The organism is Candidatus Cloacimonadota bacterium, from assembly GCA_012516855.1.
In the GTDB taxonomy this organism is placed as follows: Bacteria; Cloacimonadota; Cloacimonadia; order Cloacimonadales; family Cloacimonadaceae; genus Syntrophosphaera.
Window position 1 is genome coordinate 1 of sequence record JAAYWB010000045.1, and the last position, 44,272, is coordinate 44,272.

Below are 44,272 nucleotides of genomic sequence, written 5' to 3' on the forward strand. Positions count from 1 at the left end.
TATGGAGCCGATGAAGGGAGTTGAACCCCCAACCTATTGATTACAAATCAATTGCTCTGCCATTGAGCTACATCGGCGTCAAGATTTTCCATGCAATTTCAGCACCTGTTTTTTGTCAATCACTTTTCTTGCTGCACTCTATGTCGTAACCGAAAATCCCGGTTCGGCTCAAACAATTTGCCACCCCATTTTTTGTCAAGAAGACCTTTTTCTGCTTTGCCGAAATTCCTCTCCCCTGCCCGCTGAGAAGATGAAAGGAAGCTTTTACCGAAGATACACCCATGCCAATTTCTCAAGCTGCGCGAATCCGCCCGACATCCCTTGCTTTCACCTGGCGGGCAAATCCCTTTTGATAGTGGTATGTTGAGCGGAATTGACAGGAATCACTTATCTGGATAGCCTCTATTCAGATAGAGCGGATTGCGCTGCCATCATCCCAGCCCGATGTCCTTGCTAACAAGCGGATCGATGCGGTCTGGCCATAAAGGCCCTATACTATGTTACGGATGCGCCTCCCGTATAATACCCGCATTTGATGCGAGCATCTTGCGGGAAGCATGGGAGGTGGATGGAAGCGAGCGCTCAGGGCCTGGCTGACAGGACATTAGGATGGGTCAGCATTTCTTTTGCCTCCTGGCTTTACCCATTCGGTTTTGAAGATAGCCAAAAAAAGGGACCCGCGTGAAACGGGTCCCGATTGAGATTTATTATTGTGGAAGTGTTCGTTACTTAATGATCACCATCTGAGCGCGGCGGTTCTCTTGTTTGCCATCCGCCGTTTCATTCGAAGCGACGGGAACCTTGGAGCTGTAGCCCTTGCTTTCGATCTGTTCAGCGTCCACGCCTCTGGCCACGAGGTAGTCTTTCACCACCTTGGCCCGGTTGTAGGAAAGCGGTTCGTTGATTTTGTCGCTACCTGTGGAGTCGGTGTGCCCCTGGATTTCGATCATGATCTCGGGCAGCTTTTTGAGGGCTTCAGCCACGCGGTCCAGGAAGGGTTTGTCGCCGTCGCGGATAGTGTAGAGGTTGGTGTCAAAATGCACAGTGTGTTTCAGCAGGTCCTGCTCCAATTGATCGAGGATGGGGTTGCCCTGTTCTGGTTCTTCCGGTTTGACGGCTTCTTTGACCGTTCCGTTCACAGGGAGGTTGAAAGTCCCGGCGCCAGGGCTGGCGTGAGAGATATTACCTTCAAATTTACCGGTTTGGGCTCCGGTGAGGCGAACCAGGATATCTTTGTCAAATCCTGCCGGAACGTTGACAGAAGTCTTCCAGGTCTTGCCGCCGTCGATCGAGATCTCAAATCCCTTCGGCGCGTCGATCATGATGTCGCCAGTGAGGTTGTTGCCCTTTATCTTGTAGCTTTGGGCAGCGGAGGGAGTTCCCACTTCGGTGGAAAACGTGTTTAACTTGCCTGTCTGCAAGATGATGGAGGGAACTTCCGGCGCAGTCACGGTGCCCGTCACCGGGACGTTTAAGGTTGGCACGCCAGGGCTGGTGTGGCTGATGTTTCCGCTGAAATCGCCAGGATTGGAACCGGTCAGACGAACCAGGATATCCTTGTCGAAGCCAGCCGGAACGCGCATTGAACTGGCGTAGGTCTTGCCGCCGTCGAGGGAAAACTCAAAGCCCGCGGGGGCGTTGATAACGATGTCACCTGTGAGGTCTTTGGCCTTGATCTTGTAGCTCTGGGGCGCGGAGGGAGTTCCCAGCTCGGTGGAGAAAGTGCCCAGGCCGGATGAAACCAGCGACAGGGTGGGCAACAGGGGTTCGCGAACCACGCCGTTCACTGGCCAGGACAGACCGCCCGTACCTTTGCTCTGGTGGCCGATGCTGCCATCGTAAGTCCCGGCTTTTTCACCGGTCAGGCGCACCCAAATATCACCGTCAAAGTCAGCCGGCACGCGGACCGATTTGGCCCAAACCTTGCCGCCGTCGATGGAAAGAACAAAACCTTCGGGAGCTACCAGATCAATGTCGCCTTTGAGGTTTTTGCCTTTCAGCTTGTAGGATTGGGCGGCGGAAGGAGTTCCCACCACGGTGCTGAATGCGTCCAGCTTGCCGTCATAGATCAGTTCCGGAACGGCGATCGGGGTGCCAAAATGGATGCCGAGGCCAACGTAGGGCGTGAGCAGGGCGTCATTTTCAAAATGGTTGCCCGCATTATCGGTAAGGTCAATGTTGTCCTTTGTGAAAAGGTCGTATTTGACTCCCAGGTCCAGAGTGGTGTTCCACTTGGAGAGGAAGGAAATGCCGGCCGCGGCGTGGGGCAGGGTGAAATGGCCCCTGAAGCCTGCCGGAACGCTGGGATTGCTGCCAACGCCATTTTCGTCTCTGCTGCCGTGGGTGGACCAGCCTCCGCCCAGGGCCACGAACGGAGAAATGCGCCTTACGAGGGCCTTTTCCTGAAAGTTAAGCGCGCCTGCCTTGGTGGGGCGCAGCTTCAGATACAGATTGATTCCTTCCAGAGAGGAAAAATAGGATTCGTTGGGATCGTCACCCTCAACTTCGACATTGGCGAACCATGGGCTGATACCTACGCCCAGCCAGTCTTTGATCATCCAGGCATCCCAACTGAGCGCCCAGGCGCCTTTCATTTTGTTGGTTCCCTCGATGTCATCTAATGGAATGCCAACTCCCCCTTCTATTGTGAGGGTGCTTTCAAAAGCATGGATCGCCGGCATTAGAGCCAGCAGCAACAGTGTAATAAGAAGAGTTTTGGATATTTTACTCATGTTTACCTCAATTAAATTAAGTTTCTCCCATTCGATTCCAAACTATGTGCCGGCAGCAATAATGTCAAGCACTAAATTTCCATTTTGCTTGCAACCTGTGTATTATATTCCACAAATGTCCCTTTACCCAGAATCAGATGCAATTGTGGAACCATAATTGCATTATGGTTTGTATCCCCTCAGACTGCCAAAAACTAACCGATTCCATATACAAGCATTTGAGGGATAATTACATAGCAGACCCGGGAGCTGATTCTCTGCCAAAAGGCAAGGATCGCCTTGGTTTTGGAGATTACATGAAACAGTTATTGCTACTTCTGTTCCTCGCCCTGTCAATTTCCGCGGGATTCGCGCAAATCACCGTTTTTTCTGACGATTTTTCCGATAATCAAAACACCGGTTGGACCACCGGCGGCCCGATCGGCTCCAGCGCCTGGTCCGTGAACCGTTCTGGAGTTGACTGGGGCGCCCGTCGCAACAGCAATCCGGCCCAACTGGAACTAACCAACGACGCCAGTGGAACAACCAATGCTGCAGGCTGGGTCTTTGCCCATGCTCCCACTTCAGGGTTTTCTGCTCCCTACAACACAACTCTGAGCAGTATTGACGGCCTGGTGACCTGGTACGTGAACCTTAGGCAAATCCGAACTGACCCGTCAGGTTTTGGCAGCGGAAACTATGGTGTGGCCTTCATCTTGGCAGGCACCTCCACCACCGCCAATAATAGCGGTACCGGCTACGCCCTGGCCCTGGGGCAAACCGGCTCGACCGACCCACTCAGGCTGGTAAAATATAGCGCCGGCATCAATTCCCTAACTAACCTCATCGTCAGCAACACTTCAGGACTGACTGATTTTGGCAATGAATGCCTGAGCGTAAAAGTCACCTACGACCCTGACACCAACACTTGGGAAATGTTCCTTCGTAATGACGGAACATCCGGTTTTGCCGACCCCAAATCCGGCACATTGGTTTCACAGGGAACCGCTATTGACGCAACCTACACTTCAGTCGCGCTTGAATATCTGGGCGCATACTGGCAGGGCTCCACATCGGCCAACCAGACCGCCTTTTTCGACAACATCACCGTTCAAGTCACGCCAAATTCCGCCGTTTATGTCTATCCCTCGGCCCTGAGCGGTTTTTCTTATATGGCAGGCTTGGGACCTTCTGAAGAGCAAAGCTTCACGGTCAGCGGAGTTAATATTGTTTCAGATATAAGCGTCTTGGCTCCAGCCCATTATGAGATTTCCGCCACCTCTAGCAGCGGATTTGGTCCCAGTTTGACTGTATCTCCGACCAGAGGAGATATTCCCCCCACCACAATCTATGTGAGATTGAAAGCAGGATTGGAAACGGGAACTTACAACGCTGAAAACATCAGCGTAAGCTCTCAAGGCGCTGCCACGGCGTATGTAACCTGCAGCGGTTCTGTAAGTTCCGGCGCGGCTCCTGAAGCACCGATAGCCACCTCAGCTACCTCTGTTGGACCTTCGAGTTTCACCGCCAACTGGAACACTGTCCCTTACGCCAGCAGTTACAGGCTTGATGTTTATACAGGATCGGATATCAGTGACCTCTTCTTTTCGGAGTATATTGAAGGAACAAGTAACAACAAAGCAATCGAAATATACAACGGCACAGGTGCTGAGGTTGACCTGAGCAATTACACCGTATATCTTTATTCAAATGGTGCATCTACGCCAACAAACACCCTAGCGCTGTCAGGAACCCTAGCTAACAATGATGTATACGTGATTGCCAACTCCCAAGCCAGCTCAACCATTATAGCAGTCGCTGACACTACATCTGCCGTTACTAATTACAATGGTGATGATGCTCTAGCATTATGGAACGAAACCACTGCTTCCTACTCTGACATCTTTGGCTGCATTGGTGAGAGGCCAACAAACCCGAGTTATTGGGGCACAGATCCTTATGTTACGGTTGAAAAAACTTTGGTGCGTAAAAGCTCCGTATCCGGTGGAGTTACCTCCAACCCAGCATCAGGATTCCCAACCCTAGCCACGGAGTGGGACAGCTACAGTCAAGACACCTTTACCTATCTTGGTTCCCACACCTATGGCAGCAAGGCCATCAGCTACGTTCCTGGTTACCAGAACCTCGATGTAAGCAGCGTCACAAGTTATCTGGTGACCGGCCTGAACGAGAACACAGATTATCATTACCGGGTGCGGGCAGTCAACCTGCACGGGACCAGCGCCAATTCCAATGAAATCGACGTAACCACCACTTCCAGCACAACGCCGATGATCTATGCAAACCACACTTTCGACCAGTTCAGTTCAACCGAGGGTGTTCCTTCCGCCGCGCAGCATTACCATCTTTCCTCAGCCAACTTAACTGGAAACATCAGCATCTCCATCCCAGCCGGATTCGAACTTTCCACCAACGGAGGGAGCAGCTATCTAACCGGCAGTGCCAATGTATCATCCTCCTTCAGCGGAAATGTCTATGTGAGGCTGACAGGCACCCCGGGTTCCTGGAGCGGAAACATAGTCCATTCCAGCCCTGGAGCTACTGACGTCAATCTTTACGTATCCGGTCGGGTAACCAGTGAAATCATTACCACGCCTACGGTTCAAGCCTCAAACATCACCGGATATCCAGCCTACACCTCCATCACGGCGGAATGGACCCCCGGCAACGGAACTTACCGCCTGGTCAAGGTCAACACAGCCAACAGCTTCAGTAACCCCGTGGACGGATTTACCTACCATGCCAACTCATATTACCTGGGCTCCGGCGAACAGGTGGTTTTCAACGGCGCCACCGAATACATCGAAGGCGAACCCTACAACGGAGTTATGGTCACCAACCTCAACCCAAACACAGTCTACTGGTTCCGGGTTTACGAATACAACGGCAATGGCATCGACACCAAATACCTCAGCTCCACCGCCACAAACAACCCCAAATCGATAACCACCACCTCGTCGGCGGGCAGTGGTTACTACGCAAACATATACGGCTACGGCACCACGATCAAAGGATTGCTGCACGACCTTTTGCGTACCACTCACACCACCCAATATTCCTATACATCCACAACAAATCAACTCAAGTACACTGACCAGGATCCCAACAATTCCAACAAGGTGATCGAGCTCTACACCGGCTGGAGCATCGATGGCGATTCCTATGGAAGCGATGCCACCGACTGGAACAAGGAACATACCTGGAGCAAGAGCCACGGAGGTTTTGGCGACACAGCCCCCGCCGGAACAGACTTGCACCATCTCCGTCCCTGCGATGCAACGGTAAATTCCTCCAAGAGCAACAAAGACTTCGACAATGGCGGAACGGCAGTAACCGATGACTCTCCCCCGCCCGGATATTCCGGTGCCACAGGCTGTTACCAGACCTACAACACTTGGGAACCCCGTCCGGAAGACAAGGGTGACGTGGCCCGCATAATCATGTATATGGCTGTGCGTTATGAGGGAACGGACACCTCCTATGATCTGGAATTGGTTGACCATGTTTATACCGACCAAAGTCAAAACCTTCCCTATTATGGAAAGCTGGCAACTCTGCTGCAATGGCATGTTTCCGATCCTCCCGACGCCTGGGAAATCCGCCGCAACAACAGGATCGCGGAGCGTCAGGGCAACCGCAATCCCTTCATAGACATGCCCGGTTACGCTGCCAGGATTTGGGCGCCCTGTCCGCTGTTCAATTCCGACATCACCGCCAACGGTTTCACAGCCAACTGGAGTGTTCCCATCACCGCCACCAAATACTATCTGCAGGTTGCAACGGACAGCCTCTTTACCAATATCGTTAGCGGTTACTCCAACTTGAACGTGAACCTGTCCACCTCCAAAGCAATCACCGGCCTAAACGCTGGCGGGACATATTATTACAGGCTCCGCAGCTATTTTGAGGACGACTACGGGATGTGGTCACCCTATATGCAAGTTGTGCTGGAAAGCCCTGTGACCGCGACTGCGACCATAACGCCCTCACAAACCCTGGAAGAGGTGAATCTCGATGGAGCGATCATCACTTTGACACTTTCCGATTCCACTTTCCACGACAACGTGCTGATTGCTGCCAATTTCACCCTAAACAACGCTCCAATGGGGCTAAGCGTACAAAGCGTCAGTTACGTCAATTCGACCACGGCAACCATCACGCTGGCTTACACCGGAGCGGATTTCGACGTCAATTATCCGGCTTTCTCAGTAACCATTGCTGCCTCAGAGATCAGCGTGGATTATCCTGTTACCAGCAACGCTGTTATCATCCACGCCCATGTGGAAGGAACAACCACCATCGCGCTGGAAGGGGCTTACCTCAAGCTAACAATTACGCCGGTTTCGGGCGCTCAATCCTATGTTGTTTATGGATGTTCCGACCCCTTCGGTAGCTATGGGCTGATCACTAACGCGGGAACCTTCGGCACCGGATCAGAAGCCAATGTCTGGCGGATTCCGGCTGATTACTTCACTGAAAACAGACATTTCTTCAAAGTATCCGCAATACTCTGAACACCGTCTGATGCAATATGCGGGCTGCCAGCCGCCAAGCCGGCAGCCCGTTTTTTTCGACCCTCTTTCAAGCCAGGTAGAAACAATCCGCGGACATCCTGGCGTCCAGCGAACGAAGTGAGCACGGACGACAGGATATGTTGTGGAAATCATCCACTGCTGCCGTCGATGCTTGTCACTTGCTCGACTCCAGCGTATAATCAGGGAGAAGCGACGCCGTCTGGCCGTTAAGGCCTTGCCCTGTGTTCCGGAAGCGCCTCCCGCACAATGCCCGCATTTGATGCGGGTATCATGCGAGAGGCGTGGGAGAGGGATGGACGCGGGCGCTCAGGGTGTAACCGACGGAAGGTTACGAAGAATGAGCAGGAAAAGTAACATCTGCCGGTAATACTCATCGAAGGAGCCAAACTGACCGCGAGAGCGTATGGACGGATATATTCATTGACAAAGAGGACAGCGCCGGAATTTATGGATTTTTGAGTGAAAATATCTGGAGTTATTGATGCAAGCATTATTTGGTGGAATCCTGGCCTTCCAGTGGCAACAGGCGGTGATGATCCTGATCGGCTTGGTGCTGATCTGGCTGGCCATCGCGAAAAAATATGAGCCGACCCTGCTGCTGCCAATCGGGTTTGGGACCATTCTCACGAATATACCCTTCTCCGCGGCTGTGGGAGAGCACGGACCGCTGCAGATCCTGTTCAATGCAGGCATCGCCACAGAGCTTTTCCCGCTGCTGATCTTCATCGGCATCGGCGCCATGATAGACTTCACGCCCCTGCTCAAAAACCCTTTCATGCTGCTTTTCGGCGCGGCGGCTCAACTAGGCATCTTCGTGACCTTTTCCGCTGCCACCCTGCTTGGCTTCAGCCTGAAACAGGCTGGCGCGATCGGCATCATCGGCGCGGCTGACGGCCCCACCTCGATTTACGTGGCCAACCGTTTCGCGCAGGACCTGCTGCCGGCGATTTCCGTGGCTGCCTATTCCTACATGGCTTTGGTGCCCATCATCCAACCGCCTGTGATCAAACTGCTTACCTCCAAGGAAGAACGCAAGATCCGCATGGACTACCAGGCCGGGGAAGTTCCCAAAGTGGTGAAAATCATCTTCCCCATCGCCATCACGCTGATCGCCGGGATTTTTGTGCCGGCTTCAGCGGCGCTGATCGGCTTTTTGATGTTCGGTAACCTGATCCGCGAATGCGGCGTGCTGGAAAGTCTGTCCAAATCAGCGCAGAATGAACTGGCCAACTTGGTGACGATCTTTCTGGGCATCAGCATCGCCTCCACGATGCGCGGAGAGGCTTTCCTGAGGCCGCAAACCCTTCTGATATTCATACTTGGGCTGGTGGCCTTCATTTTCGATACCGCCGGCGGAGTGCTCTTCGCAAAATTCATTAACCTTTTCCGCAAGAACAAGATAAACCCGATGATCGGAGCCTGCGGGATATCGGCCTTTCCGATGTCCGCGAGGGTTATCCATCAGATGGGGCAAAAAGAAGACCCCTTCAACTTCCTGCTGATGCCGGCTGTGAGCGTCAACGTGGGCGGCCAGATCGGTTCTGTGATCGCCGGCGGCCTCATTCTGGCGCTGTTGGGGAATGCATGAGCATTGATCTTGACGCTTTACTGGAGCAGGCCCAGGCCGCGATGGAAAAGGCTTACGCGCCTTATTCCGGGTTCCGGGTGGGGGCCGCTCTACTCTGCGCTGATGGCAGCGTGGTCACAGGCTGCAACGTGGAAAATTCATCTTATTCCCTGACCATCTGCGCCGAGCGCAATGCCCTCTTCGCCGCTGTGAATCAAGGCAAGCGGGATTTCCTTGCCATTGCCATCTATGTGGATTCTGATGAGATGTTCCCTCCCTGCGGTGCTTGCCGTCAGGTTTTGGCGGAATTCAGCCCCCGCCTGCAAATCCTCTATGCCAATCGCCTTGGCAGCATCAGCAGCGACCTGGAATCCCTCCTGCCCCAAGCATTTAGCCTAAGAGAAGAATGAAATCCAGCCTTCCCGAATTGCTCCATTGCCGGGTCTGCCCCCAAAACTGTGGCGTGAACCGTTACGAAGGCACAGGATTCTGCGGAGCGGGAGCATCAATCAAGGTAAACAGCGCGCACCTGCATCACGGCGAGGAACCTGTTCTCAGCGGCACCGGAGGCAGCGGCACCATTTTCCTTTCCTATTGCAACCTTCGCTGCGTTTTTTGTCAGAACCACCAGATATCACATCTGGGCTGGGGCAGTGAGATCAGCGAAGAGGATTGCGCCGGGATGATGCTACGTTTGCAGAAAGCCGGAGCCCACAATGTAAATCTGGTCTCACCAACGCAATACACACCTCAGCTTGCTACAGCGATAAAGCTGGCTCGGGCCGGAGGCCTCTCTATCCCAGTGGTTTGGAACAGCAACGCTTATGAAACCGTCGAATCCCTTCAAACCCTGGCCGGGCTGGTGGACATCTATTTGCCTGACCTCAAATACGCGCATCCAGCCTATTCCCTAACATACTCCCAAGCAAGGGATTATCCAGCCATATCCTTGAAAGCCGTGCAAGTAATGCAGAGCCAGGTAGGTAAGCTTGTGATATCCAATAGCGGATTGGCCCTTCGCGGGCTTCTGGTGCGGCATCTGGTGCTGCCCAACCGTCTGGCCGGCACGCGTGACCTGCTCTACACCCTGCGCGAAACCCTGGGCGAGGGTGTTTCCCTCAGTCTGATGGCCCAATACTATCCTACAGCCGCGGCTCAAAACATCCCCGAACTGGCCCGCGGTCTTCATCCCGAGGAATACGCCGAGTCGCTGGATCTGGCCATGAACCTTGGTTTTACCGATGTTTACGCTCAGGAACTCGACCCCTCACCAGACTGGACCCCGGCTTTTTCACCGGAAAAATCCGGACCAGATGAACCCATCACCCATTTTCACGGAAAAACACATAATGCCAAATAGATTCAAAGCCATGCTTCTGGGCATGATCCTGCTCTCATGTTGGGCCTCTTTTCTTGGCGCCGACATCAATCTGCTCTACATGCCTGCCAAGATTCCCAAAAAACTGCCCACTCAAACCCTGGAAAACCGTTCCTACGTGGCGCTGGAAAAGATGAACACGCTGCTCCAATCCATGATCAGGGTTGAATACAGCGAGTATAACGACCACCGTATAAACATCTGGTACAATGGCCAGCAGTTCACTTTCATCACCAACTCGCCTTATTACAGTTTTGCAGAGGGTGTGTTCAACATGCAGTACCCCTTTTTGCAGATGGGTGCTGAATACTATCTTCCGGAAACCTTCTTCCTGCAGAACCTGCCGCTTCACTTCCCAAAGGATATCTATCTCAAAGACAAGGTGTTACACATACCCCGCCCAGTGGACAAAGGCGTGGTCCGCATCGTGCTTGACCCTGGCCATGGCGGTAAAGACCCCGGCGCGGTGGGGAAAAACGGGACCCGAGAAAAGGACATTAACCTGAACGTGGGCCTCATGCTGAAATCGATGCTGGAAAAAGAGCTGGGTGTGGAGGTGCTGATGACCCGCTCCGATGACCGCTTCATTCCCCTTTCAGGGCGAACCAAATTTGCCATGGACAAAAAGGCCGACCTGTTTGTGAGCCTGCACACCAACGCCTCCAAAAACCGCAGCGCAAAAGGCCTCGAAACATACTATCTTTCAACCTCTTCCACTTCCGATTCACGGGCCGAGGAAGCTCTGGAAAACGACGTGGTTGAGCTTTACGAAGGAGCCGGGGCAAAGAAAAAGTACGACGCGCTTGACTTCATCCTCAGCGACCTGAGCCAGACCACATATCAGGAATACAGCAACGAACTGGCAACCCTGGTCCAGCGCAACATGGTTTCAGGAGTGCAAGGCCAGGACCGGGGCGTGAAACAAGCCAGCTTTTACGTTTTACGAGGAGCCTTCATGCCCGCCATCCTGATCGAGATGGGATTCATCTCAAACCTCAACGAGGAAGCTGCACTGGCCAACAAACAGTATCAGGAACGCATGTCCCGCACCATCTTTGAAGGCATCAAGCGCTTCAAATACAGCTACGACAGGGTTCTCAAGACCAATTGAAGCATCCATGCCGCTGAAAGTGATGAAAGTCCAACCCCGCAGCCCAGCCGCCAAAGCCGGGATCAAGGACGGCGATACCATTCTCAGCATCAACGCCATGCCCATCAACGACTTTTTCGACCTTGAGTATTACGGCAACGATTACCAGCTTGAGTTTGAACTGAAGGGTTCAGACAGTAACTGTAGAATTCTCACCTTGCTGCGCCAGCCGAACAAGCCCCTGGGCATTGAGCCAGAACCCCACGAAGTTGCTTCCTGCGCCAACAGCTGCGTTTTTTGCTTCATCGACCAGTTGCCGTCCGGATTGCGCCCCACCCTCTATCAAAAAGATGACGACTATCTCTTTTCCTACGTATTCGGGAATTACATCACGCTGAACAACCTGAGCCCCACTCAGCTCAAACGCATTGTGAATCAGCATATCAGCCCGCTCTATGTCTCCGTGCATAGCACCGATCCCATGCTTCGGAAGAAGCTGATGCGCTACCGGACTGATTTTGACCTGCTTCAAACCCTGCGTTACCTTTCCGGCCAGGGAATCGACTTTCACCTCCAAATAGTCTGTGTGCCGCAATACAACTGTGGAGACCGGCTCCGCGCCACTCTCAGCGATCTGCTGGCTGGTTCCGTGAATGTTTTGTCCATCGGAGTGGTGCCAGTTGGCCTAACCGGTTTCCGGGAAAACCTTACAGAACTTAAGCCCTTCACAGCGGAGCTCGCGGCGGAAACCATCACCATCATCGATTCTTTCAGGCAGCAGGGCCAGCCAGTCCAAGCCGCGGACGAGCTTTACGTCATGGCAGGCCTGTCTGTTCCGGACGAACATTATTATGGGGATTTTCCCCAGTTGGAAAACGGGATCGGCATGCTCCGCCTCAGCAGGATGAATTTCCGCAGGCGCCGCAGTGCCTTAATCAAAGAGCTGGACAAAGCCGGGATGCCTTTAGTGATGCTGACCTCGCGTTCGGCAGAATCCACAATCAAAGAACTGGCCAGCAGGCTGGAACCAAAGCTGGAAAAAGCCTCTGTGCGGGTGAAAGCCATAGCCAACAACTGGTTGGGAGGCCAGGTTAGCGTGAGCGGTCTGCTCGCGGCGAAGGACATTCTGGAACAACACAATGCAACCGGAAACGAAGGCCTGATCGTGCCTTCCAATATTTTCAACCATGACGGGATTACCCTGGACGACGTTTCCCAGATCGAATTCCGTGACCTCTTGGGCCGGCCACTGCTAGTGGTGGACCAGTATTTCGAGGATTGGGAATGGATCTGACCAATAACACAATCATAACAATCCGACCTCAAAAACGGGAGAATAACCTATGAAACAAGCTGCACTGATAGTTTTGGCACTCATCCTGTTGCTGGCTTCCTGCATGAGTGAAGCCGACAAACTGGAAAAGGCGAATCTTGAACTCGGTTCAAAGAAGAATCCGATCAAGATGTATTTCGTTCCCTCGATGGAAGCCTCCACCGTGGTCACCAGCGGAGAGGCCATCGCCGCCTGGCTGGAACAGGAAACCGGATACAAATTCAAAGTGGCCGTGCCCACCAGTTATGCTGCCGTGGTGGAAGCCATCGGCGCCTATCAGGCCGATGTGGCCTGGCTGCCAACTTTCGCCTACGTGTTGGCTGAGGAAAAATACGAGGCTGAAGTGCAGTTCATGACAATCCGCAACGGTCTGAACAAATATTGTGGGCAATTCGTGGCCCGCGCCGACAGCGGCATCGACAGCCTGAGCCAAATCGAGGGAAAGGTGGTGGCATACACCGACGCGGCTTCAACCTCCGGCTACATCTATCCTTCCGCCATTCTTAAACAGCAGGGCATCAATCCAGCCAGATACACCCTCGCAGGAGGCCATCCGCAAGCAATCACAGCAGTTTACAACGGGACAGCGGACGCAGCCTGCACCTACTGGTCGCCCCCAGATGCCAGCGGCAAACCAATGGATGCCAGGGAAAAGTTGCTGGAGACCTATCCTGATGTCTTTTCCAAGCTGAAAATAGTGGCTCTCACCGATTCCATTCCCAACGACACAGTCACTTTCCGGCGAGGCATGCCTGACGAGGTGAAAACAAAGCTGGTGCAAGCTTTGGAGAAATTCGCCGGCACCAAGGACGGACAGGCCATCATGAAAGAGCTTTACGATATAGACGGCCTAACCCGCGCCACCGATGCCGATTATGACATTGTGCGCCAGACCCTTAAAGCGCTAGACAAAGACCCCAGGCAGTTTCTCAAAGACTGAGGCGGGATGGCTCAGCTCGAGATAAAAGACCTTCGCAAAACCTATGACCACAAGGTCTGGGCTTTGGACAAAGTCAGCTTCGATGTCCAAAAGGGTGATTTCATCATCCTGCTGGGCCTCTCCGGCAGCGGCAAGTCAACCCTCCTGCGCTGCATAAACAGGCTGATAGAGCCGGATGGGGGCGACGTCCTCTACGAAGGAAAATCGGTGCGCGCCCTGTCACCAACTCAGTTGCGAAGATACCGCCGCAGCATCGCCATGGTCTTTCAGCAGTTCAACCTTGTAAAAAACCTCAGCGTGCTCACCAATGTGCTCACGGGGCGGCTGGGATATCACGGCTTGCTGGACAAATACAGCGCCTCGGAAATCGACGCGGCCTACCATAATCTGGACCGGGTGGGCTTGAAAAAATATGCCAAGCGGCAGGTGAAAAGCCTCTCCGGCGGCCAGCAGCAAAGGGTGGCCATCGCCCGGGCCCTGATGCAAAATCCGGCTATTGTCCTGGCTGACGAACCCGTTGCCAGCCTCGATCCCGCCACCGCTGATTCCATCATGCAATATCTGGCTGAAATCAATTCCGAAGGCATCTCCGTGCTCTGCTCGCTGCATTTCCTTTCCCTCGCCCGCCGCTACGGCAACCGCGTTGTCGCACTCAAGGACGGGCTAAAGGTTTATGAGGGCCTGCCCGTCGAGATAGACAACGCCCGCTTCAAACAAATCTACGGCCAGGACGCGGAAGAGGTCTAAGCTCCCTTTCAGGCAAACTCTTCCGACATCCTGATCCCATTTCCGGCGCAAGCCTGATAAATTCCCTAAGCCGGAATAAGCCCGCTTCCCAAAAACCTGATCCGTCCTTAGCCCCATCACATTCGCCCCTTGCCTGCCTCCCTCAAGGCTCCCGCATTCCAGACGGGAGGTGTGCGGGAGGCCCAAAATAGGCGGACAGGATGGGGCTAAGGACGGAACCATCAGGTAATCAACTGACTTCCAAGCCCAAACCTACAGAAAGTGGGCAACAACCATTGCTAAACGGAACTGCCAAAAACCTAAAAACGAATCCTTGACAAATATCCCCAGTTGAAATACAAAGTTTTTTTCCTTAAATGGAGTAGAATATGCTTACTTGGGAACTACGAGCCACGGGGCGCGTCCAATTCGTCGGTTTCCGCAGATTCGCGCGGACTTGCGCTCTGCGGTGCTCGCTCACTGGCTGGGTTCGCAACCAGGGTGACGGCAGCGTGCTGATCGAAGCCACCGGGGACAGGGACAAGCTTGAGCTATTCTGCGAGCTGCTGCGTGCCGGCAACAGGTTTGTTGATGTGCGCGAGCTGCGCATCAGGGAACAAGACGAAACGGTTGTTTACGATGATTTTACGATACGATAAAAAGACCCGAAGCGGGACAGGCGGTCCGTGCCATCGCCGCGGGCCTGCATGGAAGCTGTCCATTGTGGTGTTGGCCTTACTGCTGCCGGTTTGGTTGGCGGCGGAGATGGTCACCCATAAGGTGCAAAAAGGTGACACTCTTTACTCGCTGAGCAAGAAATACCAGGTGTCTATCGAAGAGATTTGGGAATTGAACGGCCTTACCAGCAACAATATCGGTGTGGGGCAGGTTTTGAAGATTAAAAAAGCTGAGCCCGTCAAACCGGATTTCAAAACTCCCCCCGTCAAGCCCGCCCAGACAGAAACCTCTCCTTCTCCGCCGCCAGCGGAACCGCCCGACCATAGCAAACTCAACCTTCCGGACGATTACTACTACACTGTGCAGGCGGGCGAAACAGCTTTCCGCATAGCCGTAAACCACAAACTGACACCAAGTGATTTTCTACGCTGGAACAACCTTCCAGCTGAAAACCCGCCGATAAAACCGGGTGATCGCCTTATCATCAAGGACCCGGCAAGTTTTAACCCCGCGGAGGAGAAGCCGGCGGAACAGGGAGCCACAATCCAGGCCGCGACGCCTGCCCCGGCCGACACACTGCTGCTGGATCAGGTTTACGTGGTGAAGAGAAAAGACACCCTGTTCAGCATCGCCAAGGCCCACGGAACCACCGTGGACGACATCAAAGCCCGCAACAACCTCTCTTCCAACGACATCAGCGTGGGCCAGAAACTCTGGTTGACCGGAACTCCGCCTGCCGACCAGGCCTCCGGCTCAACCTCTAAGGTCCGCACTGATTGCATCATGCCAACCAATGGCAGGGTAACCTCGGAATTTGGCATGCGCCGTGGCCGTCCCCACAAGGGCATCGACATCGCCAACAAATCCGGAACGCCGATCTACGCGGTTTTGGACGGAGTGGTTGTCTATTCCGGGACTCAGCGCGGCTACGGGAATGTTGTCCTGATCGAGCATCCGAACTTTGTGATGACGGTTTACGCCCACAACGAAAAGAACTTGGTGAACGTGGGCGACCACGTGAGCCAGGGTCAGCAAATCGCCAGAATGGGCTCCACCGGAAATTCCACCGGCCCCCATCTGCACTTTGAATACCGTGTCAAGGGGACGGCTCTAAATCCCCGCAAGGTGTTGCCGTTATAATGTTTAAGGCAAACGGGTCCTAATGAACCGGGAAAATGTTTTTGCGGACCAGGCGCTGCAAAATTACCTGAAGGAAATATCCAAGTTTAAGGCCCTGAGCCGCGAAGAGGAATACGAACTGGGCGTCCGGGCCAAAGCCGGTGACCAGGATGCCATAAACCAGTTGGTGCAGGCGAACCTCAAGTTCGTAGTCAAGATAGCCGCCCGCTACCAAAACAGGGGCCTTTCCCTTTCCGAACTGATCAGCGAAGGCAACATCGGCCTGCTGAAAGCGATCGAGAAATTCGATCCGGAAAAAGACATCAAACTAATATCCTACGCCATCTGGTGGATAAAACAGCGCATCATGCTGGCTGTTTCGGAAAAAAGCTCCCTTATTCGCGTGCCTCTGGGCAAATCAAGCTCCGTCCACCGGGTGAAAGCCACTCGGGACCGTATGTACGCCGAGACCGGGCTCAAGCCATCCAATGAGGAACTGAGCGAAAAGATGAACATCACGGAGAAATCCATCGAACAGCTTCAAGACCAGATGGTCGAAACGACCTCATACGACGAACTTATCTCCTACGGTGATTTCCAGGAATTTACCACCCGCGACATGATCGCGGACGACGATTTGGTCGACCCTCAGCAGATTTATCACCGCGAACGCCTGCAGCATAAGATCAACCGGGCCATCGAAAAGCTGGACCAGCGCGAAGCTGACATCATCCGCACTTATTATGGCCTGAACGCCGGGCAGGAAACCCAGAACTTTGCCCGGATCGCTGAAAAGATGGGGCTTTCGCGGGAAAGGGTGCGCCAAATCCAGAAAGAAGCGCTGAAGAAAATTCTATCCGACCTCAAGCCAGAGGAGGATGCCCTGGTGGACGAATTTATAGAAAAATACAGCACCTGAGCCTGTCTCGGGTAGCGGAGAACAGACATGTATAAGAACTTCGACGAAATGGTGAGCGCCGTGAAAGCCAGCCGGCGCGGCACCGTGATCATTTCAGCCGCGCAAACGGAATCCGTTCTCGACGCGGCAATTCTGGCCAAACAGGAAGACCTGGCCGACTGCCTGCTGGTGGGCGACAAACCCAAAATCCTGGCCCTGCTGGAAAAGATGGCGCCCCAGCACACTAACTCCTTTGAGATCGTGGATATCGGCCCCGACCTGGTGAAAGCCGCCAAAGTGAGCGTCCAGCTTGCCCGGGAAGGCAAAGGCGACATTATCCTGAAAGGCAAGACTGACTCCGGCCAGCTTCTTAGGGCTGTTCTGGACAAGGAAAACGGCTTGCGCGTGAGCGACGTGATCTCTGACGTTCTAGCCTACGAACATCCCGAAGGCCTGAAACTGCTCACCGACGGCGGGGTTAACCTGGTCCCGGACCTCAAGGAGAAGGTGACGATCGTGAAAAACGCTGTCCAGGTGGCCCAAAGCCTGGGTTCCGAACTGCCAAAGGTGGCGATGATCACCGCTGTGGAAAAGGTTAACCCCAAAATGCCGGCCACGCTTGACGCCGCCATCATCTCAAGGATGAATGCCCGGAACCAGATCACAGGCTGTGTCGTGGAAGGCCCTCTCGCTTTCGACATCGCGGTGGACATCAACGCCGCCAGGATAAAGGGCATCGAATCCCCCGTCGCCGGGGTCGCGGATGTCTTCGTTGTGCCTAACATTGAGGCTGGAAACGTCTTCGGTAAGATGCTCACCTACTATTGCGGATTTCGCGTGGCGCACGTGGTGGTGGGCACCAAAGCCCCCATCCTCATCCCCTCCCGGGCAGATCGCGGTGAGCTAAAAATGCTCTGCATGGCGATGGCCCTGGCCTGCATGCACAAGTGATCCTGCGCGTTCTTCAGGTTGGCAAGACCAAGGAAGGCTGGCTGAAGGAAGGAATCTCCGAATACATGAAACGGCTGGCCCCTATGGTGAGACTGGAGGTGACGGATATAGCTGACGTGAGCCTCAAAACAGCCGGCAGCCCCGACGCCGTGAAAGCCAGGGAAGCCGCTCTGTGCCTGAAACGCCTTGCACCGGAAGATTTCTTGGTCCTGATGGACGAACGTGGCGAAGCTAAAACTTCGCTTGAATTTGCAGAGTTTTTGAATAACTTGTCTTCAGAGAAGTCGGTCGTTTTCCTGATCGGCGGAGTGTATGGCGCGCACGAAAGCCTGAAAACCCGGGCCAATGCTTGCCTGAGCCTGTCACCGTTGACTTTCACGCACCAGATGGCGCGGCTGCTTCTGGTTGAACAGATCTACCGCGCGCTGATGATCAACAATGGTAGAAGCTACCACAATTAAAAGTTTCAGAGGCCTCCGATGACCTATGCAATGCTTGCCACGACGATGCAAAACTTCACACAGTCCCTGTTGATCCTGCTGCAGGGGATGGGTGGAATCTTCCTGTTCATGGGCTTGTTTTACGGCCTGATCGTTGCCCTGGAGAAAATCTTCCAGGGAAAGAAGGAACAATGAATAAGTTCTATGCCGTACTGGCTTTCCTGCTGATTGCCTGCTCAGCTTTTGCTTCCGTACGGGTGCTGGAACGTTCAGCTAACCAGATTCTGCTGGAGTATCGGTTGGAAAGCTATAAACTGAGCGAAGTGGATGATATGCTTCGGGTGGACGTGGCCGGGATGGATTATGACATCCGCTCCGGCGCTCCGTTGCTGCCGCTGGAAGAAGCTCGGATTGCGCTTCCTCCCGGAGGCGAGGTCAACGCCGTGCTGATCAGCTCCAGCCAGAGCCAGGCCACACTTTCCAAGCGGTTGTTGCCTGTGCCGGAAGTAAGGCAGAACGAAGACGTCTCCTCGCATGTTTACAAAATCGATGAAAGCCTATATCTGAATGGCGCCAAATCCTTGCTTACAACCTCCGTCTCCACTTTCAGAGGTTTGGATTTTTGCGCTCTGCACATCCGCCCCTTTGCCTACGACGGGCGCTTCGGGCTCACCGTCACCGATCAGGCCATCATCCGGGTGGACATTTCCGGCGACACATCCCACCGGAGCCTGCCCCAGAGCGACGAACTACTGGATTTGTTCAGTGAAACCCTGATCAATCCCGGGCAAGCCCGCCAATGGCAAAAACAGACCAGTAACGCGGTTTTTTACTCTGATTTTTCCCGGGCGGATTACTGGTTTCGGCTGGAAACAGACCGCGAAGGAATGTTCCGCATCGACCCAGATCAACTGACGGGATTTCCACTTGCGGATATCGACCCCCGTTCGTTCCGCCTCTTCAGCAACGGAGGCAAGCTGCTTCCCTTCACGATCATCAACCCCGGCAACGAGTTTGTGGAGGTGCCCATCCGCGTTGTTGGCGAAGAAGACGGCAGCTTCGACCCCTGGGACTACATCGTTTTTTATGGCACAACCCGGGATGGCACAGAAAAGAACATCAGCCTGCAAAATAACCAGACATATTACAACCCATATTCCGGAAACACTGTTTATTGGCTCACCTTTGCCGGGGAATTCGGCGGAGACCCTCTGCGAATGGTAACTTTGCCACAGGAACATAGCTGGTATGCCCAGACCTCCAAATCCCGTGAATTGACCCGCCTGGAAACTGAAACCCATCGCCGTGAGATAATAGGCTTCGATTGGTATATGACCCGCATGTTCGGCAACTCCAATTCCGAGTACGAGTTCGAGCTTCAGTTGCCAGACCTGGATCCCTCCGCTGACCAGGCCCTTAGTTTCATCATTCGCCAGGAAGATACAAGTATAGACTCCCTCTGGCACAATATCAATGTCTTTGTGAACGGAGTGCCCGTGCAGGCGGATACTCTGGGCTCCACCAACTTCAAATGGAGAGGCTTGGGAGATTATCTGTTTTACAAAAATGTCTCCAGCTTCGTCAGCGGCCAAAACACCGTCCGGATAAGAGTGCTGAGAAATTCCACCGACAACCTTTTCCTGAACTGGATCACCGTTGACTACACCCGAACCATTAATAAAGGCAGCGGTCAGAATTTAGTGAACCAAATGGCCCTCAATTATGAGGTCCCCATCCGCTACAACCTTTCCGGCAGCGCCGACACCCGTGTGTACCGGGTAAATGGCCTGGCTGATGTGAAAATGGTGCCGCTCATGAGTTCCGATGGACAGAATTACTTTGTGAGCACTGGCTTCAGCAATACCAAATACTGGCTCAGTAATGATCATGAGCTCCACAGTCCCGTGATCGTTGGTTTGGTGGAAACCAACGATCTTGCCAGGATCCAGTCTCAATATGACAATGTGATCATCACGGCGGACGAATTTCAAACCCAGGCCCTGTCCTTGGCGGACATGTATCTTCAGGACTATGGCAAACGCAGTCTGGTGGTGAAGCAGAGCGACATCTTCAACCAGTTCAACGGCGGCCATCCTGACCCCGTGGCCCTGCGCCAGTTCCTGCGCTACGCTTGGTACAACTACCCCACGCCCAAGATAAGCTCCGTGACCCTGATCGGCCTTGGCACCAGCGACTGGCGCAACAATTCCAAGCAAGCCCAGGGAAAGAACAAACTTATCGTCTTCCAGCGTGGTTCGATCGCTTCGGACGACTATTTTGTGATGCTCACCCAGTCATTGTATCCCGAACTTACGATTGGGCGCTATCCCGTAACCAATTCCAACGAACTGGCGATTATGCTATCGAATAGGGAAAACTATGTACGCAACCCCCAGGGCGGCTGGTGGCGGAATTCCGCCGTACTGCTGGCTGACGACCTCTACAACAGTTCCGCCACTATCGAAACCATCCACAGCGTCCAAACAGAGGCAGCGGGGAATAATATCCATCCCAGCATCCTCACCGACAAGATCTTTGCCTGGGAATACGAATACGACGAGTTTCAGAACAAACCCGGGGCCAGAGATGACATGATGGCCGCCATTAACGAAGGCCGGCTGATCTGGCTCTACACCGGCCATGGCGCTTATGATAAACTGGGCGCAGAAGACTATTTCAACGGCGCTGCGGACATGGACCGATTCAACAATCAGGACAGGCTCCCCTTCTTCGTAGCATCCTCCTGCTCGGTTTGCCACTTCGACTACTGGGGTTTTGAAAGCCTGGGACAGAAAACCGTGATGATGGACAACCTCGGAGCCATAGCCTCATTTGCTGCCAGCCGCAGCAGCTCGCCTACCAGCAACGGCCCCATGATGAATCATTTGCTTGATAAACTCACCAACGGGCGCAACTCATTGGGCCAGTCCATCATGATAGCCAAGGTCCTCAACACGCAAAGCAACGATAACGACGCCACCTACATGCTGATGGGGGATCCCCTGCTGAATGTGGTTCCGCCAGTGCGCGATAGTCTGATGACCGTGTCTGGCCAGGCTGCACAGGGAGACACCCTGCACGCCAGGGACCTGGCCATCGTGTCCGGATCTTTTGCTTCCTCGCCTGTCAGCGGCACTTTTGAGATCAAAGCCTTCAATACCAAGAGGGAGTACGACTTGGGCTGGCATACCTTTGTCACCCAACGCGGCGCCCCTCTTTTTTCCGGCAGCGCCACTGTGACCGGAGGAGCCTACCAGACCGAATTCATCGTTCCAGACGATGTGACCCCAGGCAACAATGGCTTCATAGTTTCCTATGTCTGGGATCCCGCCCAGAAACAAGACTACACGAGCTACCACCATCCCCTGGCCCTCAGTGACGATGCCGTGACAGCCGAAAATCCCGATGCGCCGGAAATAAAACTCTATATTGGCAGTTACGATTTCCGCCCCGGCGACACCGTTGGCACCAACACCACGCTTTACGCCAGGATTTCGGACAGCAACGGGATCAATGTCACGGGTAGTTTTGGACACAATATAATGCTGATCCTGGACAACTCGCTCCAGCCTGTGCCAGTGACGGATTATTTCATCTATGACCTGGATTCCTACACCACCGGCCTACTCACCTTCCCCCTGACCGGGCTAAGCGAAGGTCCCCACACCCTCCAACTGATTGCTTTCGACAACTTTAACCTACCCGCCGTGGCCAGCGTTGAGTTCAACGTGAAGGAAAGCGGCGAACTGGCCATCGAACGCTTCCTCATCTACCCCAACCCCATGCAAAGCTCCACCAGCTTCACTTTCACGCTCTCCCGCGATTGCGACCTCACCTTCGACATCTACTCAGTCACCGGGAAAAAGATACACAGCTTCCAGACCAGCGGATGCCAGGGTTTCAACGCCATTCCCTGGGATGGCCGGGACAAACGGGGTGACCGTTTCGCCAACAACACCTATTTCGTGAAGGTACGCGCCTCCGTCGACGGTCTCAAGGCCGAGGCCACCGAATGCCTGGTGATCTATAAATAAGGATTTGCCCATGCTTTTGTACAACACCGCCAAGCGCGCCAAGGAGGAATTTGTTCCCATCACTCCGGGCCAGGTGAAAATGTATGTCTGCGGACCAACTGTCTATAACTACTTCCACATCGGCAACGCCCGCGCCTTTCTCACTTTTGACGTCCTCCGCCGCTACTTCGAGTTCCGCGGCTACAAAGTTGATTACGTGCAAAACATCACCGACATCGAAGACAAGATCATAGCCCAGTCACTTGAAGAGGGGGTATCCTACAAAGAGGTCGCGGACAAGTATGCCACGGCCTTTCTGGATGACAGCGCAGCCCTCGGCATCCGCAGGCCGACCCATCAGCCCCGTGCCACGGAAGTGCTTCCGGAGATCATCGCCGCCATCGCCGCCCTGGAAAAAAGCGGCCACGCCTACGAGGTGAACGGCGACGTTTATTTCGACACCGCCTCTCTGCCTGAATATGGCCAGCTCTCCGGCAAAAAGACAGAAGAACAGCTTCCCGGCGCCAGAGTGCTGGAAAACCTCCAGAAACGCAATCCAGCCGATTTCACGCTTTGGAAGGCCGGAAAACCCGGAGAGCCCGTCTGGAACAGCCCCTGGGGCGAAGGACGGCCAGGCTGGCACACCGAATGCGTGGTGATGGGCCAGAAGTATCTGGGCGAAACCTTCGACATCCACGGCGGCGGCGCCGACCTCATTTTCCCCCATCACGAGAATGAACTCGCCCAGGCCCTCGCCCTCACCGGCAAACCCCTGGCCAGATACTGGATGCACAATGGTTTTCTGAACGTTGATGGCGACAAGATGAGCAAGAGCCTCAATAATTTCTTCACCGCGCGGGACATCCTGGCTCGGCACAGCGCCGAGGCTATTCGCTTCTTCTTCCTCTCGAAGCACTACCGTTCCCCGATAGATTTCAACCGCGAAATCATCGAGGAATCCGAACGCGCGGTGAAGAACTTTTATGCTGCCCTTCGCGACATCGATTTCAAGAGCATAAACTCCGCCCCTGATGGCAGTTATGAATCTTCTGAACAGGCTTTCGTGGAAGCTATGGACGACGACCTGAACACCGCCAAAGCCCTCGCTGTGCTCTTCGACCTCGTCCGTCACTGCAAAAACGGGCAACTGCCAAGGCCACAGCGGGAGCAGGCAGCGTTGATGCTGGTAAGGCTGGGAGAGGTTTTAGGCTTCTTCTCAGATCTTTCCGAAAAGCTGAACACGGCTTTGCCAGACCTTTCCCGACAACTGGTGGAACTGCTGCTCACTTACCGCCGGGAAGCCCGCGAGAACAAGGATTGGAAACTTTCGGATCGGATCAGGGACGACCTGGCTTCATTGGGTGTGGAGTTGCGCGATACCCCAAGCGGCTGCGACTGGAAAATAAAAGATTAGGAGGCAGAAATGGCCATCGGTAAACGCAAAATAATCCTCATCCTCATCATAGCCGTCCTGGCGCTGGCAGCCGCTTTCATCCTGCTGCGGCATCTGCTGCCCGCCAGCCTGGACAAACCGGAAAGCATCGCCTGGAATGATTCAACCGGAACCTTCATGGTCTCAAACGTCGGCAGCGGAAAAATCCTAAGTCTCGAAGAAGAGGGACGCTACACCGTTTTCGCCAAGGGACTCAAAGCCCCTCGCGGCCTCAAAGTTGTGGATGAACTGCTATATGTAACCGACGACACCAGCATCGTGGCCCTGGACCTCAAGACCGGAGAACAAAAAGCCAACATCCCCATCAAAGGCGCTAAGATGCTCAACGACATTGAAAAGGACCATCTTGGCAAACTCTACATTACAGATACCAAGGGCAATTGCGTCCATGTGTTCGATCCTGGCACCAATCTCACCATCAAGCTTAGTTCTCCCCTGCTGAAAGCACCCAACGGCATCGTGTATGACGGCCCCCGCCGCCAGATGTTCATCGTTGGTCTCACCGAAGAATCGCCCATCCTGGCCCTGGACGTGAACACCCAGTCTTTCAGCGTTTTCAAAAACACCCTCTACAACGATTTGGACGGCATCGCCATCGACGACCTGGGCCGCATCTATTACAGTTCCTGGGGCGAAAAATGCCTGTTCATGATCCCCCAGGAACAGAACCGCACTCTGATCTGGCAATCTGATCTCCAGTCCCCGGCTGACATCTATTACCATAAGCCCACCAATGAAATCCTCGTGCCGCTGATGGAAAAGAACCAGATCCTGCGCTTCAAGGTGGATTGAGCCAGGTTTTGAAGCCAATCCAGAGTTTTTATCTTCTCTGGGGCCGGAGAAATCTCCCTGCCCGATTTCCCCTGCCCGTAACATGTCCACAAATATCTATATCGGAGTAGCCTCCAGCCATGACGTTTCTTGACTTCCTGAACCTTGTTGGCGGCCTCGCGCTCTTCATCTACGGTATGAACATGATGAGCGAAAACCTGCAGGCCGTGGCCGGAAACGAGATGCGCCGCATCCTCAAGAAGATCACCAACACACCCTTCAAAGGCGTTCTGGTGGGCGTTGCCATCACCGGCGTCATCCAGAGCAGTTCAGCCACCACCGTGATGCTCATCGGCCTGGTCAACGCCGGGATAATGACCCTGCAGCAGGCCGTCGGAGTGGTGATGGGCGCCAATATCGGCACCACCGTCACCGCCCAGCTCATCGCCTTTAACATCGGCGACGTCGCCCTGGCTTTCGTGATCGTCGGCGTGGTGGGAACCTTCCTCAAGCGCAGCCGCAGAATGGAACACTGGAGCCTGATCATTCTGGGCTTCGGCCTCCTGTTCGTGGGTCTGAACCTGATGTCAGCATCCGTCGCGGTCTTGAAGGATTCGTCTTTTGCCAGGCAAATTCTAGCCCGGGCGGCGGATTACCCTCTGCTGGCCATTCTGGCCGGAGCGCTCTTCACCATGATCATCCAGAGTTCCTCCGCTTCAGTGGGTATCGTGATGGTTCTGGCCACCAACGGCCTCATCTCCTTTGAGGGCGCCATGTATCTGGTTTACGGCGACAACATCGGTACCACGATCACCGCCTGGCTAGCCGGCTTGGGGGCGAACAACACTGCCAAAAGGGTGGCCCTGGTCCACACTTTGTTCAACATCATCGGAACGGTCGTCATCGCCACGCTCACCTATCAGGGAATTTACAAGGTTTTCATCAACGCCATCACTCCCGGAAACGTTTATCTGGGGGAAAACATGGGCCGCCATATCGCCAACGCCCATACCTTCTTCAACGTCCTGAACACTCTCTGGATGCTGCCTTTCGCCGGGCTCCTCGCCAAACTGGCGGAACGCATGATTCCCAAAGACCCCGAGGACCTGGTCTCCTTGGGCGAACCTAAACACCTGAACTACCATCTGATACACGATTCGCAGCTCGCCATCGACCAATCCATCAAAGAAATGCGCGAAATGCTGCGCCTCGTGCGCCTCGGCCTCTTCGTTTCCTATGAAGCTTTCCGAGACAAGAATTACAAAAAGCAAATCCGCGTATCCCGCATCGAAAGTGCCATCGACCACCTCCAGCGTGAAATCACCCGCTACCTGGTGACCGTGAACGAGCGCACCAACGCCCAGACGATCATCCAAAAAATCCCCGCCCTCCTCCACAGCGTGAACGACATCGAAAAGATCGGCGACTTCACCGAGGAGGTCAACCGCATCCTCAACTACCAGATACCTGCCCAAAAAGACAGCCTCTCCCCGGAATTCCGGGCCATGATAGACGACTTTCACAGCCGCGTTATCGAGATGCTGGACCTCTCCATCGAGTACATTGAGGAATTCAAGCCCGTTTACACCTTTAAGATAATTGAGCTCGAAGGCCGCATCAATGAACTGCACCACAGCCTCCGCGCCAAGATAATGAAACAGATCCAAAACGCGGCCTGCGACCCCGTTGGAGGGCTTAACACCATCGACTACATCGACGCCATGGAGCTCATTGCCGACAAGCTCAAAAACCTCGTAAAGGCCGGTACTTACAACTTCATCTACAACGTGGACATCCTGGAAACGGATGAGGACAACCATCCGGTAACGCCGAACAAAAGCTGAAGCTGCCAGTGGTTCTGTGAATAAGTCTAACTGGCTATATTAGAAGGCTTTCTTCCAACCACCTTTACGCCTTCTTAGCCGTCTCAAGTTTGCCTGCCCTTAGCTTCCCTCCATCCTCCCGCCTGAAATGCGGGAACTCCGCGGGAGGCGGATCTGTGGCGCGCGGAATGGGGTTAAGCAGGAAACGAAGTTGCGGTTCCCGGGGGACGGGGAAGGGTTAAAGAATTACCGCTGAAACCGCGGAAGGGTAAGGGGCTGAGGGCGGAAGGCGGAGCTTATTCCGGCTTCATTTGGGGGAAGAGGATAACCTCTTTGATGGAGTCGTTTTCGGTGAGCAGCATCACCAGTCGGTCGATCCCGATTCCGAGTCCGCCCATTGGGGGCATCCCGTATTCGAGGGCTTCGAGGAAGTCCTCATCAACGGTTTGGGCCTCTTCGTCGCCAAGGGCGCGGAGGGCGGCCTGGGCTTCGAGGCGGGCGCGTTGGTCGATGGGGTCGTTCAGCTCGCTGAAGGCGTTGGCGAATTCGTGTCCGGCGATCATCAGTTCAAAGCGGTCAGCGAGCAGGGGATTGTCGGCTTTGGCTTTGGCGAGGGGGGAGATTTCCTTGGGAAAATCGGTCACGAAAGTCGGCTGGACCAGCTTTTCCTCCACAAATTCCTCATAGATGAGGGCAATCAGTTTCCCCACTCCGGAACCGGGCGGGATTTCGATTTTCCGTTCCCTGCAGAAGGCGGTGGCTTTGCCCAAATCCATGTCTGCCAGGTCGATTCCGGCGTATTCTGCCACCAGCTCGGTCATCGGGGCCCGGGTGAAGGGTTTGGACAGGTCGATGCTATGCCCGCGGAAAACGAATTCCTTTTGGCTCAAGACGTCGATGGCCAGATGGCGGATGAGGTTTTCGGTGAGGTTCATCATCCCCTCGAGGTCAGAATAGGCCTCATAGACCTCGAGCATGGTGAATTCCGGGTTGTGGACGCGGTCCATGCCCTCGTTCCGGAAATCCTTGCCGAGTTCGTAAACGCTCTCGAAGCCGCCCACGATCAGGCGTTTGAGATATAGTTCCGTGGCGATCCGCAGATAGAGGTCGGTATCCAGCGTGTTGTGGTGGGTAACGAAGGGACGGGCGTTCGCGCCGCCGTAGAGGGGCTGGAGCACAGGGGTTTCGACTTCTGTGAAGCCGCGGGTGTCCAGAAAGACGCGGATGGCGGTGATGATCTTCGCGCGGCAGATGAAGACGTCGCGGTGGGAAGGGTTGAGCAGCAGGTCCAGATAGCGTTTGCGGTAGCGAAGCTCGATATCGGAAAACTCGTCGTAGCGAATGGTTTTCCCGTTTTCCACCTTTTCCTTCACGGCTGGCAGGGGCCGGATGTTCTTGGAGAGCAGCGTCACCCGCGCCGCTTTGATGGAATATTCGCCGGACTGGGTATTGAACATGGTCCCACTTATCTGAACGAAATCGCCGGGGTCACAGAGCTTGAAAAGCTCGTAGTTCTCTTCTCCCACAAGGTTTTGGGCCACGTAAACCTGGATCTTTCCGCTGGCGTCCTCAAGGTTTCCAAAACCCAGCTTGCCCTGGCGGCGCATGGCCACAAGGCGTCCCGCGAGCGTTACTTCGCGCTCCGAGGCGATCCATTCCTCCCGGCCTTCAAGCACCTCCGAGATGAGATGGGAGCGTTCCGACTTAATGGGATAGGGGTCTATCCCAAGTTCGCGCAACTTGGCCAGTTTCTGCTTGCGCAGCTTTACGAACTGGTTGTCCTTGGGCTGCATCTATATGGTCTATAAGTCTTTGAAAGGATTGTCGTCCGAGGTGTCCTGCTTCTGGCTGGCGTAGCGGCGCCATTCCTCATCGGCGCGGGAACGTCCGCCGCGGCGGGGACGGCTGGGGTCGTAAGGTTCGCGGGAATCGCGCCGTTCGTCGGAACGACGGTCGTCAGAGCGGCGGCGCTGTTCCACAAGCTCGCCGGGCTGGCGGTCGGTGTAGTCTAGGGTGAGGCGGTGGCCTTCGCGGTCGATGGCGGTTACCATGAGCTCAACCTCGTCGCCGGGCTTGAAATTGTCCTTGTCGCGAACCCTGGAGCGGGGCAGCAGGCCGGTGATGCCTTCGGCGATGGTTACAAAGACGCCGAAATTGGTGACGCTTTCAACCTTGCCGGTGAAGGGGGTTTCCAGCGTGACCACTTCGTCGATCTGGTCCCAAGGGTCGGCTTGCAGGGCGCGCAGGGAAAGGGATATCTTCTGGGTGTCGGCATCGATGCGCAACACCTGGACCTCCACGAAATCGCCTTCCTTGAGCATTTCGCGGGGATGGGAAACGCTGCGGTTGCGGCTCATTTCCGAAACGGGGATGAGGCCTTCCACGCCGGGTTTGATCTCTGCAAAGGCGCCAAAATTGTGGAGGCGAAGGATGCGGCAGTTGATGGTGTCGCCTTCCTTGATTTCCTTAACCAGTTGTTCAAAGGGGTTTTCCATCAGGGCTTTCATCGAAAGGGAGAGCTTTTCGCCCTTGATGTCCAGGATTTTCACTTCCACTTCCTGGCCCTGCTTGAGGACGTCCTGGGGCTTCACGACGTGCTGCCAGGAAATCTCGGAGACGTGCATCAGGCCTTCGATGCCGCCCAGATCGACAAAGGCGCCGAAGCTGGTCATGCGCATCACCTTGCCGGTTACGACGGAGCCGATCTCAAGCTTTTTGAGGGCTTCAGCCTTCCTCTCGTTTTCCTCGGCTTCCAAAAGCTGGCGACGGGAAACCACCACGCGGCGGCAATTTTCGGAACACTCGATCACCATGAAATCCAAGGTTTTGCCGATGTAGTCAATATTCGCGTCACCGCCCCGCATGCTCATCTGGGAAATGGGGCAGAAAGCGCGGGCGCCGAGGACATCGACGTTGAACCCGCCCTTGGTGACTGAGTAAACTTTGCCGGCAACCGGGATTTTGCGCTCGAAAGCGTCGAGTAGTGACTGTTTGTCCACATATTGCTTGGTAAGGCTTTTGCCGATGACGAATCCCTGGTCGTTGCTGTCAACGATGTAACCTTTGAGGGTGTCGCCGACGGCGTAGGGCAGCTCGCCCTTTTCGTCGGCAAATTCGCCGTTTTCGGCATAGGCGTCGAACTTGCCGCCCAGGCTCAGGATCATGTGATTGTCACCGATACTGATGATGGGGGCTTCAACGACGTCGCCTTTTTTGAATTCCGCTGTGGTTTGGAAAGATTCTTCGAGCATGCGAAGATATTCTTCCCGCATTTCTTTCAAAGCAGCTTTGCTGCTGGTTTCACGCACCTTGTCTGACATAACTATCTCCTAAGGACATTTCAGAAAGACCACGATTTCCGTGACCCCTTTTTTGTAAAGGATTTTTATTGCGGCAAAAGGACAGGGCAAGGATAAACATTCTGACCTGATGAACATTTCTCCCATGAAGAAAAGGGAGTTCAAAGAGTGCGTGGAGAGGTTGATAGACAGGGAGGCCGTATCAGTGGATGTTCAAAATAAACCAAACAGAGCACCCAATCTTTATATACTGGAAGGCAGCATCATGGAAACATAGAAAGCGCCGCAAGATACAAGTTAACCAATACTGCTCCAGCATGGTGGGGAGGCTTCTAGCATCCACACAATTACGAAAATTCACTACCCCGATTATTAGGGTGTGAATTTTGTGAATTTTCATCACCTCCTGGTGTTTTCCAACTACGCTGGAGTCGAGTGAGGAACAAGCTTCTACTACAGCAATTCCACTTGCTCTCATTTTCATAGGGATAAACTGATTAAACGGATTGACGGATTCTTGGTTCTCTTTTCAAATCGAGCTATTGATCGATGGAGACATTGACCTTCCACTCAGCCTGGCGTACAGCGAACGCAGTGAGCATGGACGCCAGAGACGGTGAAGTGACGGGGACAAACAGGCGGCTTGGCGGAATGGCTGAAAAATGAACTTGACTAAATCCTTTCCTGCTTTTCTAATGATTTAAAATACGTTTTAGGTAGTGAAATTGAGCAGTCTTCACCATCAGGTTTACCAGAGCTACATTCAATCGATGCACCGCTTCTGTCAGTATCCGGTGCTAGCTGAGGGCCTCCGGCAGGCGGAGCTTGGGATCCGCGTGAAACTTTTGGCCATCGGAAAGGCGGCTTGGAAAATGGCGGCTGTGAGCGTTAACGCCCTGGCAGAAAGGAACATTAAGGCCGAGGGGCTGGTGCTCACCAAGCCCGGCCTCAGCCACGGCGATATCCCCGGCCTGGCCATCCTCTCCGGTGGCCATCCGCTGCCTAATGAAAACAGCCTGGCCTCCAGCTCGCGAATCGCCGCCTGGCTGAAGAAACTGAGCGCCAAAGATGACCTGGTGATCCTGCTTTCCGGAGGCAGCTCCGCGCTCTTTGAACTGCTGCCCGAAGGATTCGACCTGGCCGACCTGGCCACGGAACACAAGCTCCTGCTCCACAGTGGAAAAGACATCGCCGAGATCAACCGCGGGCGCACAGGGCTTTCCCTAGTGAAGGGCGGCAGGGCTCTCGAACTCACCAAAGCCCGGAGGATAAAGGTTTTCGCCGTTTCCGACGTGGAGGGAAACGACCCCCAGGTATTGGGCTCAGGGCCGTTCACACCAGCGGAACCGGGTGAAAAAACAGCCGACGGCTGGCGCTATAAACTTTGGACCAAACAGATCGAATACAACATCGTGGCGGACAATCAGGGCTTTCGCGAACTTTTTGCCAAAGACTTGCGCGAAAAGGGCTTCCGGGTGCTGGTGGAAGAATCATTTCAGGGCCGTCCTCTGCCCAAGCTGGCCAACCAAATCAAAGAGATCCTGCGGCGGACAAGGAGTCCCAGATACAGGCTGCGTCCGCCCTTCATTAAAATCCTGGGCGGCGAGTCACCGCTGAAAGTGAGCGGCGAAGGCCTCGGCGGCCGCTGCAGCCATCTGGCGCTGATGCTGGTGCGCTATCTGGCCAAACAGGAGGAAACTGCCCTGTTTTGCTTCGCCACCGACGGCTGCGACAACGTTTCCGGCAGCGGCGGAGCCTGGTCCGACAGCAACACCCTGGCCCAGCTCAAGGCCGCGGGAATCAACCTCGCCGCCGCCATCAGGAAGTGCGACAGCTATACCGCCCTGAAATCGGTCAACCACCTCCTCCCCGCCCCGCTTCTCGCCACCAACGTGAACGACATCCACGTCCTCAGCGTGGGCTACAGCCTGCAAAGCCCCTGTCCATCCAGGGACTGGGAAGCGATGGATATCTTTGACGAATTGGTCTGACACCCCCATACCACGATGAGAAGATTGGCGCTGCTCCTCACTTTGCTTCTGGCTTTGGGCTGGACCTGGCTGCCGGCGCAGGAGGAAACCGAGCTTCCCGCGTCCGTGGCTCCCGCCGATTCGTTGCTGAAAACCCCGGCCCCAGAGGATTCCCTATTTTACGCAGCTGACAGCCTGGCCTACAACCACGCGCTGGAACAAATCCGTCTCTACGGCAACACCAGCATCACCTACCAGACTTTCGAGATCAGTAGCGATTCGCTTTTGGTGGACCTCAAAAACAACCTCGCCTTCAGCCAGGGCAACACCGTGATGCGGGACGGCGACCAGATCATCCTGGGCGACGACGTGGCCTACGACATAGACAGCCAGACAGGTTCTCTTTCCGGCGGTATCAGCCGGATGGAGAAAAGCTACTACACAGGCGAGGAAATCCGCAAAATCAGCTCCGATGCTTACGACGTGGACAACGGCAGCTTCACCACCTGCGAGAACGAGGAGCCGGATTTCTGGTTCACCGCCAAAAAGCTGCGGATTTTCCGGGGTGACAAAATCGTGGGCAAACCTGTGGTCGCCTACGTGAACCACCTGCCCGTCTTCTATTTCCCCTTCATCGTGGTGCCGCTCCAAAGCGGACGCAAACCGGGTTTCCTGATTCCCCAACCGGGCTACAACAACATCGACGGTAAGTTTTTCCGCGATATCGCCTGGTATTATCCCTACAAAGACTACGCGGACCTCATCCTGAGCCTGGACCTTTACGAGCGGACAGGCTGGCGCGCTGAGCTCCAGCTTGACTACCTGCGCCGCTATCTACTGAACGGCAGCCTCGACGCTGCCTTCCAACGCAGGTCAGGCGGCAGCCAGACCTTCAACGACTGGTCGCTGCAAGCCACTCACCATCAGGAATTGGGCAACCGTGCCACCTTCGACGCCAACGTGGATTTCGTAAGCAACAAACGCATCTGGGAAGGAAGCTCCGACATCGACGAAAGCCTGGCCCAAACGGTCACCTCCTCCCTTTCCTACCGCCAGCCGCTGCTGGGCTCGTATCTGAACATCGGAGCATCCTACACCGAAGACCTGATCAACAGTCGCGGCACGATCTCGCTGCCCTCGGCCTCTTTCGCCCTGCCCACCCGGCCGCTCTATGAGCTTTTCTACAAGCCGGAACGCAGCTCTGACGCCTGGTGGAGCAACCTCAACTACAGCTACAACCTGCGCCTGGACCACAGCGGCAGCCTTTACTCCAGCGACCGTCAGTTCATGGATTACGTCTGGAACAACCGCTTCGCCCCGGGGGATTCAGTCTGGCACAACTTCGGGATCAAGCACCAGCTTGGCCTTTCCTACAACTGGAAGGCCTTCGGCTGGCTGGGTCTGCAGCACGGCGCCCGCTACAACGAGGCCTGGTTTGACCGCGACAAAAACGGCAACACCCTGGTACGCGGCAACGACTACAACGCTTACACCAACGCCAACTTCAACATCTACGGCATCCGCAACTTCAAGAAGGGCTGGCTCAAATCCCTGCGCCACATCGTCACGCCCAACGCCGGGATAAGCTTCAATCCTGATTTCAGCGCCAATTCACGCTTCTACAGCTTCGGCGGGGTCGGGCTGCTCAATTCCGCCCGCTCGGCAAATCTCAACCTTTCACTGGACCAGAAATGGCAGATCAAGTTCGGCAAAGACGACCGCAAGATAAACGATGTGTTCAGCCTCAACAGCCGCAGTTCGGCCAATCTGCTGAATCCTTCCGCCAAGCCCTTCCAAACCATCTCACACACGGCGGCTTTCCGTCCCGGCAGCTTCAGCCTGGGCAACCTCAGGTTTCCCGGCACCAAAACGAAGCTAGAAGGGCTTTCTCTGGCCTATTCTGCCCAGTTCAGCCTGAGCCACAGCCCCTACGGAGTGAGCTGGGACGACTGGAAAATCAGCAACCAGTATTTCTCCCAGGGCCTCACCCTAACAGGCTCCGCGCCCTATCAGGATTATTTTCCCAAAGCCAAAAACCGCATTTTCGACCCCTACCAGAAAGCGGACAGCCTCCAGTTTTTCGCGCAGACGCTCTCCGAAGCCGAATCCAGCAACACCTGGAGGATAGCCCTTTCCCACGATTTGAGCGCCACTGCCGACCTTTTCGACCCCATTTCCCAAAGCCTTCGTCTGGATAGCTCTTTCCGCCTCACCAAAAACTGGAGCGTGGCTTATGGCAGCTATTTCAACCTGAAAACCGGAGAACAGCTTTCACAGTCCATCCGAGTTTCCCGCGACCTGCACTGCTGGAAGCTTGAACTCAGCTACACCCGCCGCAACGATTACTGGGAGTACAAAGTGGCGCTGTTCAACCTGGCCCTGCCGGACGCCCTGAGGTTCCAAACCAGTGACAGCAAAAGCTTTTAGGCGTGCGGTTTTCCTGGACCGAGACGGCTGCGTCAGCCCGGACGAGTTCGGCTATATCAGCGACCCCGCAGGCTATCAGCTCTACCCCTGGACCGGAGAGGCTTTGCGCCTGCTGCGGTCCCTGGGCTACCTGCTCATCCTCGTCACCAACCAGTCAGGCATCGCCAGAGGCTATTTCGACATTCCAGCCCTGAACCGCGTGCACGACAGACTGCAAGAGCTTTTGGCGGCGGAGAAGGTGAAACTGGACGGCATCTACTTTTCCCCCTATTTCGCCGACGGCAGCGTTGCCCCCTACAACATCGAGCACGAGGACCGCAAACCGGGGCTGGGAATGTTCCGCAAAGCCCGGCGCGCACACAGGATAAATCCCGGCCAATCCTGGATGATAGGAGACAGGCAAACGGACATCACTTTCGGCAAGAACGCGGGCCTAAGCTCCATCCTGCTTCTCACCGGCAACGGCGCCCGGGAAATGCTTTCCGGCCTGCAAGACTGGCCGCGGCAGCCGGATTACATCGCCGAAAACCTGCTCACGGCGGCCAAACTGATCGAACTTCTCCGCTGATGAAGACCCGCGGCTCTTTCAGCCAGAGAAAGTTCCAAAGCCTTTCCCCTTCCGCCCAGGTCAAGGCTCTGGACAAGCTCGCGTCTTTCCTGGAAAAATCACTTGCTGGCAGAGAACCGGCTTCCGAATTGACCTCACACGTGCTGGAATGCGTCTCCTGGATGGCTGAACCCGTGCCGGAGAACGTTCTCAGGCTTTCCCAGGACCTGGCATCCGCCGCCGCGACCAGGGAGGCCCAACTGGCGATAACCCGCTTCAAAAGTTCGCTGGGCCAATCTTTCAAGGATAACCAGATACCCCTCAAACGAGGGGACGGACCCCGCTTCGCCGACCTGAACACCCTCGAGCGCGCTGGCAAGGTCATCCTCATTCTGGACAACCTCCGTTCAGCCTTCAACGTGGGTTCGATCTTCCGCAGCGCTGAGTGTCTGGGCCTTTGCAAAATCTGGCTTTGCGGAGTAACCGCCACCCCGAATGACCACGCTTTGCGGAAAACCGCCCGGGGAACCGCCTCCCGCATCGACTGGAGCCACTTTGAGGAAACGGCGGAGGCGGTGAAACAGGCCAGAGCCGAAGGATACCGGGTTTACGCCCTGGAAATCTCAGCCCAGGCGGAATCCGTCTTCGCGGAGGATTTTCAGCTCCCCCTCGCCCTGGTGCTCGGAAACGAAAGCCTGGGCATTTCAAACGAAATTCTGTCCCTTTGCGACCGGACGGTTTGCCTGCCGGTCCAGGGCTGGAAAAACTCGCTCAACGTGGCCGTTGCCTGCGCCGTATGCGCCTACCAGATCGTGTTCGGCTGCCCATCCAGCCATTGAAAGGGATTTGACTAATCCACAACACTTCTCCAGCTTCCTGAACTAACCGGCCTGTTCCAAACAGGTTTCCCGGTAGTCAGACCCTTAGCGCTCTCTTTTATCCCTGTCGCATGCCTCCCGTAGAATACTCGCATCAAGTGCGGCCATTGTGCGGAAGGCGAGACAGGAACGCAGGAAAGGGCCTTAACGGCCAAGCAGCAATGCTTCCTTCCTCTGATTATCAGCCTTGCTCCCCTCCACCGTGAATTTCAGCCAAAGAAAAACCCCGTCGTTTGACGGGGTTCTGATAACCTATTGGAGTTTATGGCTCAGTTGAATCTAAGCACCACAAATTGCTCTGTCTTGTTGCGGTCCTGCACGTAGAGGATGATTGTGTTGCGTTCGTCCTTCCGCATTTTATCGATGGCGGCGTTGATGGCGGCGCTGTATTCTTCCGGGCTGTTCACCTCGGTATTTCCCACCTTGAGGACCACGAAGCCAACCTGGATCCCTGCCTTGGAAGCCGGGGAATTGGATTCGATGGCGCTCACGATCACGCCTTTGCTCGCCTTGATGTTGTTGCGCTGGGCATAGGCGCTGTCGGTGGCTTCCACGCTGATGCCTGCTCCGCTGTCCGGGGCTGCTGCTTCTTCAGTCTCGGCCACGGTGTCCTCGGGGAAGTTGTCGAGCTGGATGTAGAGGGTTTTGACCTTATCCTCGCGGATGATTTTCACCGGAACCTTGGTTCCCACCTTGGAAGTGGCCACCGCGATGCGGAACTTGGAAACGTTGGGCACCTTTTCACCGTTGAATTCCAAAATCACGTCGCCAACGGAGAGGCCGGCCTTGTGGGCAGGTGAATCTATTTCAACCTTGGCCACCAGAACTCCTGAAACCTCAGGCAGGTTGAGGGCTTCCATCAAGTCAGCGGTGATTTCCTGGGGCGCGATGCCGATGTAGGCGCGGGTCACCTTGCCGTTGGCAACAAGGTCTTCCACCACTCGTTTGGCCAGGTTCACCGGAATCGCGAAGCCGATGCCGATGTTGCCGCCGGAGGTGCTGGTGATGGCGGAGTTGATGCCTATCACCTCCCCGTGTATGTTCAAAAGGGGGCCGCCGCTGTTGCCGGGGTTGATGGCGGCGTCGGTTTGGATGTAGTCCTGATAAATGGGGGAATTGCTGCCGAAATTGAGGTTGCTTCTGCCGATGGCTGAGATCACGCCGAGGGTTACGGTGCGGTCCAGGCCCACGTCGCCAAAGGGATTTCCGATGGCGATGGCCCAGGAGCCGATTTCCAGGTTGGCAGAGTCGCCCAGCGGGGCAATGGTGATCTTTTCCCCTTCCTTGACGGTGATCTTGATCACGGCCACATCGGTGTTAGGGTCCAGTCCCACCACCGTGGCGGTGTAATTGACCTTGTCGGCCAGGGTGACGGTGATGGTGCCTTCCTTGCCTTTCTCCACCACGTGGTTGTTCGTCATGATGAAGGCTTCGCGGGTTTGGGGATTGTATTCATACACGAAGCCGCTGCCCATCGAGGTTACGGGGCGTTGCGTCTCCTTGGGCTGCTGGGGAAAGAAGTAGCGGAAGAAATCGTCGTCGAAGAAGGGGTTTCTGAAATTCTGGACGGTGACCTTGGATTCGACCTTGATCTGCACCACGGATTGGCGCACCTGGCGAACCACCTCGACCACTGGATTGGGCTCACTGCCCCAAACAGTGGCGCTGCTGCCGGCAGTCTGGCGGAACCGGGGCACATCGTCTGAACGAAGGTCTTTGGTCTGGGCCACGGCGCAAGACATCAAGCTCAAGACCGCCAACAGGGTGAATATACGTTTGAATACTTTCATCTTTTCTCCTGAAACCGGAAACCAACGGTTCCCGGGCATATTGGGGTGTAAAAATAAAAAACCAATCACATAGCGCTTCAAGTGCTGTTCCCGAACATAATAATCGACCCCTACGCCGCGGTCAAGGAAAAAATTGCCACGGTGCCCTCCGACTCCCAAGCCAGCCTGTTTTTTGGAAAGGCGAAATCCCCGACGCGGATATTGACAACATTTTGCCCTCGGGGAGAATGGCCCTCACATGGAAAAAGCTGAATTCGTAAAGGATACACGCACCCCGGTGAAATTCATCAAGGGGGTGGGCGAGGTCCGCTCGCGCCAACTGGCCAAACTGGGCATCAATACAGTCTTGGACCTGATGGAGCATTTCCCCCGGGCTTATATCGCCCGCAAGCTGAATCCCTCTCTGCGGGAGCTCAAGCCCGGCGACAACATTGCTCTTACGGCGATGATAAGTTGGGTGGACGAACGCAGGACCCGCAAGGGAAAAAACCTGCTCGAAGTGGGCATCAGCGACGGCCGCGCCGCCATCGTCTGTTCCTGGTTCAGCTATCCCAAAAGTTTTCCGGGGCTGTTCAAGCCGGGCGCCATGCTCTGGGTTGCCGGAAACTTAACCGAATATAATGGCCAATTGCAGCTAATGCATCCTGAAGTTGAATTCGTGGACGACAGCGAAGAGCTGGATTTCTGGAAGAAGCGCGAGTTTCTGCCGGTTTACAGGCTCAGCGGCGACCTTACCCAGAAGTTCCTGCGCCGGATAGTTTACAGCGCTTTCGAGCTTTTCACTTCCCAGATCGAGGAAAACCTTCCGGAAGAGCTGATCGCCAAACGCGGTTTCCTGCCCCGCAAGGTCGCGCTTCAGAAGATGCATTTCTCCCTGCACCCGGAGGAACTGGACAAGGTGCGCAAACGCTTTGTCTATGAGGAATTCTTCTATTCCCAGTTGCTCTGGGCGCGCCACAAGCGCTTTCACGCCCAAGATGTTAAGGGCATCCGCTTCGAAAACAGGCGGGAGCTTACTTCCAGGCTCTACCGCGAACTGCCGTTCAAGCTCACCCAGGCCCAGAAACGCGTGATAAACGAAATCTTTGGAGATATGTGTTCCGACAGGCAGATGTCGAGGCTGCTGCAGGGCGACGTGGGTTCCGGAAAAACGATCGTGACCCTCTTCGCGATGCTGCTGGCGGTGGAAAACGGTTTACAGGCCGCTCTGATGGCGCCCACAGAGATTCTGGCGGACCAGCATTATGGCAACATCACCCGTCTGCTGAAAGATTTTCCCCTGAATGTGGTGCTGCTCAAGGGCGGTTCCTACAAAGGCAAAGCCCAAACCAAAAACGCGATTTCCACAGGTGAAGCCAACCTCATTATAGGCACCCACGCCCTCTTGCAGAGTGATATTTCCTTCGAGAAACTGGGCTTTGTGGCTGTGGACGAACAGCACCGCTTCGGTGTGCAGCAGCGTGCCACCCTGGCCAGGAAAGACAAGCATCCGGACCTGCTCTACCTCAGCGCCACACCAATCCCCAGATCCCTCTCCCTCACCGTGTATGGCGATCTTGAAGTGAGCATCATCAACGAACTGCCACCTGACAGGATTCCCGTGAAAACCCTGGTCCGCTCTAACCAAAAGATAGACCTCGTTTACCGCGAAGTGGCAAAGGAACTGGCCGCCGGCAGCCAGGTCTATGTTGTCTGCCCCCTCATCGAGGAATCCGACAAAATGGACCTCCTCGACGCCCAGAGGATGCACAATCACCTTTCCACCAATATCTTCCCCCAATATAGCTGTGTGCTGCTGCACGGCAAAATGCCCTCCAGGGAGAAGGACACCATCATGCTGCGCTTCAAAGCCGGCGAGATCCGGATTCTGGTTTCCACCACGGTCATCGAGGTGGGGCTGGACATACCCAACGCCTCTGTGATGATCGTGGAACACGCTGAACGCTTCGGCCTGGCCCAGCTTCACCAGTTGCGTGGCCGGGTGGGGCGCGGAGGACAGCAGGCCTGGTGTTACCTGATCGAGCATTTTCCCCTCAGCAGCGTAGCGCGCGAGCGCCTGGACACCATGGCCAAAACCACTGATGGCTTCCTCATCGCGGAGAAGGACCTGCATCTGCGCGGACCCGGAGAGTTCTTCGGAACCGAGCAAAGCGGCCTGCCCCAGTTCACTTTCGCAAATTTGATGGCGGACCAGCTGGTGCTCAAGGAAGCCCGCGAGGACGCTTTTTCCATCATCGCGGAAGACCCGTTCCTAGAGCAGAAAAAAAACGCCCTGATCAAAAAATTCTATACTCTCCAATTTGCTGATAAAGAAATGCTTATCCTCTACTGATGTCCACTCATCCGGATTATTGTATTGACTAAATAACCCCCCTTGGATTTTAAGGAAAAAAACAAAAACTGACCCGAGGTGCCAATGAAAAAGCTGATCCTCCTGACTTTGCTGACCATCGCCGTTAGCGCGATGTTCGCGGTAAAATTCGACCCAGATTACTTTTATTCCCGGTCTGTGATCGTCTGCTTCACAAAAGACGCGGTGGGCAACGACACCGGCAAGATAGACTGGTCTCTGCAAAATGGCCGTGCTCGTACAGGGCTGAGTTCCTTCGACGAACTGGCCGCAGAGTACGGAATTGTGGAATTGCAGCAGATGCATCCCTATGTGAAAGTTCCCACTTGGAACGACAACGGAATCTACCTGCAAAACACCTATCGCCTGATCCTGGAATCGGATGACCGCATCGACGCTGCCGTGGACGCCCTGTCCAAGGACAAAAACCTCATCTACGCCGAGCTGGAAGGCATCGCGCGCACCAAGTTTGTGCCCAACGACCCTATGGTAACCCAGCAATACGTCCACACCCGCATTCAGAGTTTCGATGCCTGGGATTACATCCAGGGCTCTTTCGACGTAAAGGTCGCCATCACCGATTCTGGCGTTAAATGGAACCATCCGGACCTCCGGGGCAACATCTGGGTAAATCCGGCCGAATCTCCTGGCATGACCATTAACTGGGATGCCGGCACCATCTCCGGAGGCGATGGGGCCGACGCGGGCGAAGGCGGAAACAAGATCGACGATCTGATAGGCTGGGACTTTTTCAATAATGACAACAACCCCATGCAGACCTATATTTCCAACGACCACGGCACCCACGTGGCCGGTTGCGCCGGGGCTGTGGGCAACAACTCCATCGGCCTGGTGGGCACATCGCCAATCGTTTCAATCATTTCCTGCAAAGGCGCTTCCAACACCTCTCCCTCACAGGGAATCTCCTATGCCTATGACCAGATCAAATACTCCGCCGAAGTTGGCGCCCACATCATCAACGCCAGTTGGGGCAGCCCGGGCAACGGAGCTTATCCGAATTCCATAGTTAATTACGCCACCGCCCTCGGCGCCCTGGTGGTTACCGCCGCCGGAAACGACAATACGGAGCACAACTCCTCTTACCAGGATTACCCCGCCGACTGCACCAACGCCCTCTGCGTGGCTTCCACCGGCCAGAACGACATTAAATCGAACTTTTCCGACTTCGGCGCCCCCATCGACATCTGCGCCCCCGGCGAAGGCATCCTTTCCACCATCATTGCCGGAAACGGCTACGATGCCTATGACGGCACATCAATGGCTTCGCCTGTCGCGGCCGGTGTTTGCGCGCTGGTGAAAGCCCTGCATCCGGAACTCACTCCCGCGCAGCTTATGCAGCGCGTGATGATGACCTCAGATTACATTTACGAAGCCAACCCGGACTATGTTGGCAAGCTTGGTGCGGGACGCATCAACGCTTTCACCGCCACCATGTTCGACAAAATTCCCAACATCACCGTCGATGACACCACTGTGGAGGAATTCGAAGGGGACGGGGACGGAGTTCCCAACCCCGGTGAAACCATAAAGCTGAAAGTTTCCCTGAACAACTATCTGGATCCTTTCACCGGACTGGCCTGGATGACTGCCACCGGCCTCAACGCCACCCTCATCACCTCCTATCCCGGCATCACAATCATAGACGACACCGCCAGCTACGGAAACCTGACCCCCGGCAGCACGATGTGGAACAACAGCCAGCCCTTCAAATTCCAGACCGTCGCCGGCCTGCCCTCGGAACCCATCCCCTTTGAGCTGGTGGTTACCGCCAATCCTACAGCGCCTTTCCCCTATACCAAAACCATTCCTTTCCAGGTGGACCTTTCCCTCGTCCAATCCGGCTGGCCGGTTGCTTTGGGTGGAGCTTCAAACTCCAGCGCCATCCTTTACAACCTCGATTCCAATCCTGACAGAGAGGTCATTTTCGGCGATCCCTCCGGGAAAATCCATGCCGTCAAGGCAGACGGAAGCTCTGTTGCCGGATTCCCCATAAATGTAGGCAGCGCCGTAATCGGCTCCATTGCCATGGGTGACGTTGACAACAACGGCGTAAAAGACTTTGCCGCCGGCTTCCAAAACAACAACATCATGCTGTTCGGCCCCACTGGAAACACCATCTGGACCGTCCCCGCTGGCGGAACCCTGCGCAATGGGCCCGTGATGGCCGACCTGGCTAACAATGGCCAAAGCAAGGTGATAGCGGTGACTCAGACCGGCAGCCTGGTGGTGCTCAACGCCGACGGCAGCCCCTATCCCAATTTCCCCGTCAGCCTTGGCGGTGCCTGCCTGGGCACACCGGCCGTGGCCGACCTCAACGGTGACGGCATCCACGAAATCCTCGTGGCCACCCTGAACGGCACTCTCCATGCCATCAACAGCGCCACCGGACAGAACATCGCCGGTTTCCCCGTGACCATGCCAAGCGGTTCACAAAATCCCATCACCATCGCCAACCTCGATTCTGACAACCACCCCGAAATCATTGTTACCACCAGCACTTCGGGCCACATTCTGGCTTACAACCATGATGGGACGGTTCACTTCCAGAAAAGCGTGGGAGGCCAGATCAAGACCGGAGCCGTGGTTGCAGACGTGAACAACGACGGCAACAAAGAAATCATCGTGATCGGCGCCGCTGGCGTGGTGAACGTGCTCACCACCGCCGGAGCTGACTTGCCCGGAACCCCCATCAACGTTGGCCAGGCTGTGGAATGCACGCCCACGGTTGCTTATTTTGACGGTGACAACATGGCCGGCATCATCTTCGGCGACACCAACGGCTACGTGCACAGCGTGAGGATCGACGGAACCGAATCTCCAAACTTCCCCCTCCGCATCAACGGCAACGTGAAGACCTCCGCCGCCCTTGGCGACATCGATCTGGACGGAGACCTGGACATCGTGATCCCGAACGACGCCTCCTTCTATGTGATAGACGTAAAGCGCCCCGCCCAAAGCATCCCCTGGCACTGCTATCTGGGAACATACAACCGCGCCGGGAACAGCTACCAAACCACTCCAGTGGCGGACAACTCCATTCCCGAACTCAATACCAGGCTCCACGGCAATTTCCCCAATCCCTTCAACCCCAGCACCGTGATCTGTTTCGAACTGGCCGAGTCCGGCCCCGTGACCCTGGAAATCTACAACCAGAAAGGCCAGTTGGTTTCCACCCTCGTGGATGCCAACCTTCCTGCCGGGAACCATTCCGCGGCCTGGAACGGCACTGACGCCTCCGGCGACGCCGTGAGCAGCGGAGTCTATTTCTACCGCATGCGCTCCGGCGCTTTCAGCTCCACTCGTAAAATGGTGTTGATGAAATAATCCCGATTCAAACATGATCTGAAACACCGGAGACCGGACCAGGTTTCCGGTGTTTCCTCAATAAACACCCCGCGAGGAAACATGCCCACCAAACAATACGGATCAAATAAATTTCAAGACCTTTCCTGGATTGCCGCCCACTGGGGCTATTATCTGCGCCTGAACGGCCATGTGCTGAAGCAGGGTGTGCCCCTGCGCGAGCTGATCGGACTCAAATACCCGCTCCGCCTGTCCGATCCGCCCAAACCGCCCCTGCTCTCGGTGGATTTCACCGACGCCTGCGACCTTGCCTGCGTGTACTGCAACAATCCGCTTTTCCCCCACCCCCGCACCATGATGAGCGACGAGGTGTTCGGCTGCCTTCTGGAAAATCTCCGCGCCGCCAAGATCAACCGTGTGCGCATCGGTGGCGGCGAACCCATGCTGCATCCCAAATGCGCGGAAATGCTCACCAAGCTGGCCCCCCTCACCAAATACCTCTCCGTTATCACCAACGGCCAGTGGCAGGACCCCCACCACATAGACGAAATCCTGCTTTCCGGGGTGAACCTGATCGAAATATCCATCGACGCGGGCGGTGCCAGGATCTATGAAGCTTCCCGCAAAAACGCCAGCTACCTGCGCCTCATCCGCAACCTGCGCCACATGCGGGCCCTGAGGGACAGACTGAAGAGCAAAACCCTCATCAAAGCCCGCCTGATGCTGAGGCCCTCAACCCGGCACCTGGAAAGCTCTGAAACCCTCTTCTGGAGACGCTACGCGGATACCGTGCTGCCCCAGCTTCTGCTCAAGCACCCGGATTCCAATTACGACACCGACGTCTTCTATTCCCCGGTTTACGACCAGAATACGGCTCCGGTTTGCACCCTTCCCTTCAAGGACCTTGAAGTGAGGCCAGACGGACGCGTTCCCATCTGCCCCGCCAAAGGCTGCGCCATCGATCCCACCAAACAGCAATTCCTCGGCCACATCTGCCAGGATTCCCTGCTGGACATCTGGAACGGCCCGGAGTTCAAAGCCATGCGCCAGGCCCACCGCGACAGACGTGGAGACATCCTGGAAGGCTGCAAAGGCTGCAACTATAGCTAAACAGCATTTACCAGACCAGCCCGCTTCCCTGACAGGCTGGCGTAGAGCGAGGAACGAGCATCGATAACAGCAATGAATGATTATTCCAATATTTCCTGCCGTCCATGCTCACTGTGTTCGCTGGACGCCA

Annotated in this window: 28 protein-coding genes, 1 tRNA gene and 1 pseudogene; 25 read left to right on the plus strand and 5 right to left on the minus strand. The window is 55.1% G+C overall.

All coding sequences use genetic code 11. The annotated features are described in order from the left end of the window. Nucleotides 1-2 precede the first annotated feature (2 nt). Together GX466_04230 and GX466_04235 are read right to left on the minus strand one after the other, a co-directional pair. Nucleotides 3-77 (minus strand) — tRNA-Thr (locus tag GX466_04230). Between the two features lie 648 nt (nucleotides 78-725). Beyond that, nucleotides 726-2,732: an OmpA family protein gene (locus GX466_04235; GenBank protein NLH93411.1), complete on the minus strand. Its 2,007-nt coding sequence runs from the start codon at nucleotides 2,730-2,732 to the stop codon at nucleotides 726-728. Nucleotides 2,733-2,869: 137 nt separating this feature from the next. Between GX466_04235 and GX466_04240 the strand changes: the two genes are divergently transcribed. The 18 genes and pseudogenes from GX466_04240 (at nucleotide 2,870) to GX466_04325 (ending at nucleotide 26,468) form a co-directional block, all read left to right on the plus strand. Next, nucleotides 2,870-7,246 carry a hypothetical protein gene (locus tag GX466_04240; protein ID NLH93412.1) on the plus strand — a complete coding sequence of 1,459 codons (4,377 nt, stop codon included), beginning with the start codon at nucleotides 2,870-2,872 and terminating at the stop codon, nucleotides 7,244-7,246. 502 nt (nucleotides 7,247-7,748) lie between these two features. Continuing rightward, the gene (locus tag GX466_04245; protein ID NLH93413.1) at nucleotides 7,749-8,855 is read left to right on the plus strand and encodes a sodium ion-translocating decarboxylase subunit beta; all 1,107 of its coding nucleotides are present in this window, start codon (nucleotides 7,749-7,751) and stop codon (nucleotides 8,853-8,855) included. Beyond that, nucleotides 8,852-9,244 carry a cytidine deaminase gene (locus GX466_04250; protein NLH93414.1) on the plus strand — a complete coding sequence of 131 codons (393 nt, stop codon included), beginning with the start codon at nucleotides 8,852-8,854 and terminating at the stop codon, nucleotides 9,242-9,244. Before GX466_04245 ends, GX466_04250 begins: the two co-directional genes overlap by 4 nt. After that, nucleotides 9,241-10,131, plus strand: a pseudogene (locus GX466_04255) (radical SAM protein). Before GX466_04250 ends, GX466_04255 begins: the two are co-directional and overlap by 4 nt. 52 nt (nucleotides 10,132-10,183) lie before the next feature. Continuing rightward, entirely contained in the window at nucleotides 10,184-11,323 is a 1,140-nt protein-coding gene (locus GX466_04260; GenBank protein ID NLH93415.1) for an N-acetylmuramoyl-L-alanine amidase, read from the plus strand. Between the two features lie 7 nt (nucleotides 11,324-11,330). Beyond that, a complete protein-coding gene (locus tag GX466_04265) occupies nucleotides 11,331-12,596 on the plus strand; it encodes a DUF512 domain-containing protein (GenBank protein NLH93416.1) in 1,266 nt (421 codons plus the stop codon). A 49-nt stretch (nucleotides 12,597-12,645) separates the two neighbouring features. Continuing rightward, entirely contained in the window at nucleotides 12,646-13,575 is a 930-nt protein-coding gene (locus tag GX466_04270) for a phosphate/phosphite/phosphonate ABC transporter substrate-binding protein (GenBank protein NLH93417.1), read from the plus strand. A gap of 6 nt (nucleotides 13,576-13,581) precedes the next feature. Then, complete coding sequence (phnC, locus tag GX466_04275) at nucleotides 13,582-14,322, plus strand: phosphonate ABC transporter ATP-binding protein (GenBank protein NLH93418.1); 741 nt, start codon at nucleotides 13,582-13,584, stop codon at nucleotides 14,320-14,322. Between the two features lie 368 nt (nucleotides 14,323-14,690). Next, nucleotides 14,691-14,960: an acylphosphatase gene (locus GX466_04280; GenBank protein NLH93419.1), complete on the plus strand. Its 270-nt coding sequence runs from the start codon at nucleotides 14,691-14,693 to the stop codon at nucleotides 14,958-14,960. After that, the gene (locus tag GX466_04285) at nucleotides 14,941-16,119 is read left to right on the plus strand and encodes a LysM peptidoglycan-binding domain-containing protein (protein NLH93420.1); all 1,179 of its coding nucleotides are present in this window, start codon (nucleotides 14,941-14,943) and stop codon (nucleotides 16,117-16,119) included. Before GX466_04280 ends, GX466_04285 begins: the two co-directional genes overlap by 20 nt. A gap of 22 nt (nucleotides 16,120-16,141) precedes the next feature. Beyond that, nucleotides 16,142-17,017: an RNA polymerase sigma factor RpoD/SigA gene (locus GX466_04290; protein NLH93421.1), complete on the plus strand. Its 876-nt coding sequence runs from the start codon at nucleotides 16,142-16,144 to the stop codon at nucleotides 17,015-17,017. Nucleotides 17,018-17,044: 27 nt separating this feature from the next. After that, nucleotides 17,045-17,947: a phosphate acetyltransferase gene (locus GX466_04295; protein ID NLH93422.1), complete on the plus strand. Its 903-nt coding sequence runs from the start codon at nucleotides 17,045-17,047 to the stop codon at nucleotides 17,945-17,947. Then, nucleotides 17,944-18,408, plus strand: coding sequence for a 23S rRNA (pseudouridine(1915)-N(3))-methyltransferase RlmH (locus tag GX466_04300; GenBank protein ID NLH93423.1), 465 nt, complete (start codon nucleotides 17,944-17,946; stop codon nucleotides 18,406-18,408). The genes GX466_04295 and GX466_04300 overlap by 4 nt, the downstream gene beginning before the upstream one ends. 18 nt (nucleotides 18,409-18,426) lie before the next feature. Beyond that, nucleotides 18,427-18,582, plus strand: a complete 156-nt coding sequence (locus GX466_04305; protein NLH93424.1) for a hypothetical protein — start codon at nucleotides 18,427-18,429, stop codon at nucleotides 18,580-18,582. Further along, entirely contained in the window at nucleotides 18,579-22,421 is a 3,843-nt protein-coding gene (gene porU, locus GX466_04310; GenBank protein ID NLH93425.1) for a type IX secretion system sortase PorU, read from the plus strand. The genes GX466_04305 and porU overlap by 4 nt, the downstream gene beginning before the upstream one ends. Nucleotides 22,422-22,431: 10 nt before the next feature. Further along, on the plus strand, nucleotides 22,432-23,814 hold the full coding sequence (locus GX466_04315) for a cysteine--tRNA ligase (protein ID NLH93426.1): 1,383 nt from the start codon (nucleotides 22,432-22,434) through the stop codon (nucleotides 23,812-23,814). A 9-nt stretch (nucleotides 23,815-23,823) separates the two neighbouring features. Then, nucleotides 23,824-24,645, plus strand: coding sequence for a hypothetical protein (locus GX466_04320; GenBank protein NLH93427.1), 822 nt, complete (start codon nucleotides 23,824-23,826; stop codon nucleotides 24,643-24,645). Nucleotides 24,646-24,764: 119 nt separating this feature from the next. Continuing rightward, nucleotides 24,765-26,468: a Na/Pi cotransporter family protein gene (locus tag GX466_04325; protein ID NLH93428.1), complete on the plus strand. Its 1,704-nt coding sequence runs from the start codon at nucleotides 24,765-24,767 to the stop codon at nucleotides 26,466-26,468. Nucleotides 26,469-26,743: 275 nt separating this feature from the next. On the opposite strand, the gene lysS is transcribed toward GX466_04325, so the two are convergent. Beyond that, complete coding sequence (gene lysS, locus GX466_04330; GenBank protein ID NLH93429.1) at nucleotides 26,744-28,240, minus strand: lysine--tRNA ligase; 1,497 nt, start codon at nucleotides 28,238-28,240, stop codon at nucleotides 26,744-26,746. Nucleotides 28,241-28,249: 9 nt separating this feature from the next. Beyond that, complete coding sequence (locus GX466_04335; protein ID NLH93430.1) at nucleotides 28,250-29,767, minus strand: S1 RNA-binding domain-containing protein; 1,518 nt, start codon at nucleotides 29,765-29,767, stop codon at nucleotides 28,250-28,252. Nucleotides 29,768-30,471: 704 nt separating this feature from the next. Here GX466_04335 and GX466_04340 point away from each other — a divergent pair. From GX466_04340 to GX466_04355, 4 genes are read left to right on the plus strand one after another with little or no spacing between them, the layout of a single operon-like run. Further along, entirely contained in the window at nucleotides 30,472-31,737 is a 1,266-nt protein-coding gene (locus tag GX466_04340) for a DUF4147 domain-containing protein (protein NLH93431.1), read from the plus strand. Between the two features lie 24 nt (nucleotides 31,738-31,761). Continuing rightward, complete coding sequence (locus GX466_04345) at nucleotides 31,762-34,143, plus strand: LPS-assembly protein LptD (protein NLH93432.1); 2,382 nt, start codon at nucleotides 31,762-31,764, stop codon at nucleotides 34,141-34,143. Next, nucleotides 34,124-34,711 (plus strand): HAD family hydrolase, encoded by a 588-nt coding sequence (locus GX466_04350; GenBank protein ID NLH93433.1) that lies wholly within the window; start codon nucleotides 34,124-34,126, stop codon nucleotides 34,709-34,711. The genes GX466_04345 and GX466_04350 overlap by 20 nt, the downstream gene beginning before the upstream one ends. Further along, entirely contained in the window at nucleotides 34,711-35,529 is an 819-nt protein-coding gene (locus GX466_04355; GenBank protein NLH93434.1) for an RNA methyltransferase, read from the plus strand. Before GX466_04350 ends, GX466_04355 begins: the two co-directional genes overlap by 1 nt. A 308-nt stretch (nucleotides 35,530-35,837) precedes the next feature. Here the strand turns inward: GX466_04355 and GX466_04360 are convergent, their stop codons facing one another. Then, nucleotides 35,838-37,358, minus strand: a complete 1,521-nt coding sequence (locus GX466_04360) for a Do family serine endopeptidase (GenBank protein ID NLH93435.1) — start codon at nucleotides 37,356-37,358, stop codon at nucleotides 35,838-35,840. Nucleotides 37,359-37,596: 238 nt separating this feature from the next. Between GX466_04360 and recG the strand changes: the two genes are divergently transcribed. The 3 genes from recG (at nucleotide 37,597) to GX466_04375 (ending at nucleotide 44,142) form a co-directional block, all read left to right on the plus strand. Beyond that, nucleotides 37,597-39,690 (plus strand): ATP-dependent DNA helicase RecG, encoded by a 2,094-nt coding sequence (recG, locus tag GX466_04365; protein ID NLH93436.1) that lies wholly within the window; start codon nucleotides 37,597-37,599, stop codon nucleotides 39,688-39,690. Between the two features lie 84 nt (nucleotides 39,691-39,774). Continuing rightward, nucleotides 39,775-43,053, plus strand: a complete 3,279-nt coding sequence (locus GX466_04370; GenBank protein NLH93437.1) for a S8 family serine peptidase — start codon at nucleotides 39,775-39,777, stop codon at nucleotides 43,051-43,053. Nucleotides 43,054-43,134: 81 nt separating this feature from the next. Further along, nucleotides 43,135-44,142: a radical SAM protein gene (locus tag GX466_04375; GenBank protein ID NLH93438.1), complete on the plus strand. Its 1,008-nt coding sequence runs from the start codon at nucleotides 43,135-43,137 to the stop codon at nucleotides 44,140-44,142. Nucleotides 44,143-44,272 lie beyond the last annotated feature (130 nt).

Coding starts and splice junctions, on each gene's coding strand:
- GX466_04305 (NLH93424.1), top strand. CDS start 18,427: ATGACCTATGCAATGCTTGCCACGACGATGCAAAACTTCACACAGTCC.
- GX466_04240 (NLH93412.1), top strand. CDS start 2,870: ATGCAATTGTGGAACCATAATTGCATTATGGTTTGTATCCCCTCAGAC.
- porU (NLH93425.1), top strand. CDS start 18,579: ATGAATAAGTTCTATGCCGTACTGGCTTTCCTGCTGATTGCCTGCTCA.
- GX466_04270 (NLH93417.1), top strand. CDS start 12,646: ATGAAACAAGCTGCACTGATAGTTTTGGCACTCATCCTGTTGCTGGCT.
- GX466_04295 (NLH93422.1), top strand. CDS start 17,045: ATGTATAAGAACTTCGACGAAATGGTGAGCGCCGTGAAAGCCAGCCGG.
- phnC (NLH93418.1), top strand. CDS start 13,582: ATGGCTCAGCTCGAGATAAAAGACCTTCGCAAAACCTATGACCACAAG.
- GX466_04245 (NLH93413.1), top strand. CDS start 7,749: ATGCAAGCATTATTTGGTGGAATCCTGGCCTTCCAGTGGCAACAGGCG.
- GX466_04250 (NLH93414.1), top strand. CDS start 8,852: ATGAGCATTGATCTTGACGCTTTACTGGAGCAGGCCCAGGCCGCGATG.
- GX466_04235 (NLH93411.1), bottom strand. CDS start 2,732: ATGAGTAAAATATCCAAAACTCTTCTTATTACACTGTTGCTGCTGGCT.
- GX466_04370 (NLH93437.1), top strand. CDS start 39,775: ATGAAAAAGCTGATCCTCCTGACTTTGCTGACCATCGCCGTTAGCGCG.
- GX466_04360 (NLH93435.1), bottom strand. CDS start 37,358: ATGAAAGTATTCAAACGTATATTCACCCTGTTGGCGGTCTTGAGCTTG.
- GX466_04325 (NLH93428.1), top strand. CDS start 24,765: ATGACGTTTCTTGACTTCCTGAACCTTGTTGGCGGCCTCGCGCTCTTC.
- GX466_04355 (NLH93434.1), top strand. CDS start 34,711: ATGAAGACCCGCGGCTCTTTCAGCCAGAGAAAGTTCCAAAGCCTTTCC.
- GX466_04335 (NLH93430.1), bottom strand. CDS start 29,767: ATGTCAGACAAGGTGCGTGAAACCAGCAGCAAAGCTGCTTTGAAAGAA.
- lysS (NLH93429.1), bottom strand. CDS start 28,240: ATGCAGCCCAAGGACAACCAGTTCGTAAAGCTGCGCAAGCAGAAACTG.
- GX466_04265 (NLH93416.1), top strand. CDS start 11,331: ATGCCGCTGAAAGTGATGAAAGTCCAACCCCGCAGCCCAGCCGCCAAA.
- GX466_04315 (NLH93426.1), top strand. CDS start 22,432: ATGCTTTTGTACAACACCGCCAAGCGCGCCAAGGAGGAATTTGTTCCC.
- GX466_04320 (NLH93427.1), top strand. CDS start 23,824: ATGGCCATCGGTAAACGCAAAATAATCCTCATCCTCATCATAGCCGTC.
- GX466_04290 (NLH93421.1), top strand. CDS start 16,142: ATGAACCGGGAAAATGTTTTTGCGGACCAGGCGCTGCAAAATTACCTG.
- GX466_04280 (NLH93419.1), top strand. CDS start 14,691: ATGCTTACTTGGGAACTACGAGCCACGGGGCGCGTCCAATTCGTCGGT.
- GX466_04260 (NLH93415.1), top strand. CDS start 10,184: ATGCCAAATAGATTCAAAGCCATGCTTCTGGGCATGATCCTGCTCTCA.
- GX466_04375 (NLH93438.1), top strand. CDS start 43,135: ATGCCCACCAAACAATACGGATCAAATAAATTTCAAGACCTTTCCTGG.
- recG (NLH93436.1), top strand. CDS start 37,597: ATGGAAAAAGCTGAATTCGTAAAGGATACACGCACCCCGGTGAAATTC.
- GX466_04285 (NLH93420.1), top strand. CDS start 14,941: ATGATTTTACGATACGATAAAAAGACCCGAAGCGGGACAGGCGGTCCG.